Below are 55,737 nucleotides of genomic sequence, written 5' to 3'. Positions count from 1 at the left end.
GTCGACGCCGTGCCGGCGCACCGGCTGCAGGGTGATCTCGGTGACCAGCTCCGGGCGCATGCACGACTCCAGCATCGGCACGCCCTCGCGGACCTTGCGGTACTCCGGGAGCGAGCGGCCGGCCTGGCGCATGAACCACACCGGCGTGTGCGGCACCGGCTCGCGCCGGCACGCCCGCAGGAAGGCCGAGTCGTGGGCCGCTTCGTGTGCCGCGGTGCGGCCGGTCTGCTGGTGGCTGCGCTCACTCATGCCCCAAATCTTCGCACGGGCCGAACGAGTGACCCGCCCGTGTGGGTGTCCTACCCGGAACCGCGCGTCCTTCCGCCTAGTCTTCCGGGCATGGCTGCGGCGCAGGGACACCTCTCGGACGGTCCGGACGACGCGGATGGGGAGGGCACCCCGTCCGTCTTCCGGCAGGCTGTCGCCGGGCTGCAAGCAGTACGCCTGCGGCCCGAGATCGAGCTGGACGCGACACCGCCGCCCCAGCGGCTCGCCCCGTATTCGTACGCGCTGGAGGCGGCGGTCGTCGTGGACGACGAGGAACTGGCGGACGGGCGGCTGATCCTGCTGCACGACCCCGCCGGGCACGAGGCGTGGGGCGGCACCTTCCGCCTGGTGACGCTGGTGCACGCGGAGCTGGAACCGGAGATGGCGGCCGATCCGCTGCTGCCGGAGGTGTGCTGGTCGTGGCTCACCGGCGCCCTGGAGGCGCGCCGGGTGCCGTACGTGGCGCCCAGCGGCACGGTCACGCGCGCCGGCTCGCACTACTTCGGGGGTCTGCGCGAGCGGGAGCCGTCCACGCGCATCGAAATCCGGGCCTCGTGGTCGCCGGCGCCCTCGCCGGCCACGCGGCCGGGCGGCCAGGCCGGGGCGCGGGGTGCGGAGCCGGTGGCGCCGGACACCGGGGCGCACCTGGCGGCGTGGTGCGACCTGCTGTGCCAGATCGCGGGGCTGCCGCCGGGCGGCGGCCCGGAGGCGGGCATCGTCACGCTGCCGCAGCGCCGGGGGCCGCACCCCCGCTGAGCGCCCCCCACCCGTCCCTTCCGACCCGCCGGTCGCGCCCGCGACCGGCGGGTTTCGGTCATACGGGTGACGAACACGATCGGGCAATCGTCTGAATTGCCCGAATTGTTACTCACCAATTCGTGATCATTCCCTAAAGCCGGCCGGTTCGGTTGCCGAAGCACCTTGTGACCCTTCCGATACGGAACGCCCCGGCTTATCCCCAAGTCGGCACCCGTCCCCACCACTCCCCCCACCTGGAGGCCTGGTGTCCGTTCTCCTCGAGCAACCCGCTAGCCTCGCCTACCGCCCGAACAAACCGACGGCCATGGTCGTCGTCGCAGACCCCCGGGTCCGCTCCACGGTCACCCGTCACCTGTGGGCGCTGGGCGTGCGCGACGTGATCGAGGCGTCGTCGATCGCGGAGGCCCGGCCGCGCATCGGCAGTCCACGCGACATCTGCGTCGCCGACGTCCACCTTCCCGACGGCTCCGGCCTGACCCTGCTCTCCGAGACCCGCGCCGCGGGCTGGCCCAACGGGCTCGCCCTGTCCGCCGCCGACGACATCGGCGCCGTACGCAACGCCCTCGCCGGCGGCGTCAAGGGCTACGTCGTCACCGGCACCCGCACCAACCTCGGCGTGCCCGGCCGCCCCGGCGCCGCCCCGATCGGCTCCGCCGCCGCGCGGATGCAGCGCCGCCCCCCGGGCGCCCCCGGGCACCCCGGCGGCTACCGCGAGCTCTCCGGACGCGAGGTGGAGGTGTTGCGGCTGGTTGCGGAGGGCCAGTCCAACAAGGCCATCGGCGTCTCCATGGGCCTGTCGGCGCTCACCGTCAAGAGCCACCTCGCCCGCATCGCCCGCAAGCTCGGCACCGGCGATCGGGCCGGCATGGTCGCCGTCGCCCTGCGCACGGGCATCATCCACTGAGTCCACTGAGTCCACTGAGCCCGCTGGGTTCACTGAGTCCGCTGGGTTCACTGAGTCCACCGGGCCCGCTGAGTCCGCTGAGCCCGCCGAGTCCCCTGAGTCCGCCGGGCCCGCAGAGCCCGCGCACAGCGGGTACCCGGGGTGCGCACAGCGCGCCACGAGACGGCCGCGCCCGTCGCCGGAACGTTCCGGCGACGGGCGCTTGCCATGCACAGATACCCTTGACCAGTGACCGACGCCCAAGAGACCGCAGCAGACACGACACTGCGAACCACCGGGGGCGGCCCCCCGGACGACGTCGAACCGGCGCCGATCCCCCTGCTGGAGCCGCGCGAGGGCATCCCCCCGGTGGTCGCCGACGCCGACGCCCTGGCCGGGGTGGTCGCGGCCTTCGCCGCGGGCACCGGCCCCGTGGCCGTCGACGCCGAACGCGCCTCCGGCTACCGCTACGGCCAGCGCGCCTACCTCGTCCAGCTGCGCCGCGAAGGCGCCGGCACGGCCCTGATCGACCCCGTCGGCTGCCCCGACCTCTCCGCCCTCGGCGAGGCCGTCGGCGACGCCGAGTGGGTGCTGCACGCCGCCACCCAGGACCTGCCGTGCCTGCGCGAGATAGGGATGACGCCGGCCCGGCTCTTCGACACCGAGCTCGCCGGCCGGCTCGCCGGTTTCGCCCGCGTCGGCCTCGGCGCCATGGTCGAGAACGTCCTCGGCTACGCCCTGGAGAAGGGCCACTCCGCCGTCGACTGGTCCACCCGCCCGCTGCCCGAACCGTGGCTGCGCTACGCCGCCCTCGACGTCGAGCTCCTGGTCGACCTGCGCGACGCGCTGGAGGCGGAGCTCGACCGTCAGGGCAAGCTGGAGTGGGCCCGCCAGGAGTTCGACGCCATCGCCTCGGCGCCGCCGGCCCCGCCCCGCAAGGACCCCTGGCGCCGTACCTCCGGCATGCACAAGGTGCGCCGGCGCCGGCAGATGGCCGTCGTGCGCGAGCTGTGGACCGTACGCGACCGGATCGCCCAGCGGCGCGACGTCTCCCCGGGCAAGGTGCTCGGCGACGCGGCCATCGTCGAGGCCGCCCTCGCCCTGCCGGCCACCGTGCAGGCGCTGTCGGCGCTGCCCGGCTTCGGGCACCGCACCAGCCGCAAGCAGCTGGAGCAGTGGATGGCGGCCGTCGAGCGGGCCCGCGCCCTGCCGGAAGCGGAGCTTCCGCAGCCGGGCCAGCCGCTGACCGGGCCGCCCCCGCCGCGCGCCTGGGCCGACAAGGACCCGGCCGCCGCGGCCCGCCTCGCCGCCGCCCGCACGGCGGTCTCCGAGCTGGCGGAACGGCTGTCCATGCCGCAGGAGAACCTGATCACACCGGACACGGTGCGCAGACTGTGCTGGGAGCCGCCGCGGGCGGTGACGGCGGAGGCCGTGGCGGAGATCCTCGTCGGGTACGGGGCGCGGCCGTGGCAGGTCGAGCAGGTGACCCCGGTCCTGGTGAAGGCGCTGGCGACGCGCTGAGCGCGCGGGGCACGGAACGCTTCCACGAACGCCGGACGGGCTGCACTGCAGCCCGTCCGGCGTTCGCGTTGCGGGCACCGCCCCCCGCCTCGTGGAATGTGACCTTCGACGCCCCGCCAGGGGGGCTGTGCAGTGTGGTTACCCGCAAGTAGCATGACGGTGTCAGCCCGCACCGCGGCGGAGCCGTATCGGCATGCCCGCGCGCAGCGATCCACCTGGAGGAGAGCCAACGTGCCTCGTACCGCTAGGGACGTCGTCTTCGTCGACGGCGTCCGCACCCCGTTCGGCAAGGCGGGCCCGAAGGGCATCTACCACGAGACCCGCGCCGACGACCTGGTCGTCAAGTGCATCCGGGAACTGCTGCGCCGCAACCCGGACCTGGACCCGGCCCGCATCGACGAGGTCGCAATCGCCGCGACCACGCAGATCGGCGACCAGGGGCTGACCCTGGGCCGCACCGCCGGCATCCTCGCGGGCCTGCCGCAGTCCGTGCCGGGCTACTCCATCGACCGCATGTGCGCCGGTGCGATGACCGCCGTGACGAGCGTGTCGGGCGGCGTGGCCCTCGGCGCGTACGACATCGCCCTCGCCGGCGGTGTCGAGCACATGGGCCGCCACCCCATGGGCGAGGGCGTCGACCCCAACCCGCGCTTCGTCTCCGAGAAGCTGGTGGACGAGTCCGCCCTGTTCATGGGCATGACCGCGGAGAACCTGCACGACCGCCTCCCGCACATCACCAAGCAGCGCGCCGACGCCTACGCGGTGCGCAGCCAGGAGAAGGCCGCGAAGGCGTACGCCGACGGCAAGATCCAGGCCGACCTGGTGCCGATCTCCGTCCGCCGCACGTCCCCCGAGGGCGGCGAGACGGGCTGGGGCCTGGCCACGGCCGACGAGCCGATGCGCCCGGGCACCACGCTGGAGAACCTGGCGAACCTCAAGACCCCCTTCCGTCCGCACGGCCGGGTCACCGCGGGCAACGCGGCCGGTCTCAACGACGGTGCCACCGCCTCCCTGATCGCCGCCGAGGACGTGGCGCGCGAGCTGGGCCTGCCGGTGAAGATGCGTCTGGTCTCCTACGCCTTCGCCGGCGTGGAGCCGGAGGTCATGGGCATCGGCCCGGTGCCGGCCACCGAGAAGGCGCTGGCCAAGGCCGGCCTGACGATCGACGACATCGGTCTCTTCGAGATCAACGAGGCGTTCGCCGTCCAGGTCCTGTCGCTGCTGGACCACTACGGCATCGCCGACGACGACCCGCGCGTCAACCAGTACGGCGGCGCCATCGCCTTCGGCCACCCGCTGGCCTCCTCCGGCGTCCGGCTGATGACGCAGCTGGCCCGCCAGTTCGAGGACCAGCCGCACGTCCGCTACGGCATCACGTCCATGTGCGTGGGCTTCGGCATGGGCGGAACGGTCATCTGGGAGAACCCGCACTTCGACGGAGGCAACAAGTGAGCACCACCGCTGAGCTTCTGAAGGGCGCGGCCGAGCTGTTCCCCGACGAGGTCGTCACCCAGGCGCACGTGCGCCACCTCGACCTCCCCGGCGCCGGGCGCTTCGCGCTCATCACGCTGGACAACGGCCTGGACCACACCAAGCCGACCACCTTCGGCCCGCAGTCCCTCGCCAACCTCAACGTCGCGATCGACCAGGTCGAGGCGGAGGCCGCGGCCGGCGACATCGTCGGCGTCGGCATCACCGGCAAGCCGTTCATCTTCGCCGTCGGCGCCGACCTCAAGGGCGTCGAGCTGCTGAAGAAGCACGAGGAGGCCCTGGCCATCGGCAAGGGCGGCCACGACGTCTTCAAGCGTCTGTCCTCGCTGGCCGTCCCGACCTTCGCGTACTACAACGGTGCGGCGATGGGCGGCGGCGTCGAGGTCGGCCTGCACTGCACCTACCGCACCGTCTCCAAGGCGATCCCCGCCTTCTCCCTGCCCGAGGTCTTCCTGGGCCTCGTCCCCGGCTGGGGCGGCTGCACCCTGCTGCCGAACATCATCGGCGCGGACCGCGCGGTCTCGGTCATCATCGAGAACGCGCTCAACCAGAACCGTCAGCTCAAGGGCAAGCAGGTCTTCGAGCTCGGCATCGCCGACGCGCTCTTCGAGGGCGCGGACTTCCTGGAGCAGTCGCTGCTGTGGACGGCCTCCGTCCTCACGGGCGAGACCGAGGTCGTGCGGGCCGAGGTCGACCGCGGCGAGGCCTGGGACCGGGCCGTCGAGCGCGGCCGCGCCTTCGCCGACTCCAAGGTGCACGGCGCGGCCCCGGCCGCCTACCGCGCCCTCGACATCATCGCCGCCGCCAAGAACGGCGACCTGCGCCAGGGCTTCGACGCCGAGGACCAGGCCCTCGCGGACCTGATCATGGGCGGCGAGCTGCGCAGCGGCATCTACGCCTTCAACCTGGTGCAGAAGCGCGGCAAGCGCCCCGCCGGTGCCCCGGACAAGTCGCTGGCCCGCCCGGTCAACAAGGTCGGTGTCGTCGGCGCCGGTCTGATGGCCTCGCAGCTGGCGCTGCTGTTCGCCCGCCGCCTGGAGGTGCCGGTCGTGCTGACCGACATCGACCAGGAGCGCGTGGACAAGGGCGTCGCCTACGTCCACGGCGAGATCGACAAGCTGCTGCTCAAGGGCCGCATCAACCAGGACAAGGCCAACCGCCTCAAGGCCGCGGTGACCGGCTCCCTGGACAAGGCCGCCGCCTTCGGCGACGCCGACTTCGTCATCGAGGCCGTCTTCGAGGAGATGGGCGTCAAGCAGCAGGTGTTCGCGGAGGTCGAGGCGGTGGTCCCCGAGACCGCGATCCTCGCCACCAACACCTCCTCGCTGTCGGTGTCGGAGATGGCCTCCAAGCTCAAGCACCCCGAGCGGGTCGTGGGCTTCCACTTCTTCAACCCCGTCGCGATCCTGCCGCTGCTGGAGATCGTCCGCGGCGAGCGGACCGACGACGCCGCGCTGGCCACCGCCTTTGGCGTGGCCAAGAAGCTGAAGAAGACCGCGGTGCTGGTCAAGGACGCCCCGGCGTTCGTGGTCAACCGCATCCTGGTCCGCTTCATGGGCGAGATCCAGAACGTCATCGACGAGGGCACCCCGGTCGCGGTGGCCGAGAAGGCCGTCGAGCCGCTCGGCCTGCCGATGTCGCCGCTGGTGCTGCTGGAGCTGGTCGGCCCGGCGATCGGCCTGCACGTCTCCGAGACGCTGGCCGGCGCGTTCCCCGACCGCTTCAAGGTCTCCCCGAACCTCGCGGCCGTGGTCAAGGCCGGCAAGCGCGGCTTCTACGTCTACGACTCCGGCAAGCCGGAGCTGGACCCGGAGGTCGCGGCGCTGCTGCAGCAGGGCGACGTCGTCCTGACCGAGGAGCAGGTGCGCGACCGCGTCCTGGACGCGGTCGCCGAGGAGATCGGCCTGATGCTGCAGGAGGGCGTCGTCGCCGAGGCGCAGGACATCGACCTGTGCCTGATCACCGGCGCCGGCTGGCCCTTCCACCTGGGTGGCGTCACGCCGTACCTGGACCGCGAGGGCGTCTCCGAGCGCGTGAACGGCAAGCGCTTCCTGCCGCAGGGCGTGGCGAGCGTCCCGGCGTAGCCGAAGTGGTACCCGGACGGGGCCCGGTCGCGCGGCGACCGGGCCCCGTCCCGTACCGGAACACTGGCGAGGCCCCGCGGTCGGGGGGACACCGCGGGGCCTCACCGCGTTCAACGGGTGGGCGAATGGGTTGGTTCCCGCACTTCTGCGGCAGTATGGCGGGTGGGGGTGATGGGCGTGCGAGAGCGGCCGGAAGCGAAGCGCAGCGCCAACGGGAGGGTCTTCGACCCGGACAGGCTCTTCCTGCCACCCGACGACGACCTCGCCCCGAACCGGCCGGGCGAGACGCTGCGCGCCCGGCTGGACGCCTCGCGCCGGGGCCGGCTCTCCCTGGCCCTGGCCCGGCTGCTGGGGCGGCGGCCGGTGGAGGACTCCTGGCGCCGGTCGCTGGCCGCCGAAGTGCGGGTCGGGGCGCAGCTGGAGGGGCTCACCCCGGGCGGCTGGGAGGTCGTGCACTCCATCGTGCTGCCCGGGGACGCCGTCATCCCGCACCTGCTCATCGGCCCCGGCGGCGTCTTCTGCGTCCAGACCGAGCCCGTGCCGGCGGCGCGCGTCGAGGTGGGCGAGGACGAGGTGCGGGTGGGGCGCGAGCGGCAGCCGCGCCCGTGCGTACGGCGGGCCCGGCGCGGCGCGCAGCGCTGCGCCCCGGTGCTCTCGCGCTGCTGCGGCTACCCGGTGCCGGTGCGGGCCGTGCTGGTGCTGGCCGGGGCGGCCGAGGCGCGGGTGGCGCCGGCGCTGCGGGACGTCCGGGTGCTGCGCGAGGACGAGGTGGCGGCCGGCCTCGGAACCCTGGGCGGGGTGCTGCGCCCGGACCGGGTGGACCGTATCCACACGGTGGCGCGCAACCGCCGGGTGTGGTTCGCCGCCTGAAGGGGTGGAGCCCGCATATTCCGCTTGTGGCAGACTCGGCCCGAAATCGAGTAAGAGATCCAGCGATGGATGTTCGGGCGAGGGCAGGTTCAACCGGTGGTGGCAGAACAGGGCAGGGCGCACGGCCGCAACCACTCCGGCTCGCGCGGCCGGCGCGCCCGGCCCCGTACGGACCCGCCCGCGCTGCAGTGGCTGAAACGGTTCGCCGCGCTGCGCTTCTGGAAGCGCCTGAAGCCCGCCTACCCCCGCCCGGGGAAGAAGGGCTTCCGCCGCTGGGTGCCGTCGTGGCGTCAGACGCTGGGGCTCCTCGGATCCTTCGCCGGCACCGCGGTGATCCTCTTCGGCATCCTGTACGCGACCACGGACATACCCGAGGACCTCAACGCCTTCGCCACCCAGCAGGACAACGTCTACTACTGGGCCGACGGCACCGAGATGGCCCGCACCGGTCCCGTCGACCGCCAGGACACCGCCCTGGAGAAGATCCCGGAGAAGGTCCGCTGGGCCGCCCTCGCCGCGGAGAACGAGACGTTCTACTCCGACGACGGCGTCTCCGTCAGCGGCATGACCCGCGCCGCCACCCGCATGCTCACCGGCGGCGACACCCAGGGCGGCTCCACCATCACCCAGCAGTACGTCAAGAACGCCTACCTCAACCAGCGGCAGACGCTCACCCGCAAGCTCACCGAGATGATCATCGCGATCAAGCTCGACGACAAGGTGAGCAAGAACGACATCCTGCAGGGCTACCTCAACACCAGCTGGTACGGGCGCGGCAGCTACGGCATCCAGCGCGCCGCCCACGCCTACTACGGCAAGGACGTCTCCCAGCTCAACCCCAGCGAGGGCGCCTTCCTCGCCTCCCTCCTCAAGGGAGCCGCCCTGTACGACCCGGCCATGGGCCCGAAGAACCACGAGCGCGCCGTCGAGCGCTGGAAGTGGATCCTCGACCGCATGGTCGCCATCGGCAAGCTCTCGCCCGCCGAGCGCGCCGGCTACACCACCTTCCCCGAGCCCAAGGCGCCGCCCAGGCCGGAGGGGCTCACCGGCCAGGTCGGCTACCTCGTCGACACCGCCCGCGCCTACGTCAGCGCCCACAGCGACGTCTCCGACGCCGAATTCGACCTCGGCGGCTACCAGATCCGCACCACCTTCGAGAAGCCCAAGGTCGAGGCGCTGGACAAGGCGGTGGCCGCGGTGCGCGAGAAGCTCGACCCCGCCAACCGCGAGACCGACCGCGACGTCCGCATCGGCGCCGCCTCCGTCACCACCGACGGGCGCATCGTCGCCCTCCAGGGCGGCCCGGACTACCTCAAGCAGGGCTTCAACGACGCCAACTCCACCGTCGTCCCGGCCGGCACCGCCTTCGCCCCCTTCGTCTACGCCTCCGCCCTCACCAACGGCATCCAGCGGGAACGCGGCGCCACCCGCACGCCCGTGACCCCCGCCAGCGTCTACGACGGCAACGACAAGATCGCCGTGCGCACGCCCGAGGGCCCCTACTGGGACCGCTCCGGCAAGATCGTCAAGGCGCGCAACGACGACGGCAAGTCGTGGGGGAAGATCTCCCTGAAGGAAGCGGTCGCCCAGTCGGTGAACTCCCCGATCATGCAGCTCGGCATGGACGTGGGACTCGACCGCGTCAGCCGCACCGCCGTCCAGGCCGGACTGCTCCCCGAGAGCCTCGGCCCCCAGGTGCCCGCCTTCTCCCTGGGCACCACCCGGCCCAGCGCCATCCGCATGGCCAGTGCCTACGCCACGTTCGCCGGCAAGGGGATGCACACCGAGCCGTACTCCGTCTCCGCCCTCAGCCGCAACGGCGACCCGGTGCCCGTGGAGAAGCCGGCCGCCCGCCGCGCCCTGACCGCGAGCGCCGCCGGCGCCGTGGACGACGCCCTGCACGAGTCCGTCCAGCGCGGCAGCGCGGTCGCCGCCAAGGCCGCAGGTCCCGGGGCGGCCGGCAAGAGCGGCACCGGCCCGGACAACAAGTCGGCCTGGTTCGCCGGCTACCGCGGCACCGTCGCCACCGCCGTCTCCCTCTCCCGCATCGACCCCAAGAGCCAGGAACTGCTGCCGCTGGACGGGCTGGGCGGCGTCAAGGCCGCCCAGGGCAGCCCGTACCCGCTGCAGATCTGGACGGCCTACATGGGCAAGCCGTAGGGCTTGCCGGGATGGCCCGCCCGGGTGCCGGCTACTTCAGGAACGTCTTCCAGTCCGGCGCCTGCGCCGGGTCCAGGGTGCGCAGCTTCGCCAGTACCTTCGGGTCCTGGGCGTCCATCCAGTCGGCGACCTGCCGGAAGGACACGCAGCGCACCCCGTCCCGCCTGCACACCGACTTCATGACGTCCTCCACGGCCTTCATGTAGATGCCGTCGTTCCAGTCCTCGAAGTGGTTGCCGATGAACAGGGGCGCCCGGCTGCCGTTGTAGACGCGCTCGAAACCGTTGAGGTAGCCGTCCCGCGTCAGCTTCCGCCACTCCTCGTACTTCGCCGGATCGCCCTTGGTGTTGTCACCGGACTGGTTGAAGAGGAAGTTGAAGTCCATGGACAGGACCTGCTTGTCGCTCTTGGGGTACGGCAGCAGCTGCAGCGGGAAGTTCCACATGCCGTCGACCTTCGACGGCCACAGCTGGAAGTCGCCGGGCGAGCTCGCGTCGTACCGCCAGCCGAATTCCTTGGCCGCCGTCAGCAGGTTCTTCTGCCCCTCCAGACACGGCGCGCGGCCGCCCACCAGCTCCTTCTTGTAGTCGAAGGGCAGCGGGGGCAGATCCTTGTAGCCGGTGTTCGTCTTCCAGTTCTCCACGAACGCGTACGACTGCTCGATCTCGCTCTTCCACTCCTGCGGGCTCCAGTCCCCGCCGCCCTTGGCGCCGCAGAAGTGCCCGTTGAAGTGGGTGCCTATCTCGTTGCCGGCGAGCCAGGCCGTGCGCAGCTGCCCCAGGGTGTCCTTGATGTGCTCGTCGGTCGCGTACGATATCGCCGCCTCGCCGGGCTTGTGCTGCGGCGGCTTGTACAGCGTCGCCTTCGACTTCGGCAGCAGGTACATGCCGGTCAGGAAGAACGTCATCTGCGCGTTGTTCGCCTTGGCGACCTGGCTGAAGTGCGAGAACAGGTGGTCGTCGCCCTCCAGCGCGCCGTCCCACGAGAACACCACGAACTGCGGCGGCTTCTCGCCGGGCTTGAGCTTCTCCGGCTTGGGCACGTTCGGCTGCGGACCGGTGTAGGACGTCGACCCGTCACCGAGGACGTGGACCTTGCCGTCCCAGACCTCCTCCGGCTTCTTGCCCCCGTTGACCTCGCTGTTCGCCCCGGCCTGCGCGGAGGCCGACGCCCCCGCGGCCCGTGCACCGTCCCCGTCGCCGTCACCGCGCATCAGGCCGACCACCAGGGCCGTCACGACGCACAGGGAGCCCAGAGCCGTCGGAACGTAGACAGACCTCTTCACAACTTCGCACTCCCTGGCGACGGTACAGGTGTTCAGGCCGCCAGTATCACAGGCCGGTCCGACAACCCCGCAGGGAAGGGTGCTCCGCGACCACGTGATCAGCCGGAACCGGGACCGGGACCGGAATCGGGACCGGAATCGCCGGACGCTTCCTTCGCGGCACGGCGGTACTCGGCGTTGATGCGCCGAGCCTCCTCGAGGGGCGCCGCCCCTGTTGTCCCGGCTGCGGGCGGCGAGGAGACGGAACGACGGCAGGGGCCCTGCCGACGCGCGTCGGCAGGGCCCCTGCCGGGTCCCCGATGGCGGTTTCCGCCCGCTCACGCCTCCGGTGGGACGATGCCCCCGAACAGCGTCGACGCGGTTTCGAGCGGAGTGGGCACACTCGCCGGGGCGGCCTCGGGGTGTTCGTGGCAGGTGAAGCCGAGACGGGTCATGGCCCGGACGACTTCGCCGCTGGTGAAGTCGCGGCGGTCCTGCCGGGTGATGACCTGGCCCACTTGCTTGACCGGGTAGCGGCGGCGGCCGATGGTCACGGACTCACCCGTGACGATCTCGGGCGTGACCCCCTTCATCGAGGCCATCACCCCGCTCCTGGTCAGATCGAACGGGTACCGGGCGATGACACAGCGCATGATGCCTCACAGGGGAAGAAGGACGGCGGGCCGACCTGGCGAGAGGGGCGGTCCGGCGAGGGGTCGGCCGGCGATTTCCGCGGCCTGCGGAACGGAGTGGACCGCAGAAGCGGCCATGTGTTCGGGATGTGCGGGCACGCTTTATTCGGGGACCTTTCCTCGGCGAGGCACGCAGCAAGGAATTCCCGCAGCGGATGAGCGGCGCAGAGAATTTCGAGAGACGAGCCGGATGCGAAGTGGGCCGAGTCGGGCCGCCGGGGAATGCGTCACCGGTCGCCGGAGGCGGTGGAGTCTTTCCGCCGAACGCCCCGAAAAGCAGCGAGCCGGGGCCCGCACCCCAGAGGTGCGGGCCCCGGCCGTGGAGTATGCGTCGCCGCCGGTGTCAGGCGATGACGATGTTCTCGGCCGTCGGACCCTTCTGGCCCTGCGCGATGTCGAACGACACCTTCTGGCCCTCCAGCAGCTCGCGGAAGCCCTGGGCAGCGATGTTCGAGTAGTGGGCGAAGACGTCGGCGCCGCCGCCGTCCTGCTCGATGAAGCCGAAGCCCTTTTCCGCGTTGAACCACTTCACGGTGCCGGTTGCCATGTCATTTCTCCTTGGGAGACGGTGTCAGGAATTCACCCTGTGTGAATTCCGTGTCGCCGTGATGATCACCCCGTCGGAAATGAACCTTCTGGCAACCACACCTGCAACTGCATCGACAGTAGCATGGTGAGACCGGCCGTGCAGGGTAAATAATTCCGCTCCGGTCGGCGGTCGAGAAATATTCGCCGGGCCCCACACCTATTTCTCATGTCGCGGGAACAGATATTGGCCCCCGTCGGCGCGGCCTTTTCCTCCGGACGCCACGCCCGAGGGCGTACGCACCGCGATGGCCCGAGCGGTCCGCGCCGGCAACATCACCCAGGCGGCACGGCTCCTGGATGCCACCGTCGAGCCTGCCCGTCCCGGGACCGGCGGGCAGGCCGCGTCCTGATGCGAGGAGACGGCCGTTCGCCGCCGGGGCCCCACTCGTGGACTCACTCTCCCGGGTGTACGCACTGGAGAAGTCCGTTCGTCACCCTTGCAGGAAATCTGTCGTGGCAACCGTAGACATTCGCCTGCCGTGGGGCTACCGTTTTTGGTGTACCCAAGAAGTCAACGTGGGCACGGCAGAGACGAACTGCCGTGCGAGCAAGTCCAACCAGTGGAACAACCGCGCAACCGAAAGTAAGGAGCGAGCAGGCGCCATCAGGATCGCCCGGGCGAGGAAAGGTGTCCGCCCGGGTACCGCAGGCCCACGATTGGAAGGTGGTCCCCGGTCACGTATCCGCGATCCCCGCAGCCCCGCCCTCCCAGGCGGCCCCTGCGGACGAAGAAGGCCGGCCCAGCAGGCCGGTAGATGGTGTTGAAAGCTCGGGGCCCGGGTGCCGTACGGCACCCGGGCCCCCCGACGCGTCCCGCGGAAGAAGAGGTCTATGCCCCCTCGCAGTACCCGCCCCGCCGACAACCTCGACGACGACGACTATCCCGCCTACACCATGGGCCGGGCCGCCGACATGCTCGGCACCACCCCCGCCTTCCTCCGCGCCCTCGGCGAACACCGCCTGATCACCCCGCTGCGCTCCGAAGGCGGCCACCGCCGCTACTCCCGCTACCAGCTGCGCATCGCCGCCCGGGCCCGCGAACTCGTCGACCGGGGCACCCCGATCGAGGCCGCCTGCCGCATCGTCATCCTCGAAGACCAACTCGAGGAAGCCCAGCGCATCAACGAGCAGCTGCGCGCCCAACGCACCGAGCCGCAGCCGAAGAGCGCCCCCTGAGTAACGCCGCCGACGGTGCGGGCTCCCGGCTACGGGCGCCGTAGGCGCGGGAGCGGGCAGGAGCGCTCGCCGCCTTCGACGGCGACGGTCGGCCCGGGCGCGATCTCCGTGAAACCCGCGTCGTGCACCACCGGCAGCCCGCTCGTCATCAGCTCCGCCCACCGGGCCGCATCCGCCGTGCGCACCGACAGCGCGAAGCCGTCCGCGCGCCACGCGGCGCGCGCCGTGTCGTCCAGCGCCCACCACGCCAGCTGTGCACCGTGCCCCGCCTGGGCCATCGCCTTGCCCGCCGACATCTCCAGCGCCGGGTTCAGCCACAGCACCGGGCGCTGCGGGTCCGCCGGGGGCACCGGGTCCGCATCCTCCAGCTCCGTGCCCGAGACCTGCAGCTTGACGAGCTCCTTGGGCCAGCCGTCCAGCGGCACCGGCGGGAAGACCCGCACCTCGGTCGCCTCGCCGTGCACCGTGATGCCCGGCAGCGCCGACGCCTTGCGCCACTCCGCCCCGCGCGCCCGCCGCACCACCTTGCGGATCCGGGCGTCCTGCCAGTCGCGCACGGCCTGCGCCCACACCCCGTCGGGCTCGGCCGCCCGCTCGTCCGCCAGCAGCACCAGCACGGCCCGCGCCGCGGTCTGCAACGCGTCGGTACGGGCCGGGGGAGCGCTCTTCTCGATCCGCACCACCAGCGGCAGCACGTACTGCGGGGCGTCGTCGCGCGGATCCTCGGGGACATCGGTGCCGGTCACCGCTCCAGTCTGCCAGCCGGCCCGCGCGAGTTACGGTGTGGGGCATGAGACTGCAGGGGGTGGGGCGCCGCCACCGCACCGGCGGCCCCTGGATCGTGCGGGACGTCGACCTCGACGTGCCGGCGGCAACGCTGATACGCATCCACGGCGCCAACGGCAGCGGCAAGTCCACCCTGCTCCGCCTGATCGCCGGCATCGACACCCCCGGCGCCGGCCGCATCACCGGCCGGCCGCCCACCGCGTACGTACCCGAACGCTTCCCGGCGACCCTGCCGTTCACGGCCGCCGGCTACCTCACCGCCATGGGCCGCGTCCACGGCCTGCGCCGCGGTGCGGCCGAGCGGGCCGGCCGCACCTGGCTCGAACGCCTGGGCGCCGGGCGGTACGCGGACACCCCGCTCGGCGAACTGTCCAAGGGCAGCAGCCAGAAGGTCGCCGTGGCCCAGGGCCTGCTCGCCCCGCCCGGCGGCCTGCTCGTCCTCGACGAGGCCTGGACCGGCCTCGACCCCGCCTCCCGCGCGGTCCTCGACCGCACGGTCACCGAACGCGTCGCCGAGGGCACCGCCGTCGTCTTCGTCGACCACGACCCGCACCGGCTCGCGGGCCGCCCCGACGCGGCCTACCAGGTGGCCGACGGCCGGGTGCGGCCGTCGGCCGTCCTGTCCGACCGGCGACCGCGGGTACGGGTGGAGGTCCAGGGCCCACCCGGCGCTGCCCTGCCGGATGCCCTGCCCGGCGCACCGCACGCCGAGGGCCACCGGCTCACCGTCGCCGCCGAACACTCCGACGCGCTGCTGCACGCCCTCCTGACGGCCCGGCCGCCGTGGCACATCCGCAGCGTGACGCCGGTCGAGGAGAAGGAACGCCCGTGATCGCACTGATCGGCTATCAGGCCGCTCTCCTGCTGCGCTCGCACCGGTGGCTGCCGCCCCTGCTGCTGTACGCCGCCTTCGTCGCCATCGGCGTCCGCACCGGGGAGCCGGTCCTCGACGGCTACGGCTGGGCGGCCACGGCCCTGGTGCCGGTGGGCGCATGGCTGGTCCGCGTGTGCGTCACCGGCGAGCCCGACGCGGCACGCGACTGCGCCGCGGCCGCGCTCGGCCCCCGGCGCGCACACCTCGCGGCGGTCCTCACCGCACTGGGGGCGACGGTGCTCCTGGGCACGGTCGGCACGGCAGCCGTGGCCGTGATCGGCGACCCGCACAGCGCCGACCACCGGGTGGCCGTGCCGGCCTGGCCGGCGGCGGCCGCGGGCCTGCTCACGGCCCTGACCTGCGCCCTGCTCGGCGCGGCCGCAGGAGCCCTGTGTAACCGCCCGCTGCTGCGCAGCACGGGCCGGGCGGTGCCGGCGACGTTGCTGACCGTCTTCGCCGTGCTGTTCGCGGGCGCCTCCCCGGCGAGGGCGGCGGTGACGGGACTGGTCACCGGCTCCCACGACGGGGTGGTACGGATGCCGCTGCCGGCACTGGCCTGCGCGGTGCTCGTCACCGCGGCGGCGACGACGGTCGCCTGCGCGGCGAGCGGCCGACGCCGGGGGTGAGCCGTCCCGCCGGTGCGCTGCCGCGGGGCGGGCACGAACCGGCCGGCATCAGGTGACGGCTTCCGCCGACAGCTCCACGAATCGTGCCGCCGCCCCCGTCAGCTCCACCCGCGTGAACGCCGCCAGCTCGCGGCGCCACGCCGCATCGACCGGGACCGTCGCCGTGCCCGGCGTCGTGGCCGCCAGGTGGGTCGGGGCCGCGACGATGCCGACCCCGGCCGCCGCCATGCGGACCGCCGTCGAGGAGTGCTCGGTCTCCAGTGCCGTCCGCGGGGTGAAGCCGGCCCGTGCGCACACCACGTCCAGCCAGCGCCTGCCCTCCACCAGGGGTTCGAGCGCGCAGCGCACCCACAGGCGGTCGGCGAGGGCGGGGAGGGGGACGGGGTGCGGGCGCCTCGTCAGGGGGTCGTCGGCGCAGGTGACGACGACGATGTGCTCCTCGCCGACCGGGACGACCGGGCCGGGCCAGTCGTGCGGCCGGGGGCCGACGGCGACGTCGGCGACGCCGCGTTCGACGCCGTCGCGCAAATCCTCCGTGGTCGCGTACTCGTGCAGGTGCAGCCGTACGCCCGGGACCTCGCGCCCCCAGCGGGCCAGGACCGGCGGCAGCACGCCGACGGCCAGCGCGTGCAGCGTGGCGACGTGCAGTTCGCCGCCCTCGGCGCCGGCGGCGGCGCGGGCGGCGCGCCTGGCCTGGCCGGCGCTGCGGACGGCGCGTTCGGCGTGGGGGAGGTAGGCGCGGCCCATGGGGGTCGGCCGGACGCCGTGCGCGAGGCGTTCCAGCAGCGGGCCACCGGTCTCGCGTTCGAGGGCCTTGATCTGGTGGGAGAGCGCGGACTGACTGACGTTCAGGCGCTCGGCGGCGCGGGTGAACGACTGCTCCTCGACCACCGTGACGAGGTATTCCATCTGCCGCAGGCTCACCGCCGGCCCCCCATGAACAGCCTTCATCGAACCGATCGAAACATTGCGTTGGACTCATGATCCCCGACGGCCGGAGGGTGGGGGCATGCATGAGACCGACGTCATCGTCATCGGCGGCGGCACGGGCGGCTACAGCACCGCCCTGCGCGCCGCGGCCCTGGGCCTGGAGGTGGTCCTCGCCGAACGCGACCTGGTGGGCGGCACCTGCCTGCACCGCGGCTGCATACCGAGCAAGGCGATGCTGCACGCCGCCGAGCTCGTCGACGGGATCGCCGAGGCGCGCGAGCGCTGGGGCGTACGGGCCCGGCTCGACGGGATCGACTGGGCCGCCCTGACGGCGACCCGCGACGACATCGTGCGCCGCAACCACCGCGGCGTCGAGGGCCACCTCGCCCACGCCGGCGTCCGCGTCGTCCGCGGCTCCGCCGCCCTCACCGGCACCCGTACCGTGCGCGTCACCACGGCCGGGGCGGCACAGGAGTACCGCGCCCGGCGCGGGATCGTGCTGGCCACCGGTTCGCGCCCGCGCCCGCTGCCGGGCCTGCGGCCCGACGGGCGGCGCGTCGTCACCAGCGACGACGCGCTGTTCGCCCCCGGTCTGCCCGGCTCGGTGCTGGTGCTGGGCGGCGGGGCGATCGGCATCGAGTACGCCTCGCTGCACCGCTCGACCGGCTCCGCGGTGACCCTGGTGGAGGCGGCCGACCGGCTGTTGCCCCTGGAGGACGCCGACGTGGGCCGCCACCTGGCGCGCGGCCTGAAGAAGCGGGGCGTCGAGGTGCACACCGGCGCCCGGCTGGAGGACGTGCGCCCGTACGAGGACGGCGTACGGGCGACCCTGCGCACCGCCCGCGGCACGGCCCGGGAACTGCGCGCCGACCGGCTGCTGGTGGCGGTCGGGCGCGAGCCGGTCACCGACGGGCTGGACCTGGCGGCCGCCGGACTGGCCACGGACGCCCGCGGGTTCGTCGCCCCGGCCGACTGGGGCCGCCTGGAGACGGCCGTGCCCGGCATCCATGTCGTGGGCGACCTGCTCCCCGCGCCCTCGCCGGGCCTGGCCCACGCCTCCTTCGCCGAAGGACTGCTCGTCGCCGAGACACTCGCCGGGCAGGCCCCCGGCCCGGTGGACTACCCGGCCGTACCGCGCGTGACGTACTCCAGCCCGCAGACCGCCTCGGTCGGCCTGACCGAGCACGGGGCCCGCGCGCTCGGCCACGACGTGGTGTGCTCCACCATGCCGCTGACCGCCGTCGCCAAGGGCATGGTCCACGGGCAGGGCGGCATGGTGAAGGTCGTCGCCGAACGCGGCGGCCGGGTCCTGGGCGTGCACCTGGTGGGCCCGCACGTCTCGGAGATGATCGCCGAGAGCCAGCTGGTCGTCGGCTGGGAGGCCGAACCCTCCGACGTCGCCCGCCACATCCACCCGCACCCCACCCTCTCCGAGGCCATGGGCGAGGTCATGCTCACCCTGGCCGGGCGCGGACTGCACCAGCAGGGCGCCTGACGGCCCGCCGGAAAAACCGGTGGCTCCGCGCGGCGGCCCGCCCCTACCGTGACCGGGCCGCCCACCGGAAGGAATCCCGTGACCGACCTGGTCGTCCGCGCCCTCACCGAGCACGACACCGCCCTGTTCACCACCCTGCCCGACCCCGGCCTCGTCGGCCGGTCCGCCTTCGGCCACCGCTACCTGCCCCGCCACGAGGGCGGCGACTACCGCCCCGAGTGGACGTGGGTGGCCCTGCGCGACGGGGCCGTCGTCGCCCGCGCCGCCTGGTGGGGCGGACCGGACGACACCGCGCCCAAGGCGCTGGACTGGTTCGACTTCGCCGACGGCGAGCAGGACGCCGCCGCCCTGCTGCTGCGCAGCGCCCCCTTCCGCGCCGAGTACGCCCTGCTCGTACCGCCCGGCTGGCGGGAGGACCCGGACGTACGGGCCGCCGCGCAGGCCCGCATCGACGCGGCTCTCGCGGCCGGCCTGAAACCGCTGGTCGAGCGCTACCGCTACGAGTGGACGCCGTCCTGCGGACTGCCGGAGCAGCCGGGCCGGCTCCTCTTCCGGCCCGAACCGGACGACGCCGTCGTCCGCGAGGTGCTGCGCCGCACGATGCACGGCACGCTGGATGCCCACGACAACCGGAACGTCGCCGAACACGGCATCGAGGCCGCTCTCGACGAGGCCATGGGGATCTGGGACTGGATGCCCTCGCCCCGCGCCTGGTGGCGTCTGGCGCACACGCCGGACGGCGAGGTCGTCGGCCTGCACATCCCCGCGCACAACCCCGCGAGCCCCTGTATCGCCTACGTCGGCGTCGTCCCCGAGCACCGCGGCCGCGGCTACGCCTACGACCTGCTCGCCGCCTGCACCCACGACCTGGCCGCCCACGGCGCCGAGAAGATCGCCGCCGCCACCGACCGGGGCAACCACCCGATGGCCGCCGCCTTCGCCCGCGCCGGCTACCCCGTCACGCAGGAGCGCATCGACCTCGTCCCCTGAGGCAGCGTTCCCTGAAGCCGGTCCCGGGCGGCACCATGGAGGGGATCGCCGTCGCAGGGCGCCGGAGGGAGCCGTCGTGCTGTTCGAGGTGTGGGCGCCCGGGGCCGGCGCCGTGGACCTGCTGGCCGACGGCCGCCGGTACGCCATGGAGAGCGATCCCGGCCGCGCCGGCTGGTGGCGCAGCGAGGCGCCGGCCGCCGACGGCACCCGCTACGGCTTCGCGCTCGACGGCGGGCCCGTGCGCCCCGACCCGCGCTCGCGCCGCCAGCCGGACGGGCCCGACGGGCTCAGCGCCGTCGTCGACGTCCGCCGCTTCCCCTGGCGGGAGCGGCCGGGCGGGTGGAGCGGCCGCCCGCTGCCCGGGGCCGTCCTCTACGAGCTGCACGTGGGCACCTTCACCCCCGAGGGCACCTTCGCCGCGGCCGCCGCCCGCCTGCCGCACCTGGCCGACCTCGGCGTCACCCACGTCGAGCTCATGCCCGTGTGCCCCTTCCCGGGCACCCACGGCTGGGGGTACGACGGCGTGGCGCCCTGGGCCGTGCACGAACCGTACGGCGGGCCGCACGGGCTGGTGCGCTTCGTCGACGCCGCCCACGACCTGGGCCTGGGCGTGGTCCTGGACGTCGTGCACAACCACCTGGGCCCCTCCGGCAACCACCTGCCCGCCTACGGCCCGTACTTCACCGACGCCCACCACACCCCCTGGGGCGCCGCCGTCAACCTGGACGCGCCCGGCTCCGACGAGGTACGCGCCTACCTCACCGGCAGCGCGCTCGCCTGGCTGCGCGACTACCGCCTCGACGGGCTGCGCCTGGACGCCGTCCACGCCCTGCACGACACGCGCCCGAAGCACTTCCTCGCCGAACTCTCCGGCGCCGTCGACGCGCTGGCCGCCCGCCTGGGCCGGCCGCTGTTCCTCGTCGCCGAGTCCGACCTCAACGACCCGCTGACCACCACCCCCCGCCCGGCCGGCGGCCTGGGCCTGCACGCCCAGTGGAACGACGACTTCCACCACGCCCTGCACACCGCGCTCACCGGCGAGTCCCAGGGCTACTACGCCGACTTCGCCGCCGACCCCGCGCACGCCCTCGCCAAGACCCTGCGCGGCGGCTTCTTCCACGACGGCACCCGCTCGTCCTTCCGCGGCCGTCCGCACGGCCGCCCCCTCGACACCCGCACCACCCCGGCCCACCGGCTGCTGGGCTACGCCCAGACCCACGACCAGATCGGCAACCGTGCCCAGGGGGACCGCCTCGCGGCCCGCCTCACGCCCGGGCAACTCGCCTGCGCCGCCACGCTGGTGCTGTGCGCGCCCTTCACCCCGATGCTGTTCATGGGCGAGGAGTGGGGCGCCCGTACGCCCTGGCAGTTCTTCACCGACCACACCGACCCGCAGCTGGCCGAGGCCGTGCGCACCGGCCGCCGCCGGGAGTTCGCCGCCCACGGCTGGGCGGCCGACGCCATACCCGACCCCCAGGACCCGGCCACCCGCGAGCGCTCCTGCCTGGACTGGGACGAGGCCCGCCGCGCACCGCACGCGGCCCTGCTCGCCTGGTACCGGCGGCTGATCGCCCTGCGCCGCGGCGAGCCCGCCCTGACCGAGCCGCGCTGGCACTACGAGGCGCTGGACGTCACCGGGCACACCGTCCACTTCGCCCGCGGACCGGTGCACGTGGCGGTGAACCTCTCGGCCGAACCGGCCCTGCTGCCGCTGGGCCCCGCGGCGGCCGGGGCCGAGCTCCTCGCCGCCTGGCAGCCCGTCCCCCCACCGGCCCCCGACGGCACCCTGCGGCTGCCTCCGCACACCCCGGCCGTGCTGCGCTTGCACCGCTCCGGCGAGGAGACGGACCCTTGAGGTGAGGTGGGCACCAGTGACGCAAGGGAGTGAGGCGTCATGCGTACGCTGCTCAGGGCCCGGCTGGACACCGCGGCCTCCAACGAGAGCATCCGCGACGGCACGATGCCGGAGGTGATCGAGGAGCTCATCCAGCAGCTCAAGCCCGAGGCCGCCTACTTCACGGCGATGGACGGCGGCCGCACCTGCCTGCTCGTCTTCGACCTGCAGGAGCCGTCACAGATCCCCTCGGTCGTCGAACGGTTCTTCCTCAACGCGGACGCCGAGGTCGAGCTGTACCCCGTCATGAACGCCGACGACCTGCGCAAGGGCCTGGCCGCCCTGGGATAGGCGGCCAGGGCCCGTCGGTGGGCGTCAGCCCTGTTCCGGCTCCAGGCGCAGGGAGATCGAGTTGATGCAGTAGCGCTGGTCCGTGGGCGTGGGGTAGCCCTCGCCCTCGAAGACGTGCCCGAGGTGGGAGCCGCAGCGGGCGCAACGGACCTCGGTGCGGACCATGCCGTGCGAGCGGTCCTCCAGCAGCTCGACCGCGCCCGAGTCCTTGGGGTCGAAGAAGCTGGGCCAGCCGCAGTGGCTGGCGAACTTCTCCGTGGAGCGGAACAGCTCCGCCCCGCACGCCCGGCAGCTGTAGACGCCGGGCGTGGTGGTGTCGGTGTACTCCCCGCGGAAGGCGGGTTCGGTGCCGGCCTCGCGGAGCACCCGGTACTCCTCGGGGCTCAGCTCGGCCCGCCACTGCTCGTCCGTCTTGTCGACCTCGTACGGCATCTCGTCCGTCCTCCCGGCTCAGCTCTCCAGGCGGGCCAGGATCCGCGGACCGAGGTCCGTCACGTCGCCCGCCCCCATGGTCAGAACGAGATCGCCGGGCCGGGCCATTCCCGCGACCACGCCGGGGGCGGCCGCCATGTCGTGCTCGGGGCGGACGTCGGCGCCGGCCTGCCGCGCCGCGTCGATGATCATGTCGCTGGTGACACCGGGGATCGGGTCCTCACGGGCCGGGTAGATGTCGAGCACCACCGAGGCGTCGGCCAGGGCGAGCGCCTGTCCCATCTCGGTGCCCAGCTCCTGGGTGCGGCTGAACAGGTGCGGCTGGAAGACGACCAGGACGCGGGCGTCGGCGGCCGCCCCGCGGATGGCCTCCAGGTCGGCGGTCATCTCGGTGGGGTGGTGGGCGTAGGAGTCGATGACCTGCACCCCGCCGGCCTCGCCCTTGAGCTGCAGGCGGCGGCCGACGCCGGTGAACTTGCCGAGCGCGGCGGCGAGGTCGTCCGCCGGGACGCCGAGGGCGGCGCCCGCGGCGAGCGCGGCCACGGCGTTGTGCGCGTAGTGGCGGCCGGGGACGCTGACGCCGAAGGTCAGCTGCCTGCCCTTGAGGTCGACGGTGACCTCGCTGGTCAGGCCGCGGGGGGTGACGTCCAGGACGCGCACGTCGGCGTCCTCGGCCTCGCCGTAGGTGACCACGCGCAGGTCGGGCCGGCCGGCGATGCGGGCGGTCAGCTCGCGGGCGCCGGCGTGGTCGGCGCTGACGACGAGCGTGCCGCCGGGGCGGACGCGGCCGACGAAGGTCTCGAAGGAGTCGTAGATCTCCTCCATCGACGCGTAGTTCGCGTGGTGGTCGAGCTCCACGTTGAGGATGATCGCGACCTCGGGCGCGTACTTGTGGAAGCTGCGGTCGCTCTCGTCCGCCTCGGCGACGAAGATCTCGCCGTCGCCGTGCCGGGCGTTGGTGCCCGGGCCGTCGAGGTCGCCGCCGATCGCGTACGAGGGGTCCAGGTCGAGCGCGGCCAGGGAGACGGCCAGCATCGAGGTGGTGGTCGTCTTGCCGTGCGTGCCGGCCACCGCGATCGGGCGCAGGCCGTCCATCAGGCGGGCCAGGGCGTCCGAGCGGTGCACGACGGGGATGCCGCGCTCGGCGGCGGCCGCGAGCTCGGGGTTGTCGGCGCGGATGGCGCTGGAGACGACGACGCAGGTGGCGTCGGCCGCCAGGTGCCCGGCCGCGTGCCCGATGTGCACGGTGGCGCCCAGGGCGCGCAGGGCCGCGGCGGTCGCCGACTCCTTGGCGTCGCTGCCGGCGACGGACGCGCCGCGCTGGGCGAGGATCTTCGCGATGCCCGACATGCCGGCACCGCCGATGCCGATGAAGTGCGGTCGTTCCATCGTCGCCGGGACGGCCGGTGCCATGTGCGGTGCTCCCTGGGTCGTGTGCGGTGTGGCTACGAGGATTCTTGCACCCTCGCGGGCCGGGCCCCTCACACCGCCCTGATCAGCCCCGCGGCCAGGCCCGCCGCGACGGCCGCCGTACGGCTGTCGACGCCCAGTTTGTCGTAGATGTGCACCAGGTGGGTCTTGACCGTGGCCTCGCTGATGAAGAGCCGCTTGGAGACGGCCCGGTTGGGCAGCCCCTCGGCCACCAGCCCCAGGATCTCCGTCTCGCGCGGCGAGAGCGCGGGCCGGCCCCCGGAGCGCACCCGGCCCAGCAGGCGGGCGGCGACGGGCGCGGCCAGGACGGTCTCGCCGCGCGCCGCGGCGTGGACGGCGGCCGCGACCTCCTCGGGCGGGGCGTCCTTGAGCAGGTAGCCGGTGGCGCCGGCCTCGACGGCGGCCAGGATGTCGGCGTCGGTGCTGTAGGTGGTCAGGATCAGCACGGCCGGCGGGGACGGCAGGGCGGTGATGCGCCGGGTGGCCTCCACGCCGTGCATGCCGTCGCCCATCTGCAGGTCCATGAGGACGACGTGCGGGCGCGCGCCCTCGGCGAGCAGCCGCAGCGCCTCGGCGCCGTCGCCGGCCTCGCCCACGGCCTGCACGTCCGGAAGGTCGTCGACCATGGCGCGCAGCCCGCGCCGCACCACGGGGTGGTCGTCGACCAGGAGAACCCCGATGGCGCCGCCGGTGCCGGTGGTGCCGCTCATGCGGCCTCCTTGCGCAGGGCGGGCGCCGGCCGGTCCGCCGCGCCGTGGCCGTCCTTGGTGGCGGTTCGCCCGCCGGAGGGCGCCGGCACGCTCGCCGCGATGGCCGTGCCCTCGCCCGGGGCGGACTCGACGCTCAGGGTGCCGCCCAGCTCCGCGATGCGCTCGCGCATGCCGTGCAGGCCGAAGGTGCGCCGGCCCTGGGCCGGGACGCCGCCGGGGGCGAAGCCGGCGCCGTCGTCGTACACGTCCAGGGCAACCTCCCCGTCGAGGTACGCGAGCGTCACCGCCGCATGCTCGGCCCGGGCGTGCCGGGCGACGTTGGCGAGCGCCTCCTGCGTCAGGCGCAGCAGGGCGACCTCGGTCTCGACCGGCAGCGGGTACGGCTCGCCGTCGAGGCGGAAGACGGCGCCGGGCACCGTACGGGCGGTCACCCGCCGCAGGGCCTCGGGCAGCGGGGCGTCCTCCAGGGCCGCCGGGGTGAGGGCCGCGACGAAGCGCCGGGCCTCGTCGAGGTTGTCGGAGGCGGTGCGGCCGATCTCCCGCACCCGCTCCAGGGCCCCCTGCGGCCCGGCCGTCTCGGCGGCGCGGGCGAGCAGCACGATGCTGGACAGGCCCTGGGCCAGGGTGTCGTGGATCTCCCGGGCCAGGCGCTGCCGCTCGGCGAGCCGGCCCGCCTCGCGCTGGGCCGCCGCCAGCTCGTCGCGGGTGCGCACGAGGTCGTCGATGAGCCGCTGCCGCCGGCGGCTCTCCCGGTACAGCACGGCGTAGCCGTACCCGGTGAGGATGGCCACCGCCGCCCCCGCGACCGGCCCGACGACCTTGGCGGCCGTCAGCCCGCCGGGGCCGGCCGCCTGGGCGGCCACGACGGCCCCGGTGGCCGCCGCGATCGCCGGATGCGCCCAGCGCACCGGCATGGCGTGCAGGTACAGGAAGAACAGCGGGAAGGCCAGGTAGCTGAAGCCGCGGTCCATGGCCAGCAGCACCAGCCACAGGGCGGTGACGACGGCGAGCCACGCATCCGGGCGGCGCGCGCCGCGCCGCACCACGCCCACGGCGTACGCGGCCGCCAGCGCCAGGGCCGGCAGCAGGGCGAGCAGGCGCTCGGAGCCGGCGACGACGGGCGCGAGGGCGACGGCCAGCAGGGCGTAGAAGGCGCAGTGCAGGGCGAGACGGACAAGCCGCAGCGCGGGCATGTCCGCGACGACGTCGGAAGGGCTCGTTCGGCTCACCCCATCGAGCGTACGGGGCCGTGAACGGGGCCCTCGCGGCATCCCCATCAACCGTTCGATTGATTTCCGTGTGCACCGGACGTACGGCGGCGGAACCGCTCCTTGCCCCGATGGCGGGAGCGCGCGCCTGCGCGAGGGTGGAGGCGTCGTCTTTCGAAGGGTCGTGCCTCGTCGTGTTCGTCGCGCTGCGTGACATCCGTTTCGCCCGGGGGCGCTTCGCCCTCATGGGCACGGTCGTCGCCCTCATCACCACGCTGGTGGTCTTCCTCTACGGGCTGACCGACGGCCTGGCCCGGGAGGCGACGTCCGCGATCGCCCGCCTGCCGGCCGACCGGATCGTCTTCGGCGCCCCGGCGGGGGCCGCGCCCGGGGTGTCGTTCGCCAACAGCACGGTCGACGCGCAGCAGGCCGCTGCCTGGCGCCGGGCACCGGGCGTGCGGTGGGCGGAGCCGGTGGGCGTGGCGATGACCCGGCTGACGGCCGGCGGCTCGGCGGCCTCCGTGAGCGTCCTCGGCGTGCCCGCACGGCTGCTCCCGCCCGTGACCGCGGGCCACGCGCCGCAGGACGGGCAGGTGGCGGTCGGGGAGCGCACCGCCCACGACCACGGCCTGCGCCCGGGCGACCGGATCACGCTCGGCACACGCGAGCTGACCGTCTCCGGCATCACGGCCGACCGCTCGTACGGGCACGCGCCCACCGTCTGGACCACCCCCGCCACCTGGCAGGAGGTCGGCCACCTGCGACAGCCCACCGCCCTCGCGGTCGGCGGCCCCGGCACGCCCGGGGGCGCCGCGGCCCGCACGACGAAGGCCGTGGCCCGGGCCGAGGCGCTGGACGGCATCGACGGCTACGCGGCCGAGCACGGGACGCTGCGCCTGGTCCAGGGCTTCCTCTTCGTGGTCGGCGCGCTGGTGGTGGGGGCCTTCTTCACGGTCTGGACGGTGCAGCGCCGGCCCGACGTGGCGGTGCTCAAGGCCGTCGGCGCGAGCAGCGGCTACCTGGTGCGCGACGCGCTCGGACAGGCGGCGGCCGTGCTGGTCGCGGGCGCGCTGACCGGGGCGGGCGCCGGAGCGCTGGGCGGGGCGCTGGCAGCGTCGGCCGTGCCCTTCGAACTGAAGGCGGCCACGGTCGCCCTACCGGTGGGGGCGATGGTGCTGCTGGGGCTGGCGGGCTCCGCGCTCGCCGTACGCCGCATCACCTCCGTCGACCCGCTGATCGCCCTGGGAGCCTCCCGATGACCGCACTCACCCTGGAGAACGTCGCCCTGACCTACCCCGACGGCGACGGCGGCCGCCGGCTCACCGCCCTCGACGACATCTGCCTGAGCGTCGCAGCCGGCGAGCTCGTCGCGGTCGCCGGACCGTCCGGCTCCGGCAAGTCCAGCCTGCTCGCCGTGGCGGCCACCCTGCTGCGCCCCGACACCGGCCGGGTCGTCGTGGCCGGCCACGACACGGCCGGACTGCGCCCACGGGCCCTGGCCGCCCTGCGGCGCGACCGCATCGGCATCGTCTTCCAGCAGGCCAACCTGCTGCCCTCCCTGACCGCCGAGGAACAACTCCTGGCAGTCGCCCACCTGCGCGGCGCACCGCGCGACCGGCCCCGGGCGCGGGAGCTGCTGGAATCCGTGGGCCTGGCCGCCGCCACCTGGCGGCGCCGCCCCCACCAGCTGTCGGGCGGCGAGCGCCAGCGGGTGAACATCGCGCGGGCCCTGTACGGGCAGCCGTCGGTGCTGCTCGTCGACGAGCCGACCTCCGCCCTGGACCGGGCCCGCGGCGAGGCGATCACCGACCTCCTGGCGACGGTGACACGCCGGCACGGCACGGGGACGGTGCTGGTGACGCACGACACGGGCCTGCTGGGGCGAGCGGACCGGGTGCTGCACATGTCGGACGGGCTCTTGAGCCCGTCCGGCGTGTGAGGACCGGGTCCGGGGCGGAGCCCCGGGATCAGCCCGCCGCAGGCGTCTCCGCCTCCGCCTCCGGCTCCCCGTCCGCATGCGCGTACAGCTTCAGCACCGGCACCCCCACCTTGTGCCGCGCCCGCGACGCCCAGTCGCGGTGGAAGAACTCCTCCACCAGGTGCGGAGCGGTCAGCACGATGACCTCGTCGGCATGCGTCTGCTCCACCACGGAGCGCAGCAGGTCCAGCGGGTGCCCGTCGATGATCTGGCCCACCGCCTCGCATCCGGCGTCGCGCAGGCGGCGCAGGGAGTGTTCCAGGGCGAGGGCCGCTGGGCGAAGGGCGGCCTCGCCCTCCGGTTCGTCGGCCTCGTGCAGGGCGCGCTCCAGCTCGCCGAGGGCGACGTCGTCGATGGCGCGCAGCAGCCGGTCCTCGTCGCCTCTGGGGCGCATGAGGACGACGAAGGACAGGTCGTCGTCATGGAGGGTCGTGACGAATTCGACATCCGCCGCCGACAGTGGCTGCTCGATCATCAGTACGCTCGTGAACACGGTGGGAGCCCTTCTTCTCCATGGGCCACCGGGCCCCTACAGAACCCATCCTGCGCGTGCTCCCCGGGAGCACGCCTGTTTTGATGCTGTGCCCTCAGGGGAGTGTCTGACTCAATTCTGCCCGCCGGAAGAGAAGCGGAACGAGAAATTCCGTCTATTGTCAGATCCTTGCCGAGCCATGACCCTCCCCGTGATCGGGGAGCGCGCGGTAGCGGGTGAACAGGAAGCCGGCGTCCTCCAGCATCGATTCCAGCGAGAACCGCGCCGGCACCGCCAGCGGCGGTCCCGCCATGATCCGGGGTGCCGTGCCGGTGGCCACCATCGGTGCCAGCGACAGGCACATCTCGTCCAGTACTCCGGCCGAGGCGAACTGCCCCAGCAGCCGGGGGCCGCCCTCGGTGAGCAGCCGGGTCAGGCCCCGCTCGGCCAGCAGGGCCGGTACGCGCGCGGCGTCCACCTCGCGCCCCTCGCCCGCCACGACCACCTCGGCACCCGCCGCGCGCGCGGCGGCCACGCGCTCCGCCGGGGCGGCCGCGCCCGTGAGCACGACGGTGGGCACCAGCGGGGAGGTGAACAGCGGCAGCGTGAAGTCCAGGGCGAGCCCCGCGCTCACCACGGCGATCACCGGCGCGGGCCCCTGCCCGAGCGCGGCCCGGCGCGCGGCGAACGCCTCCCGGGCCCGGGCGGGCCGGTAGCCCTCCTGGCGTACGGTCTCGGCGCCGACCACGACCGCGTCCGCGAGCCCGCGCAGAGTGCCGAAGATCCGCATGTCGGCCGCGGAGGACAGCGGCTGCGAGCGGCCCTCGTGGTGGGCGGCCCCGTCCAGGGACGAGACCATGTTGGCCCGCAGCCACGGGCCCCCGCCGCCGTGCTCCGGATAGGCGTACAGGTCGGCCAGCTCGTCCAGCCCCCACTCGCGGTCCTCGAGGTCGGCGGGGCTGACGGGGTACGGGAACAGGCGTCGCATAGGCGGCAGTGTGACACGGCTCGCCCCGTGCGGGACCGCCCCTCCCCCCTGCCGCGGGCTAGGCTGGACGGCTGTGTCGACCTCCACCGCACCGTCCACCGGCTCCATAGGCACCGACGCCGTGGCCGGACAGCCCGTCGCGCTGACCTCGCGCGCCCCGCACGTCCCCGCCGACCGCCTGGTCGCCGAGATGGTGCCGCCGCCGCGCTTCGACGCCGTGCGCTTCGACACGTACATCCCCGACCCCAAGCAGCCCAGCCAGACCGAGGCCGTCGCCACGCTGAGCGGCTTCGCCGCGGGCCTGGGCGCCGCCGCCGGCGGCAGCGGCCGCAAGCGCTGGTTCCGCCGCGAGGCCAGGGCCGCCGCGCCCGCCGGCCCGCGCGGCGTCTACCTCGACGGCGGCTACGGCGTCGGCAAGACCCACCTGCTGGCCTCCCTCTGGCACGCCACCCCCGCCCCTCGCGAGCAGAAGGCGTTCGGCACGTTCGTCGAGCTCACCAATCTCGTCGGCGCGCTCGGCTTCCAGCAGACCGTGCAGACCCTGGGCGGGCACAAGCTGCTGTGCATCGACGAATTCGAGCTGGACGACCCGGGCGACACCGTCCTGGTCTCCACGCTGCTGGGCAAGCTCGTCGACGCCGGCGTCGCGCTCGCCGCCACCTCCAACACCCTGCCGGGCAAGCTCGGCGAGGGCCGCTTCGCCGCCGCCGACTTCCTGCGCGAGATCCAGGGCCTGTCCGCCCACTTCCGCCCCCTGCGCATCGACGGCGAGGACTACCGCCACCGCGGCCTGCCCCAGGCCCCCGCCCCCTACGACGACGCCACCGTCGAGCGGGTCGCCCACGCCACCCCCGGCGCCTCCCTCGACTCCTTCACCGACCTGCTGGACCACCTCTCCAAGGTGCACCCCAGCCGGTACGGCGCCATGTGCGACGGGATCCGGGCCGTGTGCCTGACCGGCGTCGAGCCGGTGCCCGACCAGTCCACGGCGCTGCGCCTGGTCGTCCTCGCCGACCGGCTCTACGACCGCGAGATCCCGGTGCTGGCCTCGGGCCGCCCCTTCGACGAGCTGTTCGGCAAGGACATGCTGGAGGGCGGCTACCGCAAGAAGTACTTCCGGGCCATCTCCCGGCTGACCGCCCTGGCCCGTGACGCGAAGGGGCTGGCCGAGGGGTAGCGTTCCCCCGTGCCGCTGCCCTGCTCCCGTACCCTTTTCCGCTCCGCGCTCGCCGCGGTCGTGCTCGGCTGCGCGCTGACGGCCTGTGGCGGCGGGACGCCGCCGGGGAAGCCGGCGGCGGCTCCCTCCGCCCAGGGCGGCGTCTCCTCGCCCGCGGCGCCGTCCCCGGCACCGTCCGCCGCCCCCATGCTGCCGCCCGGGCCGGACGGCGCCACCCCCGTCTTCGCGCACGGGCGCCGGGACGGTGCCAAGCGCGTGGCGCTGACCTTCGACGCCGACATGACGGCCGATCAGGGCCCGCGCGCGGCGCGCGGCGAACACTTCGACAACCCCGAACTGATCGCGACACTGCGGCAACTGAAGGTGCCCGCCACCGTCTTCATGACCGGCCGGTGGGCGGAGCAGTACCCCGACCAGGCCCGGGCGATGGGCGCCGACCCGCTCTTCGAGGTCGCCAACCACTCCTACAGCCACCACGCCTTCACCCAGCCCTGCTACGGCCTGCCGGCCGTCCCGCACGGCACGGCCGTCACCGACGTCCGCCGCGCGTTCGACGCCTTCCGGCGAGCGGGGGTCGAGCACGTGGTGCCGTACTTCCGCTTCCCCGGCGGCTGCCACGACGCGGCGACGCTCAAGGAACTGGCACCGGCGAAGGTGACGGCCGTCCAGTGGGACGTGGTGAGCGGGGACGCATTCGCCAAGCACGCGGGCCCGGTGGCCGACCAGGTGCTCTCCCAGGTGAAACCGGGCTCGGTCGTCGTCATGCACTGCACCCGCAGCGCGGCCCCGACGACGGAGGAGGCGGTACGACGCGTCGTACCGGAACTGCGGGCGCGCGGCTACGAACTGGTACGCATCTCGGACCTCCTGGCCCGCCCCTGACCCTCTGGCCGACAGAAGGAGTCCCCATGCCCCTGCCTGCCTTCCGCTACCAGGTCTTCACCGGCTGACGTCCCGGCCGCCCGCGGGGTTATCCGCCCCGCACCAGCAACGCCACCGACTCGTCCAGCCGTACCGAGCCCTCGTGCGTGCGCCCGCTCAGTACGTCCCGCCACTCGCCCTTCGGCAGGGGAAGGGCCGTTTCCCCCGCCTGCGCCGCCGCCCGGTGCGGCAGGCGGACCGCCGCCGCGATCACCGCTCCCGCCCGGGTGAAGGCCACCACGTGGTCCGGTGCCGGCAGGGGCTCGTACGTCGACTCCGGGCCGAACCACTGCGGGTGAGCCCGGCGCAGCCGCAGTGCCGTGCGGGTCAGGTGCAGCTTCTGCGCGGACAGCCCGGTGGGCGCCGGCTCGTCGAACCGTGGCGGTCGCCGGTTGTCCGGGTCGACGAGCGCCGCGTACACCCGCTCGGTGCCCATGTACACGTCCGGCACTCCCGGCATCGTCAGGTGCAGCAGGGCCGCCCCCAGCACGTGCGCCCGTACCGCCGGTGCGGTCGCCCGGGTCAAGGGGGCGAGCTCGGCGTGGGCGGGGCCGCCGGGCCCGGTGGCGACGAAGGTGCGCACCGCTTCCTCGTACGCCGCGTCCGGCTCCGTCCACGTCGTCAGCAGGGCCGCCTCGCGCACGCTCTTCAGCACGGCCGGGACCAGTCGCTCCGCGTCGGCGGTGCCCAGCCCGAAGGCGGTCTGCCAGGCGGTCCAGGCCACGTGCGGGTCGGGGCCGGGGACGGCCGCCCACAGCCGCTCCATCAGGTCCGCCCACGCGCGCGGGTGGGCGGTGAGTGCGGCGATCCGGGCGCGCACGTCCGCGCTGCGCTTGGTGTCGTGGGTGGTCAGCACCGTTGCGGTGGCCGGCCAGTCGTGCTGCAGCCGGGCGCAGAAGGCGTGGAACTCCTCGGGGGTGACGCAGGGGCGGTCGGGGCTGCCGCCGACCTCGTTGGCCGAGAGCAGGGGCACATAGCGGTAGAAGGCGGTGTCCTCGACGGATTTGGCGCGCAGGGCGGAGGCGGTCTGGGCGAAGCGGGCGCAGAAGTCGCGCTGGTCGGGGCCGTCGCCGAGGCGGCCGAGGGCGGCATCGCGCACGAGTTCGACGGCGGCGGCCTCCTCCGGGACGCCGAAGGCGCCCCGGGCTTCCTGCGCGGCCGCCTCCAGCAGGGCGGCGTCGGAGGGGACCGGGGGCCGGCCGGGCAGCGCGTAGGGCCGGTAGACGGGCAGGCGGACGAGGATCTCGCGCAGCGCGGTGCGTATGGCCCAGGGGGCGTGGTCGCGCAGCCGGTGGTCGCCCTCGCACAGGCGCAGCGCGGTGCGCACGAGCCGTTCGGCCTCGGCGGCGAGCTCGTGGGTGATCACCCGGTAGGCGGCGCGCCGCACGGTGGCGGGCCAGTCGCCGCCCCGGTCGGGTGGGCAGGCGGTGAAGGCGCGGTAGGCGCCGGCGAGGTCGCGGGCGCCCTCGGGGTCGGTGAAGAGCCCGTCGAGGTGGCGCAGGGCGTCGTAACCGGTGGTGCCGGCGACGGGCCAGCCGGCCGGCAGGTGCTCGTCGTGGGCGAGGATCTTCTCCACCACCGTCCACCGGCCGCCGGTGGCGTCGTCGAGCCGGGCGAGATAGCCGGCCGGGTCGGCGAGCCCGTCGGGGTGGTCGACGCGCAGCCCGTCGACGACGCCCTCGTCCAGCAGGCGCAGCACGGTGGCGTGGGTGGCGGCGAAGACCTCGGGGTCCTCGACGCGGACGGCGATGAGGTCACAGACGGTGAAGAACCGCCGGTAGTTCAGCTCGGTACGGCCCAGCCGCCACCAGGCGGGCCGGTACCACTGGGCGTCGAGCAGCTCGGGCAGGGGCAGGCGCTCGGTGCCCGGCCGCAGGGGGAAGGCGTGCTCGCCGTGGCGCAGCACGCCGTCGTCGACGGTGAAGCGCTCCAGCTCCTCGCCGAGCCGCCCGGCGAGGACCGGCAGCAGCACCTTGCCGCCGTGCTCGGCCCAGTCGATGTCGAACCAGCGGGCGCAGGGGGAGGCGGGCCCGTCGCGCAGCACCTGCCACAGGGGGCCGTTGAGGTGCTCGGGGGCGGGCACGGCCATGTGGTTGGGCACGATGTCCACCACCAGGCCCAGCCCGTGCGCCCGGGCGGTACGGGCCAGGGCGCGCAGCCCCTCCTCGCCGCCGAGCTCCTCGCGCACCCGCGTGTGGTCGACGACGTCGTACCCGTGGGTGGAGCCGGGGACGGCCTCCAGGACGGGGGAGAGGTGCAGGTGGGAGACGCCCAGCCCGGCGATTCGCGGCACGGCGCGCTCGGCCGCCGCGAAGGGGAAGGCCGGCTGCAGCTGCAGCCGGTAGGTGGCCGTCGGTGGTGCGCAGCTCTTCCGCTTCACAAGAACGTATGTACCCGGATCGGGTGCGGCTCAGGCCGGGCGCTGCAGGATCACCAGGCTGCGCCCGGCGACGCTCAGCCGGTCGCCGGCCTGCACCTTGGGGCCGGGGGCGGTGGCCTCGGCGCGGGCGGTGTCGACGACGATCTGCCACTGCCGGCCGTGGTCGACGGGGGCGGTGAAGTCGAGCGGCTGGTCGTGCGCGTTGAACATCAGCAGGAAGGAGTCGTCCAGGATGGGCTCGCCGCGCGGTCCGGGCTCGGAGATGGCCCCGCCGTTGAGGAAGACCGTCAGGGACCGGGCGTGGGCGACCTGCCAGTCGCCGTCCTGCATCGCCTCCCCGTCCGGGGTGAACCAGGCGATGTCGGACAGGTCGTCGTGGGTGCCCTGGGCCGGCCGGCCGTGGAAGAAGCGGCGGCGCCGGAAGACGGGGTGCTCCCGGCGGAGGCGGACCATGGCGCGGGTGAACTCCAGCATCCGCCGCGCCAGTGCGTCCGCCCCGTCGTGCGGGTCCGGCCAGTGCACCCACGACAGCTCGCTGTCCTGGCAGTAGGCGTTGTTGTTGCCGTGCTGGGTGCGGGCGAACTCGTCGCCGTGGCTGAGCATGGGCACGCCCTGCGAGACCATCAGGGTGGCGATGAAGTTGCGCATCTGCCGCTCGCGCAGGGCGAGCACGTCCGCATCGTCGGTGGGGCCCTCGACGCCGCAGTTCCAGGAGCGGTTGTAGCCCTCGCCGTCCTGGTTGTTCTCGCCGTTGGCCTCGTTGTGCTTGTCGTTGTACGCGACCAGGTCGTGCAGGGTGAACCCGTCGTGGCAGGTGACGAAGTTGACGGAGGCCAGCGGGCGCCGGCCGTCGTCCTGGTAGAGGTCGGAGGAGCCGGTCAGCCGCGAGCCGAATTCCGCGAGGGTCGCCGGCTCGCCGCGCCACAGGTCCCGCACGGTGTCGCGGAACTTGCCGTTCCACTCGGTCCACAGCGGCGGGAAGTTGCCCACCTGGTAGCCGCCCTCGCCCACGTCCCACGGCTCGGCGATCAGCTTCACCTGGCTGACCACCGGATCCTGCTGCACCAGGTCGAAGAACGAGGAGAGCCGGTCCACCTCGTGGAACTGCCGGGCCAGCGTCGCCGCCAGATCGAAGCGGAAGCCGTCCACCCGCATCTCGGTCACCCAGTAGCGCAGCGAGTCCATGATGAGCTGCAGCACATGGGGGCTGCGCATCAGCAGCGAGTTCCCGGTGCCGGTGGTGTCCATGTAGTACCGCGGGTCGTCCGCCAGCCGGTAGTACGAGGCATTGTCCAGCCCCCGGAAGGACAGGGTCGGCCCCAGGTGGTTCCCCTCCGCCGTGTGGTTGTACACCACGTCGAGGATCACCTCGATGCCCGCCTCGTGCAGTGCCCGCACCGCCGACTTGAACTCCAGCACCTGCTGCCCCCGGTCGCCCCAGGAGGCGTAGGCGTTGTGCGGCGCGAAGAAGCCGATCGTGTTGTAACCCCAGTAGTTGGACAGCCCCGCGTCCACCAGCCGGTGGTCGTTGACGAACTGATGCACCGGCATCAGTTCGAGCGCCGTCACCCCCAGCTCCGTCAGGTGCTCGATCACCGCCGGATGCGTCAGCGCCGCATAGGTGCCCCGCACCTCCCGCGGCAGCGCCGGGTGAAGCATCGTCAGGCCTTTGACGTGCGCCTCGTAGAGCACCGTGCGGTGGTAGTCCGTGCGCGGCGGGCGGTCGTCCCCCCAGTCGAAGTACGGATTGACCACCACGGACGTCATCATGTGCGGCGCCGAGTCCATGTCATTGCGCTTCTCCGGCCGCCCGAACCGGTAGCCGTACACCGCCTCGCCCCAGTCCACCGCGCCGCTGACCGCCTTCGCGTACGGGTCCAGCAGCAGCTTCGCGGAGTTGCAGCGCTGCCCGCGCCCCGGCTCGTACGGGCCGTGCGCCCGGAAGCCGTAGCGCTGCCCCGGCATCACCCCCGGCAGATACGCGTGGCGCACGAAGGCGTCGGACTCCTTCAGCTCCACCGCCGTCTCCGAGCCGTCCTCGTGCAGCAGACACAACTCGATCCGCTCCGCGGCCTCGGAGAACACCGCGAAATTGGTCCCGGCGCCGTCGTACGTGGCGCCCAGTGGATAAGCCTGTCCCGGCCAGACCTGCATGCAGTGAGTCTTCCACCCCCGCGGCCCCTTTCCGCAGATCTTCGGCAAAAGCGTCGCCGCACCCCGCCCCGCCGCGGCCGCTCCGGCCGCACACCACCACACTTCTGGCTATGAATCAGCTCACGTCACCCCGCACCACCCGCGGACAACCCGCACCTCGGACGGCCGAGTTGGCCGCAGGGCCGGGCGCGAGCGGATGCACCGCCTCCCGGGCGCACAGTAGTCTGCCTTGATCATCGACAACGGGCTTGATCATCGACAAACGGGGGCGAAAGGCGGTGCGCACGTGAGCTCGGGCGGGCTGGAGCTGCCCCCTGGAGACGACACTCCGGACGAGGACGGCCCCACCGACACACCACCGGGCGTGGTGTCCCTGACCCGCCCGAGGGAAATCGGGGCGGAACTGGACTGGGACACCACGGCCTGGGACGAGGTGCGCACCCGCGCCCGCCGGGCCGGGCGCGCCTACATCTGGCTCAACCTCGTCGAACAGCGGCTGCGCGCCGTCGTCGCCGCCGTGCTGCGCCCGGTGTACGAGCCCGTGCACGGCGAGGAGGAGTGGGTCGTCGCCGCGGCCGGGCCCGCCGGCCAGGAGTGGGTCCAGCGCGCCGTCGCCGTGCGCGAGGTCAGCCGCCGCAAGGGCTACCTCCTCGACCCGGCCGACGACAACGTCCTGTCCTTCCTCACCCTGCCCCAACTGCGCGAGCTGCTCGTCCAGCACTGGCCCTGCTTCGAGCCCTACCTCGACGACCGCCGCGAGCTGGAACTGGCCCTCGACGAGCTGGAGGTCGCCCGCAACGTCGTCTCCCGCAACCGCGCCCTCTCCCGCGCCGTCCTCGACCAGGCCGAGCGCGCCTCGGCCCGGCTGCTGGCCATCCTCGGCAGCACCCACGGCACCGGCGCCCACTCCGCCGACCGGCTGCCCGTCGACGCCGTCGAGGACCTCGTCGGCGACCGCTACGCCGACGTCGTCGGCGTCCACCCCGACCGCGTCCGCCTGCAGCGCCAGCTGCCCGTCGAGGACCTCTTCGGCAGCGCCCGCCGCCTCGACGCCGTCGGCATAGGACTGAACCTCCTCGTCCAGAACTACTCCGGCCGCCGCCTGGTGCGCCTGGCCGAGTCCGGCTGCCGCACCCGGCTGCTCTTCCTCAACCCCGCCAGCAGCGCCGTACGCCGCCGCGAACGGGAACTGGGCATCAAGAAGGGCGAGATGAGCCGCTCCGTGGAGATGAACATCATCCACATGCGGCGGGTGCGCGCCGCCCTGCGCGACCCCTCCTCCTTCGAGATCCGCGTCTTCGACGAGACCCCCCGCTTCACCGCCTACCTCGTCAACGGCGACGGCCCCGACGGGCTCGCCGTGGTGCAGTCCTACCTGCGCAAGGCGCGCGGCATGGAGTCGCCGGTGCTCGTCCTGCGCGGCGGCAACGGACGCAACCTGCTGCGCGACGGCCGGCCGGCCGACGACGACGGCGGGCTCTTCGGCACCTACCGCGAGGAGTTCGAGGGCGTCTGGGAGGACTCCCGGCCCGTCTCCTGACCGGCCGGGCGGCGGGGTGCGCGCCCGGCGTTGTCAGTGGCCCGTGCGAGGCTGGTGCACCAAACGGGGGAAGCACCACCGAAGGGGGACACACATGCCCTGGCACGAGGGGCCGCTCGTCGGCTTCGACCTGGAGACCACCGGCACCGACCCGCAGCACGCCCGCATCGTCACCGCGGCCGTCGTCCACACCCACGGCGGGCAGGTGACGGACCGCCGGCTGTGGCTGGCCGACCCGGGCGTCGCCATACCGGACGAGGCCGCGGCCATCCACGGCATCACCAGCGAGCGGGCCCGCACCCAGGGCCGCCCCGCACCCGAGGTGGTCGAGGAGATCGCCGCCGCCCTGACCGCCCACTGGCGCGCCGGCACACCCGTCGTCGCCTACAACGCCTCCTTCGACCTCACGCTGCTCGAGGCCGAGCTGCGCCGGCACGCCCTGCTCCCGCTCGCCGAGCGGCTCGGCGGCGAGGCCGGGCCCGTCGTCGACCCCTACACCATCGACCGGGCCGTCGACCGCTACCGCAAGGGCCGGCGCACCCTCGAAGCGGTCTGCCGGGAGTACGGGGTGGAGCTGGGCGCGGCGCACGAGGCCGGGGCCGACGCCCTGGCCGCGGTGCGCGTCGCCCGTGCCATAGCCGTACGCCATGCACGCACCGCCCGGTTCGCGCCATGGGAGCTGCACCGCGCCCAGGTGGAGTGGTACGCCCAGTGGGCCGACGGCTACCAGCGCTGGCTGCGCCGCCAGGGCGGCGCCGGCGCGGACGCCGTCGTCGACCCGCAATGGCCCGTGCGCCGGCCCGAGGGACGCGCCGCCACGGCACCGGCCTGAAGGCGGGCGGGCCCTTCAGGCCCGCAGCACCAGCGCCCGGCCGTCGCAGGCGAGGACCTCCAGCGTCCGGCCCGGCCGCCCGGTGCCCGGGAAGGAGACCGCCAGCAGCCGGCCGTCGTCGCTGTGCCAGACGCCGCGCCAGGAGCCCGGGGCGTCCCCGCGCCCCACCGGGCGGTCGACGAAGCCGCCGTCCGCCGTGAACTCCATGCCGCCCCGGCCGCGGGCGCGGGGGAAGGGGAAGCCGTCGGGACGGTAGACGGCCACTCCCGGCCCGTCCTCCTCGAAGGAATGCGTCCAGCGCCGGAAGAGCTCCTCGGGCGGCTCGGTCATCTCTCGGGCACCTCCGTCGTCCCGCGGATCGCCCGGTTCTCCAGGAATGCGGAGTGCGTCCTCGCAGTTGCCGTGGATTCTGCGATGTCCATGGATGCCCGGGCTGTGCGGCTCTACGGTAATCCGTACCGGACCCGCCCGGCACCGGCTCCACCGCGGCGCCCGGCGTTGCGAGGAGGCCCACCGTGCCCGAGAACCACCGGACGAGCATGGCGGCCCGGCCGCCCGAGAGCCTGCTGTGCGGCACCATGGAGGTCCACCGCCGGCTGCTCACCCAGCACCCGGCGTACGCAGCGGCCCGCACCGCCCTGGAGAACCGCGCCTTCGCCTACGAACAGGGCCTCGCCCGCACCGCCCGGGCGGAGGTGACCTGCATCCCCGTCGTCGTCCACGTGGTGCACCACACCGACGAGCAGAACGTCGACGACGCCCAGGTGCACAGCCAGCTCGACGTCCTCAACCGCGACTTCCGCAAACGCAACCCGGACGTCGCCCGGGTGCCCGCCGTCTGGCAGCAGCTCGCCGCCGACTGCCGCGTGGAATTCCGCCTGGCCACCACCGACCCCGCCGGGCAGCCCACCACCGGCATCACCCGCACCGCCACCGGCGTCGCCTCCTTCGGCACCGACGACGCGGTCAAGTCCACCGCCCGCGGCGGCCACGACGCCTGGCCGGCCGACCGCTACCTCAACATCTGGGTGTGCCCGCTCGGCGACTCCCTCCTCGGCTACGCCCAGTTCCCCGGCGGCCCGGCGGCCACCGACGGCGTGGTGATCCTCCACTCGGCCTTCGGCACGACCGGCACCGCGACCGCGCCCTTCGACCTCGGCCGCACCAGCACGCACGAGGTGGGCCACTGGCTCAACCTCCTGCACATCTGGGGCGACGACGGCACCGGCTGCAGCGGCAGCGACTTCGTCGCCGACACCCCCAACCAGGGCGGCCCCAACTTCGGCGCACCGGCCTTTCCCCGCCAGTCCTGCCACAACGCACCCGACGGGGACATGTTCATGAACTTCATGGACTACGTCGACGACGCGGCCATGTTCCTGTTCACCCAGGGCCAGGCGACACGGATCGACGCCACCCTCGACGGGCCCAGGTCCTGCTTCCGCTGATCAGAAGGGGTACCAGCGCACCGTCGGATCGCCCTCCCGCAGCGAGGCGACCCGGCGGTCGAACTCCGCCCGGGCCGCCGGATTGCCCGGCGCGTGCTGGGCGACCCAGGCGCAGCTCGCCGTCTCCCGCGCCCCGCGCAGCACCGCACACCCCTCCCACTCGCGCACGTCCCAGCCATAGGTGTGCACGAAGGAGTGGTACGCGTCCGCGCCCAGGCCGTAGCGGTCGTGGCTGAGCGCCATCACCACCAGGTCGTGCTCGCGCAGATCCGTGGCGAACGTCTCCAGGTCGACCAGCACCGGCCCGTCGGGGCCCACGTGCACATTGCGCGGCAGTGCATCCCCGTGGATCGGACCCGGCGGCAGCTTCGGCACGAGCGCGGCCGCCGCGGAGGCGAAGCCGTCGCGGCGCTCGCGCAGGTAGTCGGCGTCGGCCGGATCGATCGCGTCCCCGGCGAGCCGCAGCCACCGCTCGACCCCGCCCAGCAGGTCACGGTGCGCCAGCGCGAAGTCCGGTGCCGGCAGGGCGTGCACCTGCCGCAGCAACTGCGCCAGATCGTCCGGCCCCGCCGGACGCCCGGCCTCCGGCACCCGGTGCCACACGGTCACGGGGTGCCCGTCGGCCACCCGGACGTCCGGCTCCGCGGCCCGTACCGCCGGCACACCGCACTCCGCCAGCCAGGACGCGATGCGCACCTCGCGCACCGCCCGCTCCCGCAGCGAGGCGTCCCGGCCCACCTTGGCCACGAGCCCGCCGGCCGCGAACACCGCGTTCTCGCCCAGCGACAGCAGCGTCGCCTCCGCCGCCGGAAGGGGCGCGCCGGACGCCGCGAGGAGCTCGCGCGCCCGTCGTTCCGTGAACGGTTCCACCGGTTGCATGTCCGCCTTTCGTGCAGATGACCGACCCAGTGTCCCCCGGACGGGGCGGGTGTGGCGCCGCGGGACGACCGAAACGATTCTGCCTGGCGTGGGCGCGGGCCGTCGCGCTCCGGACCCGCCCGGCCCCCTGGTACGGTCGCTCCCCATCGGCCGCCGTACCCAACCCCCACGGGGTGCGGCGGCCGCTACGCTCGGCGGGCATGGCAAGTGCGATCATCGGTTTCACGCTCTTTTCCCTAGTGGTGACCATGGCCCCCGGCCCCGACACGCTGCTCGTCCTGCGCAACTGCCTGCGCGGCGGCCGCAGGGCCGGCGCCACCACGGCCCTCGGCGCCGCGATCGGCTCCCTGGCCTGGGGCATCGCCGCGGCCCTCGGCCTGGCGGCCGCGCTCCAGCGCTGGGAGGCGGCCTTCACGGTCGTCCGCCTCGCGGGGGCGGCCTACCTCGTATTTCTCGGCGCGCAGGCCCTGTGGGCCCAACGGCGGGCGATCGCGCCGCGGCTGCCGGAGCAGGGCCCGGCTCCCGAGGTGACCGGCGCCTTCCGCCAGGGCCTGACGAGCTGCCTGCTCAACCCCAAGGTGGGCGTCTTCTTCGTGGCGGTCGTCCCCCAGTTCCTGCCGGACGACTCCGCATCGCTGCTCGGACCGACGCTGCTCTTCGGCGTGCTAGACGCGGTCATCGCGGCGGCGTGGCTCCTGCTGGTGGCCTTCTGCGCCACCCGCGCCCTGACATGGCTCCGCCGACCGCGCGTCAACCGCACCATGGAGCTGGTGACGGGCGGGGTGCTTGTCGCCTTGGGCGTGGGTACGGCGGTGGAGACGGCGTAGGTCAGGTCCGGGGGCGGGGGGAGAGGGTCACCGCCCCGGGCGGGAAGCGGTCGAGACCGGTGACGCGGTGCGCGTTGCGGACGGTGATCCGGAGGTCTTCAGCGCCTGCCAGCGGGGTGAGGTCGAGGGCGACGAGGGTCTTCGGGGCGTACGTGATCTCCAGCGTTCGCAGACCGGGAAACGCCTTGGTTATGGGCTCGGCGGTGGTGAGATCGGTCGGCCTGGTGAGTATCAGATCGCGTATGCCGGGTAGGGGCGTCTGGGTCTCAAGCCGAGAGGCGTCCTGGTCCAGGATGTTGAGCCACGAGAGTGCGGGCAGCGCTGTGAGTTCCGCCCGCGCCGGCTCCGGAATGCCCCATGCCGGGATCGTCAGGGAACGGAGGCCGGTGAGCCGCGGGATTGCCCGGAAGCGGCGTCCGGACTGACCGTTGCAGGAGATGCTCAGCGAGCGGAGCGCCGGTAGCCGGGGGAGCAGGTCGGCATCGAAGTGCGGAACGGGTGGGCCAAGGCTGAGCGATGTCAGGTCGGGCAGTTCGCTGAGTGTGCCGAGGAGCCGTCCGGCCGGGTACCACAGGGCCAGGCTCGTCAGCGGACGCCGATCGATCGGCCCCAGGTCCTGGACCAGGGGAATCCCCGACAGGACGAGGTGCCGGACCGCGGGCAGACGGTCGAGGAAGTCGAGCTCCTCCAGCCGGGTGTTCTGGTACACCTCCAGCTCCCGCAGTGCCTCCGGGCTGACGGCGGTGAGCATCTCATCGGCCGAGAAGTCCCCGGAGAAGCCGATCGAGGACTTTTGGGGGAGGGAAGGAAGTACTGCCAGGGCCTCGCGGTTCCTGACCACGATGCGGCAGTCCGCGGGAAGGTGGTCGAGAATCTCGGTGGCGAATTCCTCTTCCTCGAAGGAGCTCCACGCATCGGCCAGGACGATAGCCAGGCTCCCGGAAGCGTTGCGGTACCGCTTGAGCAAAGCCAGTGCGGCGTCTCCGCCCACGGCGCGCGCCGTCTGGACGACGGCCTGCGCCTCGTCCGTGTCCACCGTCTCGGGCCCCGGCAGCAGCCCGAGGACGACCGGGCCCACGCGTGCCAGTTGCTCGGCCTCGCGCGAGCTCCGTGGCGGCAGCAGCGCCGCCCCCCGCTCCTCCACCGCCGCGCGGATCTCCGGCTCCAGCTCCGTCGCCTGCTCCAGGCAGGCCATGGCCAGCAGGTGCAGCCGCGTGCGGTGCTTGGCCGTGCGGTCGCCGCGGGCGACGATCCGGCGGAGCAGCGTGGCGCGCTCGGCGGGGCGGGCGTGGGCGACGGCCATGCGGATGACGTCCTCCCACTGGTCGTCGTGGGCGTGGCCGACCAGGACGCCCAGGTCGCGGGCCTCGACCGCCGCCTTCGCGCCCAGGTAGTCCTGGAACGTGCGGTGCACGAAGTCGATCGTTTCGGCCGACGGCTGTCGCAGCAGGCCGCTGCGGGTGAGCAGGTGCCGGAGCACCTGTTCCGGGTTGCCCTGCCGGGCCACCGACGCCATCGACGGCAGGGCTTCCTCGACGAGGGCGAGTGCCGTCTCCTCCTCCATCGCCGCCTGCCCGTTGCGAATGAGCCAGTACGCCAGCCGTTGCAGCAGTTGCACGGCCTCCGGGTAGGTGAGGCTGATGCCTTCCGGGGCTTCTATGCCGCGCTCGTCGTCGCGCCGTACCAGCAGCATCGCCAGTGCCGCCTCGTACAGTTCCGTGCGGCTGCGCGGCAGGTGGCCGTGGCGGTCGCGGTGGAGGGCGCACATCAGCGCGCACATCAGGGGGGTGGTGGCCAGTTGGGCGAGTGCCGGCTGGGCGCGGACCGCGTCCTTGAAGCGTTCCTCCAGGGCGGAGCCCGCGCCCGCCGCCGTGTGCCAGCGGCGGGCGAAGACGAAGACGTCCTTGCGGTTCATCGGCCGTACGGTCAGTTCCGTGAAGCCTGAGCCGTCCAGCCAGCGTTCGGGGACGGCCGAAGGGCGCGTGGTCACCATGAAGGACGAGCGCGGGTAGGCGGCCAGCAGGTCGCGCAGCCACTCCCGTGTCTGCTCGCGCCGGTGCCCCGGCACCTCGTCGATGCCGTCGACGAGGATCAGGCCGCGTCCGGCGGCCAGGACGCGGTCGGCCCAGCCGAGGGGCTGGGAGGAGGCGAGGGCGCTGCGTGTGGCCTCCAGGAAGCGGTGCGAGCTCGGCAGGGCGCTTTGGAGGTCGAGGGTGCGCAGGGGGAGGACGAAGGGGATGAGGCCGCGCAGGTGGGCCAGGGGTTCGGGCGGGTTGCCGTGGGCGGCGATGACGGCGAGCCACTGCAGGAGGGTGGTCTTGCCGCTGCCGGCGAGGCCGCGCACGAGGGTGCGCTGCCTGCCGGCGAGGGCTTGTTCGGCTCGTTCGACGACGGTGCCGGGGCCGTGGCCCTCGAACGCCTCGGGTGCGTCCCGGCGGACGGCCAGTTCCAGGCTGAGGTAGGCGGTGTCCAGGGGCCAGCAGGCGGCCTGGGGGCCGTGGAGGTCGAGGCCCACGATGGTCAGGCGGCTGTGCCGTTCGACGAGGTAGTCGCGGTAGCGCTCCTCGAATGCCGTGTCCTCGTCGCTCAGTTGGCGGGCGGCGACCGGGGCCGCCTCCGCGGCCGCCCGGTCCCGCAGCACCATCAGGGCGCCGGTGTCGGCGCCGAGCGCCTTCGCCAGGGACACCAGGGTGGCTTCCGTGGGGACCTTGCGGCCGTTGAGGGTCTGGCTGACGGTGGTGTGGCCCAGGCCGGAGCGGCGCTCCAGTGCCACGTACGTCAGCTTCTTCTCCATGCGCAACAGGCGGAGCCGGGCGGCCAGTTGGGCCAGAGCCTCACTCATGGATACATCTTCGTACGCGCGAACGCCGGTGAACGCGCGATCGGTGAAGTTCACGGCATGACAACACACCTGATGGCAGCAGTCGTCCTTGTCACCGCAGTCGTCGCGACGGTGCGGAAGGGCGACGACCCCGCCGACCTTCTCGCCGTCGTCGCCAATGTCCTCAATCTCCTGGCGCTGCTCAGCCGGCAGCGCTGAAGTCCGCCGCGTGGTCCTCGGCCCAGCTCGCGAACGAGCGGGCCGGGTGACCCGTCAGCTGCCGGACGCCGGGGCGTACGGGCTGCGGGTGGCCGACTCCGGCCGCCCAGGCGTCCAGCAGGGCGTCGGCGAACGCGCCCGGCATGAAGGCGGAGACGTCCTGCTTCCACTCCTGCGGCGTCACGGTTTCGATCGTGACGTCCCGGCCCGTGGCCCGGCCGATGGCCTCGGCCTGCTGGCGGAAGGTGAGGGACTCCGGGCCCGACAGCTCGTAGGCGCCGCCCACGGGCCGGGGGTCGGTCAGAGCGGCCAGGGCGGCCTCGGCGATGTCCTTTTCGTGGATGGGGTCGACGTGGGCGTCGGGGTACGGCAGGCGCAGCGGGGTGCCGGCGGTGATGGCCGGGGCCCAGCCGAGGGCGTTGGTGGCGAAGGAGCCGGGGCGCAGGAGGGTCGCCGTCACGGGGGCGGCGATGAGGGCCTGTTCGGCTTCCCAGTGGTGGCGGCCGATGGGGTCGGTCGCGGCGCCGGGGGCGAGGACGGTGGTGGAGGAGAGCAGCACGATGTGCTGGACGCCCGCGGCGACGGCTTCCTTGAGGAAGTCGTCGATGTGGGAGGGCTCCGCGTACAGGAAGACGGCGGTGACGCCGCGCAGTGCGGCGGCGAAGGTCTGCGGCTCGTCGAGGGCCAGGCGGGCCCGCTCGACGCCGTCGGGCAGGTCGAGCTCCTCGGGCTTGCGGGAGACCGCGCGGACGGGCAGGCCGCGGTCGTGGAGGAGGCCGATGAGGGTGCGGCCGACGCGGCCGCGGCTTCCGGTCACTAGAATCGTCATGCCGAAGATTGTGTGGCGCTCATATTGCGTCGCGCAAGTAATTATTGCGAGAAGTGATCCGGAAGGATGGATTCCAGTGACCGAACGGGCGGAGCTGCTGGGGCGGATCGCCGACGAGAGCCGCCGGCACTACGCCGCCTGGACGCTGTTCAACCAGGCCCTCGCCGACCACCTCGGCCTGCACCCCACCGATCTGCAGTGCATCAGCCTGCTCGACCTGGCGTCCGGCCCCCTGACCACCGGCGAGGTCGCCCGGCTCACCGGACTGACGCCCGGCTCGGCCACCCGGCTCGTCGACCGCCTGGCCAGGGCCGGGCTGGTCGAGCGCCGTACCGATCCGGCCGACCGCCGCCGCGCGCTGGTGGCCATGGCCCCCGGCGCGGCGCAGCGCATCGGAGCCGCCTGGGAGGTCCCGGGCACGGCGTTCCGCAACGTCCTGGCGGAATACAGCGACAAGGAACTCGCCCTCATCGGCGACTACCTCGCCCGCGGCACCGAGGTGGGCCGCGCCCAGGCCGAGCGGCTACGCGGTGCCGGCGAGGGGTAGCGCGAGCGGGGCCGCCGCGGCCCGGTCGTAGCGCCGCAGCACCAGGTCGACGACCTCGGGCGCCGGGCCCAGGACGTCCGCCAGGACGTCGGCCCCCGCGGCCCGGGCGCCGGCGGCGATGCGGTCCGGCAGCCGGCCGGGGGCCAGGACATAGGGCGCCACGGCCACCCGGCGGGCGCCGGACGCGCGCAGGTCGCGTACGACGTCCTCGGTCCGGGGGGAGCGGGCGGAGGCGAACGCGGGCCGCACGGCGAACCATCGACCGGTTCGCCGCCACTCCCGCGCGATGTCCGCGATCACCGCGTTCGCCTCCGGGTCGGAGGAGCCCGCCGAGGCCAGGACGACCCCGGTCGAGCGGCGTGCGCCGGGCGCCAGGCCGGCCCCGGCCTCGTGCAGCCGCCGCTCCAGGGCGGCGGTCAGCAGGGCGGAGGGGCCCAGGACGTGCGCCCGGCGCACCGTCAGCTCCGGCAGCCGGGTGGCTGCCGCGGCCAGGACGGACGGGATGTCGGTCCTGGCGTGGAAGGCGTGGGTCAGCAGCAGGGGCAGCGCGACCGCCTCCCGTACGCCCTGCGCCGCGAGGCCGTCGAGCACCCGGCCCACCGGCGGGGCGCAGAAGTCGAGGAAGCCCGCCTCGACCCGCAGCCCCGGCCGCCGCGCCGCGATGCGGCGGCGCAGCGCCCGGACGGTGGCAGCGTGCCGGGGGTCGCGGCTGCCGTGGGCGACGAGCACCAGCATCGGCCGCCGTGCCGCCGGGGCTGTTGCCCCCCGGTCCGTCGCCCTCGGGCCTGTCGTCACCGGAGGTCTCGTCACCGCGCCGCCGCCAGGCCGCGGCCGCGCAGGACCCGCCGCTCCAGGGGGCTGAAGACGGCGAGGTCGATGGCGATGCCCACGAACAGGATGAGGAGGATGCCCAGCAGCACCCCCGGCATGTCGGAGTCGGTGCGGGCGTTCTCCAGGTACTGCCCCAGGCCGAGGCCCAGGTCGGGGGAGGAGGCGATGAGTTCGGCCGCCATCAGCGACCGCCAGGAGAAGGCCCAGCCCTGCTTGAGTCCGGCGATGTACCCGGGCAGGGCGGCCGGCAGCAGTACGTGGCGCGCCCCGCGCAGGCCCGTGGCGCCCAGGGTGCGACCGGCCCGCAGGTACAGCGGCGGCACCTGGTCGATGCCGGAGACCAGGCCGTTGGCGATGGAGGGCACCGCGCCGAGCAGGATCACCGCGTACATCGCGGAGTCGGTGATGCCCAGCCAGATGACGGCGGCGGGCACCCAGGCGACGGAGGGCAGCGACTGCAGGCCGGAGAGGACGGGCCCCAGGGCGGCCCGTACCACCGGCACCCTGGCCACCAGCAGCCCCAGGGGGGTGCCGAGGGCCAGGGCGGCGGCGAAGCCCAGCAGGCCGCGCGAGACGCTGGTCCAGATGATGCCGAGGAGCGTGCCGTTCAGCCACAGGGCGCGCAGACTGTGCCAGACGGCGCCGGGGTCGGGCAGTTTGTAGTCCTCGGTGACGTGGGCCAGCACCAGCAGCTTCCACACCACGAGCACCAGCACCACCGCCGCCACCGGCGGCAGTACCTTGCCCAGCAGCACCTGGCGCAGGGGGATCCGGCGGACCTGGACGGTCTCCAGGGCGTCCAGGCCCGCCTCCAGGCCGGCGACGTCCGGCTCGGCGGTGGCGCCCGCGGACTTACTGCTGGCGGCCATGGCGGCGGATCTCCCTTCGCAGCTCCTCGGTGATCTCGACGGAGAGCTCGGCCACCGCCGCGTCCTCGATGCGGCGCGGCTGCGGGATGTCCACCGTCCACTCGCGCACCACCCGGCCCGGCCGGGAGGAGAGCAGCACCACCCGCTGACCCAGGCGCACGGCCTCGCGCACGTTGTGGGTGACGAACAGCACCGAGACGTTCGTCTCCGACCAGATGCGGGTCAGTTCGTGGTGCAGCACGTCGCGGGTGATGGCGTCCAGCGCCGCGAACGGCTCGTCCATCAGCAGCACCCGGCTGTCCTGCGCCAGCGCCCGGGCGAGGGCCACGCGCTGGCGCATCCCGCCGGACAGCTCGTGCACCCGCTTGCCGTACGCGCCGCCCAGCCGGACGAGCTGCAGCAGCCGCTCGGCCTCGGGGCGGCGCTCGGCCCGGGGCACCCCGCGCAGCCGCAGGGCGAGTTCGATGTTGCGGCCGGCGGTCAGCCACGGGAACAGCGCGTGCTCCTGGAACATCAGCGCCGGCCGGCCGCCGGGCACGCGGATGCTGCCGCCGCTGGGCCGGTCCAGGCCGGCGACCAGGTTGAGCAGCGTCGACTTGCCGCAGCCGGACGCCCCGAGCAGGCAGACGAACTCGCCGGGGCGGACGTCGAGGGTGATGTCCTCCAGCACGGGGACGTCCCCGCCGGAGCGGCCGCGGCCCCTGTGGCCGAAGCTCTTGCGGACGTGGTCGATGCGGACGGCCGCCGGTGTGCCGTCGTCGACGACGGCCGGCTCCGGTGTGCCGGTGGTCAGCGCCGGGGTCATCCGGTCACCTCCTGGTGTGCGGACGGGCATGCGCGCCCCTACTGCCGCGTGCACGGGATCACTGCTTTCCGAGCCCGGCCGCGTCGACCGCGGGCCGGCCCTGTGCCTTGAGCACCTTGTTGAGCAGGGTCAGGTCGTAGATGCCGGTCAGGTCCGGCTTGTCGAGCAGGCCGGCGGTGACGGCGTGGTCCGCCTCCGCCCGCAGCGTGGCGGCCAGCGGGTCGTCGGTGGTGACCAGCGACCGCCAGGCCGGGTCGAGCACCTCGGCCGGCAGCCCCTTGCCGCTCAGCCGCTTCAGGGCCGCGTTCGCCGACTCCTCGGCCTGCTGCGGGTGGGCGGCGATCCAGGCGTTCGTCCGCACCGATCCGCGCAGCACGGCCTCGACCACGTCCGGGTGCGCATCGAGGAACGTCTTCGAGACGATCACATTGGTGATCACGAACTTCCCGTCCGGCCACAGCGTGCTCTCGTCCAGCAGCACCTTGCCGCCCTCGGAGACCAGCTTCGAGGCGGTCGGCTCGGGCACCCACGCGCCGTCCACCGAGCCGGACTTGAAGGCGTCGGGCACCACCTTGTTGTCCGTGCGGACGACGGAGACGTCCCCCTTGCCGCTCTGCGGGTCGACCTTCCAGCCCTGCCCGGCGGCCCAGTTGAGGAACGCCACGTCCTGGGTGTTGCCCTTCTGCGGGGTGGCGATCCGCTTGCCCTTGACGTCCTGCAGCGAGGTGATCTTCTTCGGGTCGACCACCAGCTTCACCCCGCCCGAGGCCGACCCGGCGACGATCCGCAGGTTCTTGCCGCCGGACTTGACGTAACCGTTGATCGCCGGCGACGGGCCGATCCAGCCGATGTCGATCGAGCCGGCGTTGAGCGCCTCGATCTCGGAGGGGCCCGCGTTGAACGTCGTCGAGCGCACCTTGGTGCCGCCCAGCTCCTTCTGGATGATCCCTTCCTGTTCGCCGACGAGCGGCGTGGCGTGGGTGAGGTTCGGGAAGTAGCCCAGGCGCACGGTGTCGGCGGAGAGCTTCTGCGCACCGGCGGCGCCGGATCCGGCCGCGGTGCCCGAGTCCTTGGCGGAGCCGTAGCCGCAGGCGGCCAGGGCGGTCAGGAGCAGGGGGACGGCGGCGAGCGCCGGCAGCAGCCGGCGGTGGCGGGGGGCAGCGGACACGAGGGGACATCCTCTCGTCGGGTGGAGCTCCGGCGGTGGGGGAGGACAAGCGGGCGACCCGCAGGGGGCGCAGGTCAGCGGCGCGGCGCGCCGCAGCACGCACATCGCCCGACCCCGCCCTGGCCGCTGCCGAGCCAGCCGCTGCCGATGCGGCCGCCCTCCTTGTGGAACGTCGCGAAGACGTCCGTGAACGCCGCGAAGACGTCCGCCCCCCGTCCGTGCATGGTCAGAAGTCCCAGCCCTCGTCGTCGGCGACCGCGGCCGCGGGCGCCGCGAAGGCCGCACCGGCCATGCCGGCGGTGAGCGTGGTGCCGTCGGCCGGGTCGATCAGCAGGAAGGAACCGGTGCGCCGCGAGTCGGCGTACGCGTCCAGCGCCAGCGGTTCGGCGGTGCGCAGCACCACGCGCCCGATGTCGTTCGAGCACAGCTCTCCGGGGTCGGGATGGTCGCGGAGGTCCTCCAGGGACAGCCGGGACGGCACGGCCTTGACCACCGCCTTGACGGTCCGTGTGGTGTGCTTGAGCAGCACCCGGTCGCCCGGGCGCAGCGGCCGGTCGGCCAGGTGGCACACGGTGGCCTCGACGTCGCGGGTCACGGCGGGCGCGGCGGCCGCCGGCGCGATGAGGTCGCCGCGTGCGACGTCGAGGTCGTCGGCCAGGCGTACGGTGACCGACTGCGGCGCCCAGGCGATGTCCACGGGGTGGCCCAGCGCGTCGATGCCGGCGACCGTCGTCGTACGGCCCGAGGGCAGCACGGTGACCGCATCGCCGGTGCGCAGCACGCCGGCGGCGATCTGGCCGGCGTAGCCGCGGTAGTCGCGGTGCTCGGCGCGTTGCGGGCGGATGACGTACTGCACGGGGAAGCGCGCGGGCTCCGCGGAGGGGTCGGCGACCACGGGCACCGACTCCAGGTGCTCCAGCACGGTGGGGCCGCCGTACCAGTCCATGTGCGCGGAGGGATGGACCACATTGTCGCCGGCGAGCGCCGAGATGGGGATCGCGGTCACCTCCGGCACCCCGAGCGTGGCGGCGTACGCGCCGAACTCCTCGGCGATCTTCGCGAAGACGGCCTCCTCGTAGCCGACCAGGTCCATCTTGTTGACGGCCAGCGCCACGTGCGGCACCCGCAGGAGGGCGGCGACCGCGGCGTGCCGGCGGGTCTGCTCGACCACGCCGTTGCGGGCGTCGACGAGCACCAGGGCCAGCTCGGCGGTGGAGGCGCCGGTGACCATGTTGCGCGTGTACTGCACGTGCCCGGGCGTGTCGGCGAGCACGAACCGGCGGCGGGCGGTGGCGAAGTAGCGGTGGGCCACGTCGATGGTGATGCCCTGCTCCCGCTCGGCGCGCAGCCCGTCGGTCAGCAGCGCCAGGTCCACGGCCTCGTGGCCGCGGCTGCGCGAGGCGTGCTCCACGGCCTCCAGCTGATCGGTCAGCACCGACCGGGAGTCGTGCAGCAGCCGCCCCACCAGGGTGGACTTGCCGTCGTCGACGGAGCCGGCGGTGGCGAAGCGCAGCAGCGAGGCCGGTGCGCCGGTGTCGGACAGGGTGGTCATGGCGGTCATGGCGGTCATGGCTAGAAGTACCCCTCGCGCTTGCGGTCCTCCATCGCGGCCTCCGACAGCTTGTCGTCGGCCCGGGTCGCGCCCCGTTCGGTGAGCCGGGAGGCGGCGATCTCGGCGATGACGGCCTCGACGGTGGCCGCGTCGGAGTCGACGGCCCCGGTGCACGACATGTCGCCCACCGTGCGGTAGCGCACCAGCCGTCTCTCCAGGCGCTCCCCGTCCCGCGGGCCGCCCCATGCGCCGGGGGCCAGCCACATGCCGTCGCGGGCGAAGACCTCGCGCTCGTGCGCGTAGTAGATGGACGGCAGCTCGATCCGCTCGCGGGCGATGTACTGCCACACGTCCAGCTCGGTGAAGTTCGACAGCGGGAAGACGCGCACGTGCTCGCCGGGGGAGTGGCGGCCGTTGTACAGCTGCCACAGCTCCGGGCGCTGGCGGCGCGGGTCCCAGCCGCCGAACTCGTCGCGCAGGGAGAACACCCGCTCCTTGGCCCGCGCCTTCTCCTCGTCCCGCCGGCCGCCGCCGAGGACGGCGTCGAAGCGGTGGCGGGCGATGGCGTCCAGCAGCGGCACGGTCTGCAGCGGGTTGCGCGTGCCGTCGGGGCGCTCGCGCAGCTCGCCGCGGTCGATGAAGTCCTGCACCGAGGCCACGTGCAGCCGCAGCCCGTGCTCGGCGACCGTGCGGTCGCGGTGGGCGAGGACCTCGTCGAAGTTGTGCCCGGTGTCCACGTGCAGCAGCGCGAACGGCACCGGCGCGGGCGCGAACGCCTTGAGCGCCAGGTGCAGCATCACGATGGAGTCCTTGCCGCCCGAGAAGAGGATCACCGGCCGCTCGAACTCCCCGGCCACCTCCCGCAGGACGTGGACCGCCTCCGACTCCAGCGCGTCCAGGTGCGACAGGGCGTACGGCGTGTCGCCCGCGCCCCCGATCGGCTCGATGCTCATATCAGCCCCCGCTCCACCAGAGCGGCGTGCACCGCCGCGACCGACTCCCCGACGCCCTGCTCGTGCGCCGCTATCCGCACATCCGGCGCCTCGGGCGCCTCGTAGGGGTCGTCCACCCCGGTCAGCCCGCTGATCTCGCCGGCCGCCTGCCGCGCGTACAACCCCTTGACGTCGCGCGCCGAGCACACCTCGACCGGCGTCGCCACATGCACCTCCAGGTACGGCGTGCCGTGCGCCCGGTGCTGCTTGCGTACCGCCTCCCGCGCATCCGCGTACGGCGCGATGACCGGGACGAGCACGGTCACCCCGTGCCCGGCCAGCAGCCGGGCGACGAAGCCGATGCGGCGGACGTTGATGTCCCGGTCCGCGCGGGAGAAGCCGAGCCCGGCGGAGAGGAACTCCCGGATCTCGTCGCCGTCGAGCACCTCGACCCGGTGCCCCTCGCCGCGCAGCCGCTCGGCGAGCGAGCGGGCGATGGTCGTCTTGCCCGCGCTCGGCAGGCCGGTCAGCCACACGGTGGCGCCCGTCATGTTCGTCGTTCTCCCCGTCGTGTCGTGCGGTGGTCCCGTGCGGTCATCCGTGCAGCCCGCACTCGGTCTTGCCGGTGCCCGCCCAGCGGCCGGCGCGTACGTCCTCGCCCGGTGCCGTGCGGCGGGTGCACGGGGCACAGCCGACGGAGGCGTAGCCGTCCATCAGCAGCGGGTTGACCAGGACGCCGTGCTCGGCGACATAGGCGTCGACGTCCGCCTGCGTCCAGCGGGCGATGGGCGCGACCTTGACCTTGTGCCGCCGGGCGTCCCAGCCCACCACCGGCGTGTGCGCCCGGGTGGGGGACTCGTCGCGGCGCAGCCCCGTCGCCCACGCGTCGTAGCCGGCCAGGCCCGCCCGCAGCGGCTCGACCTTGCGCAGCCGGCAGCACAGGTCCGGATCGCGCTCGTGCAGCCGCGGCCCGTACGCCGCGTCCTGCTCGGCCACGGACTGCCGCGGGGTGAGCGTGACGACGGTGACGTCCATGACGGCGGCCACCGCGTCCCGCGTGCCGATGGTCTCGGGAAAGTGGTAGCCGGTGTCGAGGAAGAGCACGTCGATGCCCGGCCGGACGCGTGCGGCGAGGTGGGCGACCACCGCGTCGGCCATCGACGCGGTGACGCACAGCCGTTCGCCGAAGGTCTCGGCGGCCCAGCGCAGGATCTCCTCCGCCGGGGCCTCCTCCAGCTCCCGGCCCGCCCGCTCGGCCAGCTCCCGCAGCTCGCTCATCGCTCCTCCCGGTGGGCCGCGCCCCGGGCGAGCAGGCCCAGGAACGCCAGCTTGAACGCGCGGTTGCAGGCCGCGCACTGCCAGGCGCCGTGCCCCTGCTCGCCGGGGCGCAGGTCCTCGTCGCCGCAGTAGGGGCAGTAGAAGGGTGCCGCGCGCTCGCTCATGACAGATCCGCCTCCTGCGCCCGCGCCACCCACTGGGCGAACCGCTCGCCGTCGGCGCGCTGGCCGAGGTAGCGGCGCAGCACGCGCTCGATGTAGTCGGCCAGCTGGCCGGAGGTGACCTTCAGCCCGCGCACCTTGCGGCCGAAGCCGGCCTCCAGGCCCAGCGCGCCGCCCAGGTGTACCTGGAAGCCCTCGACCTGCCGGCCGGCGTCGTCGGTCACGAGCTGGCCCTTGAGACCGATGTCCGCGACCTGGATACGGGCGCAGGCGTTGGGGCAGCCGTTGATGTTGATGGTCAGCGGCTCGTCGAACTCCGGCAGCCGGCGCTCGAGTTCCTCTATGAGCGCCGCGCCGCGCGCCTTGGTCTCGACGATGGCGAGCTTGCAGAACTCGATGCCGGTGCACGCCATCGTCCCGCGCCTGAACGGCGAGGGGCTCACCCGCAGGCCCAGCGCCTCCAGGCCCGCCACCAGCGGTTCCACCTGCTCCTCGGAGACGTCGAGCACGATCATCTTCTGCTCGGCGGTGGTGCGCACACGCTGCGAGCCGTGGCGCTCGGCCAGTTCGGCGATCTTCGTCAGGGTCGCGCCGTCGACGCGGCCGACGCGCGGGGCGAACCCGACGTAGAAGCGGCCGTCCTGCTGCCGGTGCACCCCCACGTGGTCGCGCCAGCGGGCGAGCGGCTGCTGCGGCGGCGGGCCGTCGAGGAGCTTGCGGTGGAGGTACTCCTCCTCCAGCACCTGCCGGAAGCGCTCGGCCCCCCAGTCGGCGAGGAGGAACTTCAGCCGCGCGCGGTTGCGCAGCCGGCGGTAGCCGTAGTCGCGGAAGATGCCGATGACGCCCTCGAAGACGTCCGGCACCTCCTCCAACGGCACCCAGGCGCCCAGCCGTTCCCCGATTCTGGGGTTGGTCGACAGCCCGCCGCCCACCCACACGTCGAAGCCCGGGCCGTGCTCGGGGTGGTGCACGCCGACGAAGGACACGTCGTTGATCTCGTGCGCCACGTCCAGCAGGGGCGAGCCGGAGATCGCGGACTTGAACTTGCGCGGCAGGTTGGAGAACGCGGGGTTGCCGACGACGCGGCGGTGGATCTCCTCCACGGCCCAGGTGCCGTCGACGATCTCGTCCTCGGCGATGCCCGCGACCGGCGAGCCCAGGATCACCCGGGGGGTGTCCCCGCACGCCTCGGTGGTCGACAGGCCCACGGCCTCCAGCCGGCGCCAGATCTCCGGCACGTCCTCGATGCGGATCCAGTGGTACTGGATGTTCTGCCGGTCGGTGATGTCGGCGGTGCCGCGCGCGAACTCCTGGGAGATCTCGCCGACGACGCGCAGCTGGGCGGTGGTCAGCCGGCCGCCGTCGATGCGCACCCGCAGCATGAAGTACTCGTCGTCCAGCTCCTCGGGCGCCAGGACCGCCGTCTTCCCGCCGTCGATCCCCGGCTTGCGCTGGGTGTACAGGCCCCACCAGCGCATCCGGCCGCGCAGGTCGGCGGGGTCGATGGAGTGGAAGCCGGTCCGGGAGTAGATCGTCTCAATGCGTGTCCGCACATTGAGACCGTCGTCGTCCTTCTTGACCTGCTCGTTCGGATTGAGCGGCGTGAAGTGACCGACGGCCCACTGGCCTTCGCCCCGGTGGCGGCCGGCCTTGCGCCGGGGCGGGGCCGCGGCGCGACGAGGGGTGCTGTCAGTCATGGTGAAATGTCCTTAAATGTCCGCACATGCCGGCAGGGAAGGCAGGGGAAAGGCAGTGAAAGGGGTACGGCAAAAACGGAAACAACGGAAGAATTGTGCAGAAGCGCCTCGTCGGCGGCGATGGCAACGAGGGCGTGGAAACGGCGGCGCTGTGACTGTCAGCCCGCGGGACACATGGCGCTGGACATGCGGCAGAGGTCGATGTGACGTCGGGTCACCAAGGCTATTCCAGCTCGGGACATGGCGGAAGCGTTGCACGACGCTCTTCGGCCAGTCCACTGTTGTCCGAATAACGAGAAAAACCGTCCCGCATGGCGGGACGGCTGGGGGGTGCGGCCGGGGTTTCTACGCCCCGGGCCAGGGGCCCGGAGCGGGCACGTCCGGCTCCTCCTCGGTACGCGTCTCGAACACCCGGAACCCGCGCCGCTCGTAGTTGGCGAGCGCATGCGGACCGTCCTTGCTGCACGTGTGCAGCCACACCCGCCGCGTCGCCTCCCGCCCCGGCCACCGCTCGGCCAGGTCCCAGGCCCGCGCGGTGCCGTACGACAACAGGTGACCGCCGATGCCGCGCCCCTGGAAGGCGGGCAGCAGACCGAAATAGACGATCTCCACCACGCCCTCGTCCTGCGGGTCCAGCTCCACATAGCCGGCGGGCGTGCCGTGCTCGTACGCCACCCACGTCTCCACGCCCGGCCTGGCCAGGTGCTCCTCCCAGCGCGCGTACGACCAGGGCAGACGATCGGTCCAGCTGATGTCGCCGCCCACGGCGGTGTACAGGAAGCGGCTGAACTCGGGCGAGGGCACGGCGGCCCGTTCGATCCGGATCCCGGACGAGGAGTCCGGCACGCGGGACGGGCACAGGTCCTGCGGCGACGTCTGCGCCATCGACCAGGTGGTGACGGGGTGGGTGGTGGCCATGATGCGAGTGTCGCTCATGGCCGAAACCACCCCGCACGGCGGGGGTGCGCCTGCGGCGGGCCTGGCCCCCACCCCGCCCCTTCCCGAAACCG

55 protein-coding genes (1 of these 55 only partly in view) are annotated in these 55,737 nt (G+C 73.7%); 24 read left to right on the top strand and 31 right to left on the bottom strand.

The genetic code is table 11. From position 1 onward, the window contains the following. Positions 1-249: the 5' portion of a uroporphyrinogen decarboxylase gene (gene hemE, locus AC27L3_RS17115; protein ID WP_487234876.1), read on the bottom strand. It extends 828 nt beyond the left edge of the window; only the first 249 of its 1,077 coding nucleotides appear in the window; its start codon is at positions 247-249; its stop codon lies off the left edge, out of view. Between the two features lie 90 nt (positions 250-339). Between hemE and AC27L3_RS17110 the strand changes: the two genes are divergently transcribed. The 7 genes from AC27L3_RS17110 to AC27L3_RS17080 all read left to right on the top strand — a co-directional run bounded on the left by AC27L3_RS17110 (position 340) and on the right by AC27L3_RS17080 (position 10,035). Next, on the top strand, positions 340-1,023 hold the full coding sequence (locus AC27L3_RS17110) for a DUF3000 domain-containing protein (RefSeq protein WP_365967043.1): 684 nt from the start codon (positions 340-342) through the stop codon (positions 1,021-1,023). 247 nt (positions 1,024-1,270) lie between these two features. Then, entirely contained in the window at positions 1,271-1,930 is a 660-nt protein-coding gene (locus tag AC27L3_RS17105; protein ID WP_071963467.1) for a response regulator transcription factor, read from the top strand. A 228-nt stretch (positions 1,931-2,158) separates the two neighbouring features. Beyond that, positions 2,159-3,430 (top strand): HRDC domain-containing protein, encoded by a 1,272-nt coding sequence (locus AC27L3_RS17100; protein ID WP_487234875.1) that lies wholly within the window; start codon positions 2,159-2,161, stop codon positions 3,428-3,430. A 231-nt stretch (positions 3,431-3,661) separates the two neighbouring features. After that, positions 3,662-4,882 carry a thiolase family protein gene (locus AC27L3_RS17095; protein ID WP_487234874.1) on the top strand — a complete coding sequence of 407 codons (1,221 nt, stop codon included), beginning with the start codon at positions 3,662-3,664 and terminating at the stop codon, positions 4,880-4,882. After that, positions 4,879-7,005, top strand: a complete 2,127-nt coding sequence (locus AC27L3_RS17090) for a 3-hydroxyacyl-CoA dehydrogenase NAD-binding domain-containing protein (protein ID WP_487234873.1) — start codon at positions 4,879-4,881, stop codon at positions 7,003-7,005. The genes AC27L3_RS17095 and AC27L3_RS17090 overlap by 4 nt, the downstream gene beginning before the upstream one ends. 177 nt (positions 7,006-7,182) lie before the next feature. Continuing rightward, complete coding sequence (locus AC27L3_RS17085; RefSeq protein WP_487234872.1) at positions 7,183-7,875, top strand: nuclease-related domain-containing protein; 693 nt, start codon at positions 7,183-7,185, stop codon at positions 7,873-7,875. Between the two features lie 96 nt (positions 7,876-7,971). Next, positions 7,972-10,035 (top strand): transglycosylase domain-containing protein, encoded by a 2,064-nt coding sequence (locus AC27L3_RS17080; protein ID WP_487234871.1) that lies wholly within the window; start codon positions 7,972-7,974, stop codon positions 10,033-10,035. 31 nt (positions 10,036-10,066) lie between these two features. On the opposite strand, the gene AC27L3_RS17075 is transcribed toward AC27L3_RS17080, so the two are convergent. The 3 genes from AC27L3_RS17075 to AC27L3_RS17065 form a co-directional block, all read right to left on the bottom strand. Next, positions 10,067-11,248 (bottom strand): polysaccharide deacetylase family protein, encoded by a 1,182-nt coding sequence (locus AC27L3_RS17075; RefSeq protein ID WP_487234991.1) that lies wholly within the window; start codon positions 11,246-11,248, stop codon positions 10,067-10,069. A 389-nt stretch (positions 11,249-11,637) separates the two neighbouring features. After that, entirely contained in the window at positions 11,638-11,952 is a 315-nt protein-coding gene (locus AC27L3_RS17070; RefSeq protein WP_487234870.1) for an SCO5918 family protein, read from the bottom strand. Positions 11,953-12,334: 382 nt separating this feature from the next. After that, positions 12,335-12,538, bottom strand: coding sequence for a cold-shock protein (locus AC27L3_RS17065; RefSeq protein ID WP_100044809.1), 204 nt, complete (start codon positions 12,536-12,538; stop codon positions 12,335-12,337). Positions 12,539-13,410: 872 nt separating this feature from the next. On the opposite strand from AC27L3_RS17065, the gene AC27L3_RS17060 reads away from it, so the two are divergent. Further along, entirely contained in the window at positions 13,411-13,755 is a 345-nt protein-coding gene (locus AC27L3_RS17060) for a MerR family transcriptional regulator (protein ID WP_487234869.1), read from the top strand. Positions 13,756-13,784: 29 nt separating this feature from the next. Here AC27L3_RS17060 and AC27L3_RS17055 read toward each other — a convergent pair whose 3' ends face one another. Beyond that, positions 13,785-14,501 (bottom strand): peptidyl-tRNA hydrolase, encoded by a 717-nt coding sequence (locus AC27L3_RS17055; protein ID WP_487234868.1) that lies wholly within the window; start codon positions 14,499-14,501, stop codon positions 13,785-13,787. A 44-nt stretch (positions 14,502-14,545) separates the two neighbouring features. Between AC27L3_RS17055 and AC27L3_RS17050 the strand changes: the two genes are divergently transcribed. Both AC27L3_RS17050 and AC27L3_RS17045 read left to right on the top strand, forming a co-directional pair. Continuing rightward, positions 14,546-15,373 carry an ATP-binding cassette domain-containing protein gene (locus tag AC27L3_RS17050; protein ID WP_487234867.1) on the top strand — a complete coding sequence of 276 codons (828 nt, stop codon included), beginning with the start codon at positions 14,546-14,548 and terminating at the stop codon, positions 15,371-15,373. Next, positions 15,370-16,041, top strand: a complete 672-nt coding sequence (locus tag AC27L3_RS17045; protein ID WP_487234866.1) for an ABC transporter — start codon at positions 15,370-15,372, stop codon at positions 16,039-16,041. The genes AC27L3_RS17050 and AC27L3_RS17045 overlap by 4 nt, the downstream gene beginning before the upstream one ends. A gap of 48 nt (positions 16,042-16,089) precedes the next feature. On the opposite strand, the gene AC27L3_RS17040 is transcribed toward AC27L3_RS17045, so the two are convergent. Further along, the gene (locus AC27L3_RS17040; RefSeq protein WP_487234865.1) at positions 16,090-16,965 is read right to left on the bottom strand and encodes a LysR family transcriptional regulator; all 876 of its coding nucleotides are present in this window, start codon (positions 16,963-16,965) and stop codon (positions 16,090-16,092) included. An 85-nt stretch (positions 16,966-17,050) separates the two neighbouring features. Here AC27L3_RS17040 and lpdA point away from each other — a divergent pair, with 85 nt between their 5' ends. The 4 genes from lpdA to AC27L3_RS17020 all read left to right on the top strand — a co-directional run bounded on the left by lpdA (position 17,051) and on the right by AC27L3_RS17020 (position 21,641). Beyond that, positions 17,051-18,466, top strand: coding sequence for a dihydrolipoyl dehydrogenase (gene lpdA, locus AC27L3_RS17035; protein WP_487234864.1), 1,416 nt, complete (start codon positions 17,051-17,053; stop codon positions 18,464-18,466). Positions 18,467-18,544: 78 nt separating this feature from the next. Continuing rightward, positions 18,545-19,456: a GNAT family N-acetyltransferase gene (locus tag AC27L3_RS17030; protein ID WP_487234863.1), complete on the top strand. Its 912-nt coding sequence runs from the start codon at positions 18,545-18,547 to the stop codon at positions 19,454-19,456. A gap of 76 nt (positions 19,457-19,532) precedes the next feature. Continuing rightward, positions 19,533-21,311: a malto-oligosyltrehalose trehalohydrolase gene (treZ, locus tag AC27L3_RS17025; RefSeq protein ID WP_487234862.1), complete on the top strand. Its 1,779-nt coding sequence runs from the start codon at positions 19,533-19,535 to the stop codon at positions 21,309-21,311. Between the two features lie 39 nt (positions 21,312-21,350). Beyond that, on the top strand, positions 21,351-21,641 hold the full coding sequence (locus AC27L3_RS17020) for a hypothetical protein (RefSeq protein ID WP_487234861.1): 291 nt from the start codon (positions 21,351-21,353) through the stop codon (positions 21,639-21,641). A gap of 24 nt (positions 21,642-21,665) precedes the next feature. On the opposite strand, the gene msrB is transcribed toward AC27L3_RS17020, so the two are convergent. The 4 genes from msrB to AC27L3_RS17000 all read right to left on the bottom strand — a co-directional run bounded on the left by msrB (position 21,666) and on the right by AC27L3_RS17000 (position 25,443). Next, complete coding sequence (msrB, locus tag AC27L3_RS17015; RefSeq protein WP_487234860.1) at positions 21,666-22,073, bottom strand: peptide-methionine (R)-S-oxide reductase MsrB; 408 nt, start codon at positions 22,071-22,073, stop codon at positions 21,666-21,668. An 18-nt stretch (positions 22,074-22,091) separates the two neighbouring features. Continuing rightward, entirely contained in the window at positions 22,092-23,486 is a 1,395-nt protein-coding gene (gene murC, locus AC27L3_RS17010) for a UDP-N-acetylmuramate--L-alanine ligase (RefSeq protein ID WP_487234859.1), read from the bottom strand. A 68-nt stretch (positions 23,487-23,554) separates the two neighbouring features. After that, positions 23,555-24,214: a response regulator gene (locus AC27L3_RS17005; protein ID WP_487234858.1), complete on the bottom strand. Its 660-nt coding sequence runs from the start codon at positions 24,212-24,214 to the stop codon at positions 23,555-23,557. Next, positions 24,211-25,443 (bottom strand): sensor histidine kinase, encoded by a 1,233-nt coding sequence (locus tag AC27L3_RS17000; RefSeq protein WP_487234857.1) that lies wholly within the window; start codon positions 25,441-25,443, stop codon positions 24,211-24,213. The genes AC27L3_RS17005 and AC27L3_RS17000 overlap by 4 nt, the downstream gene beginning before the upstream one ends. Before the next feature lie 173 nt (positions 25,444-25,616). Between AC27L3_RS17000 and AC27L3_RS16995 the strand changes: the two genes are divergently transcribed. Both AC27L3_RS16995 and AC27L3_RS16990 read left to right on the top strand, forming a co-directional pair. Next, the gene (locus AC27L3_RS16995) at positions 25,617-26,681 is read left to right on the top strand and encodes an ABC transporter permease (protein WP_487234856.1); all 1,065 of its coding nucleotides are present in this window, start codon (positions 25,617-25,619) and stop codon (positions 26,679-26,681) included. Next, positions 26,678-27,361 carry an ABC transporter ATP-binding protein gene (locus tag AC27L3_RS16990; protein ID WP_487234855.1) on the top strand — a complete coding sequence of 228 codons (684 nt, stop codon included), beginning with the start codon at positions 26,678-26,680 and terminating at the stop codon, positions 27,359-27,361. Before AC27L3_RS16995 ends, AC27L3_RS16990 begins: the two co-directional genes overlap by 4 nt. A gap of 28 nt (positions 27,362-27,389) precedes the next feature. Here AC27L3_RS16990 and AC27L3_RS16985 read toward each other — a convergent pair whose 3' ends face one another. Both AC27L3_RS16985 and AC27L3_RS16980 read right to left on the bottom strand, forming a co-directional pair. After that, entirely contained in the window at positions 27,390-27,893 is a 504-nt protein-coding gene (locus tag AC27L3_RS16985) for an indole-3-glycerol phosphate synthase (RefSeq protein ID WP_487234854.1), read from the bottom strand. Positions 27,894-28,053: 160 nt separating this feature from the next. Continuing rightward, positions 28,054-28,860: a pyrimidine reductase family protein gene (locus AC27L3_RS16980; protein ID WP_487234853.1), complete on the bottom strand. Its 807-nt coding sequence runs from the start codon at positions 28,858-28,860 to the stop codon at positions 28,054-28,056. 73 nt (positions 28,861-28,933) lie between these two features. Here AC27L3_RS16980 and zapE point away from each other — a divergent pair, with 73 nt between their 5' ends. Together zapE and AC27L3_RS16970 are read left to right on the top strand one after the other, a co-directional pair. After that, positions 28,934-30,037: a cell division protein ZapE gene (gene zapE, locus AC27L3_RS16975; protein WP_487234852.1), complete on the top strand. Its 1,104-nt coding sequence runs from the start codon at positions 28,934-28,936 to the stop codon at positions 30,035-30,037. A 9-nt stretch (positions 30,038-30,046) separates the two neighbouring features. Continuing rightward, a complete protein-coding gene (locus AC27L3_RS16970) occupies positions 30,047-30,919 on the top strand; it encodes a polysaccharide deacetylase family protein (protein ID WP_487234851.1) in 873 nt (290 codons plus the stop codon). An 88-nt stretch (positions 30,920-31,007) separates the two neighbouring features. Here AC27L3_RS16970 and treY read toward each other — a convergent pair whose 3' ends face one another. Continuing rightward, complete coding sequence (gene treY, locus AC27L3_RS16965) at positions 31,008-33,338, bottom strand: malto-oligosyltrehalose synthase (protein ID WP_487234850.1); 2,331 nt, start codon at positions 33,336-33,338, stop codon at positions 31,008-31,010. A gap of 30 nt (positions 33,339-33,368) precedes the next feature. Further along, a complete protein-coding gene (glgX, locus tag AC27L3_RS16960; protein WP_487234849.1) occupies positions 33,369-35,492 on the bottom strand; it encodes a glycogen debranching protein GlgX in 2,124 nt (707 codons plus the stop codon). Positions 35,493-35,778: 286 nt separating this feature from the next. Here glgX and AC27L3_RS16955 point away from each other — a divergent pair, with 286 nt between their 5' ends. Both AC27L3_RS16955 and AC27L3_RS16950 read left to right on the top strand, forming a co-directional pair. Further along, positions 35,779-37,032: an SAV2148 family HEPN domain-containing protein gene (locus AC27L3_RS16955; protein ID WP_487234848.1), complete on the top strand. Its 1,254-nt coding sequence runs from the start codon at positions 35,779-35,781 to the stop codon at positions 37,030-37,032. A gap of 94 nt (positions 37,033-37,126) precedes the next feature. Beyond that, positions 37,127-37,864, top strand: a complete 738-nt coding sequence (locus AC27L3_RS16950; RefSeq protein WP_487234847.1) for an exonuclease domain-containing protein — start codon at positions 37,127-37,129, stop codon at positions 37,862-37,864. Between the two features lie 15 nt (positions 37,865-37,879). On the opposite strand, the gene AC27L3_RS16945 is transcribed toward AC27L3_RS16950, so the two are convergent. Further along, positions 37,880-38,194 (bottom strand): hypothetical protein, encoded by a 315-nt coding sequence (locus tag AC27L3_RS16945; protein WP_487234846.1) that lies wholly within the window; start codon positions 38,192-38,194, stop codon positions 37,880-37,882. Positions 38,195-38,379: 185 nt separating this feature from the next. On the opposite strand from AC27L3_RS16945, the gene AC27L3_RS16940 reads away from it, so the two are divergent. Next, positions 38,380-39,312: a zinc metalloprotease gene (locus tag AC27L3_RS16940; protein ID WP_487234845.1), complete on the top strand. Its 933-nt coding sequence runs from the start codon at positions 38,380-38,382 to the stop codon at positions 39,310-39,312. Here AC27L3_RS16940 and AC27L3_RS16935 read toward each other — a convergent pair whose 3' ends face one another. Beyond that, positions 39,313-40,182: a phosphotransferase enzyme family protein gene (locus AC27L3_RS16935; protein WP_487234844.1), complete on the bottom strand. Its 870-nt coding sequence runs from the start codon at positions 40,180-40,182 to the stop codon at positions 39,313-39,315. It lies immediately after the preceding gene. A 209-nt stretch (positions 40,183-40,391) separates the two neighbouring features. On the opposite strand from AC27L3_RS16935, the gene AC27L3_RS16930 reads away from it, so the two are divergent. Then, entirely contained in the window at positions 40,392-41,018 is a 627-nt protein-coding gene (locus AC27L3_RS16930; RefSeq protein WP_487234843.1) for a LysE family translocator, read from the top strand. Between the two features lies 1 nt (position 41,019). Here the strand turns inward: AC27L3_RS16930 and AC27L3_RS16925 are convergent, their stop codons facing one another. Further along, on the bottom strand, positions 41,020-43,860 hold the full coding sequence (locus tag AC27L3_RS16925; RefSeq protein WP_487234842.1) for an NACHT domain-containing protein: 2,841 nt from the start codon (positions 43,858-43,860) through the stop codon (positions 41,020-41,022). 57 nt (positions 43,861-43,917) lie between these two features. On the opposite strand from AC27L3_RS16925, the gene AC27L3_RS16920 reads away from it, so the two are divergent. Next, positions 43,918-44,058, top strand: coding sequence for a hypothetical protein (locus tag AC27L3_RS16920; protein ID WP_487234841.1), 141 nt, complete (start codon positions 43,918-43,920; stop codon positions 44,056-44,058). On the opposite strand, the gene AC27L3_RS16915 is transcribed toward AC27L3_RS16920, so the two are convergent. Continuing rightward, entirely contained in the window at positions 44,042-44,887 is an 846-nt protein-coding gene (locus tag AC27L3_RS16915) for an SDR family oxidoreductase (RefSeq protein WP_487234840.1), read from the bottom strand. The two genes, AC27L3_RS16920 and AC27L3_RS16915, sit on opposite strands and share 17 nt — an antisense overlap. A 76-nt stretch (positions 44,888-44,963) precedes the next feature. On the opposite strand from AC27L3_RS16915, the gene AC27L3_RS16910 reads away from it, so the two are divergent. Beyond that, positions 44,964-45,434, top strand: a complete 471-nt coding sequence (locus AC27L3_RS16910) for a MarR family winged helix-turn-helix transcriptional regulator (protein WP_487234839.1) — start codon at positions 44,964-44,966, stop codon at positions 45,432-45,434. Here the strand turns inward: AC27L3_RS16910 and AC27L3_RS16905 are convergent. From AC27L3_RS16905 to AC27L3_RS16845, 13 genes are all read right to left on the bottom strand, one after another. Further along, positions 45,411-46,169 (bottom strand): sirohydrochlorin chelatase, encoded by a 759-nt coding sequence (locus AC27L3_RS16905; protein WP_487234838.1) that lies wholly within the window; start codon positions 46,167-46,169, stop codon positions 45,411-45,413. The two genes, AC27L3_RS16910 and AC27L3_RS16905, sit on opposite strands and share 24 nt — an antisense overlap. 71 nt (positions 46,170-46,240) lie before the next feature. Continuing rightward, positions 46,241-47,134 carry an ABC transporter permease gene (locus tag AC27L3_RS16900; protein WP_487234837.1) on the bottom strand — a complete coding sequence of 298 codons (894 nt, stop codon included), beginning with the start codon at positions 47,132-47,134 and terminating at the stop codon, positions 46,241-46,243. Continuing rightward, positions 47,118-47,939, bottom strand: coding sequence for an ABC transporter ATP-binding protein (locus AC27L3_RS16895; protein WP_487234836.1), 822 nt, complete (start codon positions 47,937-47,939; stop codon positions 47,118-47,120). The genes AC27L3_RS16900 and AC27L3_RS16895 overlap by 17 nt, the downstream gene beginning before the upstream one ends. 58 nt (positions 47,940-47,997) lie before the next feature. After that, the gene (locus tag AC27L3_RS16890; protein ID WP_487234835.1) at positions 47,998-49,107 is read right to left on the bottom strand and encodes an aliphatic sulfonate ABC transporter substrate-binding protein; all 1,110 of its coding nucleotides are present in this window, start codon (positions 49,105-49,107) and stop codon (positions 47,998-48,000) included. 74 nt (positions 49,108-49,181) lie between these two features. Then, positions 49,182-49,331: a hypothetical protein gene (locus tag AC27L3_RS16885; RefSeq protein WP_487234996.1), complete on the bottom strand. Its 150-nt coding sequence runs from the start codon at positions 49,329-49,331 to the stop codon at positions 49,182-49,184. A gap of 2 nt (positions 49,332-49,333) precedes the next feature. Continuing rightward, the gene (locus AC27L3_RS16880) at positions 49,334-50,668 is read right to left on the bottom strand and encodes a sulfate adenylyltransferase subunit 1 (protein WP_487234990.1); all 1,335 of its coding nucleotides are present in this window, start codon (positions 50,666-50,668) and stop codon (positions 49,334-49,336) included. An 11-nt stretch (positions 50,669-50,679) separates the two neighbouring features. Then, on the bottom strand, positions 50,680-51,612 hold the full coding sequence (cysD, locus tag AC27L3_RS16875; protein ID WP_487234834.1) for a sulfate adenylyltransferase subunit CysD: 933 nt from the start codon (positions 51,610-51,612) through the stop codon (positions 50,680-50,682). Beyond that, positions 51,609-52,142, bottom strand: coding sequence for an adenylyl-sulfate kinase (gene cysC / locus AC27L3_RS16870; protein WP_487234833.1), 534 nt, complete (start codon positions 52,140-52,142; stop codon positions 51,609-51,611). Before cysC ends, cysD begins: the two co-directional genes overlap by 4 nt. A 43-nt stretch (positions 52,143-52,185) precedes the next feature. Beyond that, positions 52,186-52,869, bottom strand: a complete 684-nt coding sequence (locus AC27L3_RS16865; RefSeq protein WP_487234832.1) for a phosphoadenylyl-sulfate reductase — start codon at positions 52,867-52,869, stop codon at positions 52,186-52,188. Continuing rightward, positions 52,866-53,033, bottom strand: coding sequence for a hypothetical protein (locus AC27L3_RS16860; RefSeq protein WP_487234831.1), 168 nt, complete (start codon positions 53,031-53,033; stop codon positions 52,866-52,868). Before AC27L3_RS16860 ends, AC27L3_RS16865 begins: the two co-directional genes overlap by 4 nt. Then, entirely contained in the window at positions 53,030-54,727 is a 1,698-nt protein-coding gene (locus AC27L3_RS16855; RefSeq protein ID WP_487234830.1) for a nitrite/sulfite reductase, read from the bottom strand. The genes AC27L3_RS16860 and AC27L3_RS16855 overlap by 4 nt, the downstream gene beginning before the upstream one ends. Positions 54,728-54,885: 158 nt before the next feature. Further along, complete coding sequence (locus tag AC27L3_RS16850) at positions 54,886-54,969, bottom strand: putative leader peptide (RefSeq protein ID WP_365967058.1); 84 nt, start codon at positions 54,967-54,969, stop codon at positions 54,886-54,888. A gap of 103 nt (positions 54,970-55,072) precedes the next feature. Beyond that, the gene (locus AC27L3_RS16845; RefSeq protein WP_487234829.1) at positions 55,073-55,663 is read right to left on the bottom strand and encodes a GNAT family N-acetyltransferase; all 591 of its coding nucleotides are present in this window, start codon (positions 55,661-55,663) and stop codon (positions 55,073-55,075) included. Positions 55,664-55,737 lie beyond the last annotated feature (74 nt).

The organism is Streptomyces sp. PKA51, assembly GCF_057552455.1.
This window is presented reverse-complemented; position numbering and strand designations above follow the sequence as displayed.

Coding starts and splice junctions, on each gene's coding strand:
- AC27L3_RS16845 (WP_487234829.1), bottom strand. CDS start 55,663: ATGAGCGACACTCGCATCATGGCCACCACCCACCCCGTCACCACCTGG.
- AC27L3_RS16990 (WP_487234855.1), top strand. CDS start 26,678: ATGACCGCACTCACCCTGGAGAACGTCGCCCTGACCTACCCCGACGGC.
- glgX (WP_487234849.1), bottom strand. CDS start 35,492: ATGCAGGTCTGGCCGGGACAGGCTTATCCACTGGGCGCCACGTACGAC.
- AC27L3_RS16915 (WP_487234840.1), bottom strand. CDS start 44,887: ATGACGATTCTAGTGACCGGAAGCCGCGGCCGCGTCGGCCGCACCCTC.
- AC27L3_RS16925 (WP_487234842.1), bottom strand. CDS start 43,860: ATGAGTGAGGCTCTGGCCCAACTGGCCGCCCGGCTCCGCCTGTTGCGC.
- AC27L3_RS17050 (WP_487234867.1), top strand. CDS start 14,546: ATGAGACTGCAGGGGGTGGGGCGCCGCCACCGCACCGGCGGCCCCTGG.
- AC27L3_RS17065 (WP_100044809.1), bottom strand. CDS start 12,538: ATGGCAACCGGCACCGTGAAGTGGTTCAACGCGGAAAAGGGCTTCGGC.
- AC27L3_RS16850 (WP_365967058.1), bottom strand. CDS start 54,969: ATGTCCCGAGCTGGAATAGCCTTGGTGACCCGACGTCACATCGACCTC.
- lpdA (WP_487234864.1), top strand. CDS start 17,051: ATGCATGAGACCGACGTCATCGTCATCGGCGGCGGCACGGGCGGCTAC.
- AC27L3_RS17020 (WP_487234861.1), top strand. CDS start 21,351: ATGCGTACGCTGCTCAGGGCCCGGCTGGACACCGCGGCCTCCAACGAG.
- AC27L3_RS17110 (WP_365967043.1), top strand. CDS start 340: ATGGCTGCGGCGCAGGGACACCTCTCGGACGGTCCGGACGACGCGGAT.
- AC27L3_RS16900 (WP_487234837.1), bottom strand. CDS start 47,134: ATGGCCGCCAGCAGTAAGTCCGCGGGCGCCACCGCCGAGCCGGACGTC.
- murC (WP_487234859.1), bottom strand. CDS start 23,486: ATGGCACCGGCCGTCCCGGCGACGATGGAACGACCGCACTTCATCGGC.
- AC27L3_RS17060 (WP_487234869.1), top strand. CDS start 13,411: ATGCCCCCTCGCAGTACCCGCCCCGCCGACAACCTCGACGACGACGAC.
- AC27L3_RS16950 (WP_487234847.1), top strand. CDS start 37,127: ATGCCCTGGCACGAGGGGCCGCTCGTCGGCTTCGACCTGGAGACCACC.
- AC27L3_RS16895 (WP_487234836.1), bottom strand. CDS start 47,939: ATGACCCCGGCGCTGACCACCGGCACACCGGAGCCGGCCGTCGTCGAC.
- AC27L3_RS16930 (WP_487234843.1), top strand. CDS start 40,392: ATGGCAAGTGCGATCATCGGTTTCACGCTCTTTTCCCTAGTGGTGACC.
- AC27L3_RS16855 (WP_487234830.1), bottom strand. CDS start 54,727: ATGACTGACAGCACCCCTCGTCGCGCCGCGGCCCCGCCCCGGCGCAAG.
- AC27L3_RS16865 (WP_487234832.1), bottom strand. CDS start 52,869: ATGAGCGAGCTGCGGGAGCTGGCCGAGCGGGCGGGCCGGGAGCTGGAG.
- AC27L3_RS16880 (WP_487234990.1), bottom strand. CDS start 50,668: ATGACCGCCATGACCACCCTGTCCGACACCGGCGCACCGGCCTCGCTG.
- AC27L3_RS16905 (WP_487234838.1), bottom strand. CDS start 46,169: ATGCTGGTGCTCGTCGCCCACGGCAGCCGCGACCCCCGGCACGCTGCC.
- AC27L3_RS17005 (WP_487234858.1), bottom strand. CDS start 24,214: ATGAGCGGCACCACCGGCACCGGCGGCGCCATCGGGGTTCTCCTGGTC.
- AC27L3_RS17075 (WP_487234991.1), bottom strand. CDS start 11,248: ATGCGCGGTGACGGCGACGGGGACGGTGCACGGGCCGCGGGGGCGTCG.
- AC27L3_RS16885 (WP_487234996.1), bottom strand. CDS start 49,331: ATGCACGGACGGGGGGCGGACGTCTTCGCGGCGTTCACGGACGTCTTC.
- cysC (WP_487234833.1), bottom strand. CDS start 52,142: ATGACGGGCGCCACCGTGTGGCTGACCGGCCTGCCGAGCGCGGGCAAG.
- msrB (WP_487234860.1), bottom strand. CDS start 22,073: ATGCCGTACGAGGTCGACAAGACGGACGAGCAGTGGCGGGCCGAGCTG.
- AC27L3_RS17070 (WP_487234870.1), bottom strand. CDS start 11,952: ATGCGCTGTGTCATCGCCCGGTACCCGTTCGATCTGACCAGGAGCGGG.
- AC27L3_RS16920 (WP_487234841.1), top strand. CDS start 43,918: ATGACAACACACCTGATGGCAGCAGTCGTCCTTGTCACCGCAGTCGTC.
- cysD (WP_487234834.1), bottom strand. CDS start 51,612: ATGAGCATCGAGCCGATCGGGGGCGCGGGCGACACGCCGTACGCCCTG.
- AC27L3_RS16980 (WP_487234853.1), bottom strand. CDS start 28,860: ATGCGACGCCTGTTCCCGTACCCCGTCAGCCCCGCCGACCTCGAGGAC.
- AC27L3_RS16860 (WP_487234831.1), bottom strand. CDS start 53,033: ATGAGCGAGCGCGCGGCACCCTTCTACTGCCCCTACTGCGGCGACGAG.
- AC27L3_RS16945 (WP_487234846.1), bottom strand. CDS start 38,194: ATGACCGAGCCGCCCGAGGAGCTCTTCCGGCGCTGGACGCATTCCTTC.